At 69.9% G+C, this 54,064-nt stretch carries 54 protein-coding genes and 8 pseudogenes; 32 read left to right on the top strand and 30 right to left on the bottom strand.

Translation table 11 applies throughout. The features are described from left to right. Positions 1-91 precede the first annotated feature (91 nt). Positions 92-363 (bottom strand): annotated as a pseudogene (locus ACIBH3_RS31820) (transposase); the annotation flags it as partial. A gap of 139 nt (positions 364-502) precedes the next feature. After that, positions 503-871: a winged helix-turn-helix transcriptional regulator gene (locus ACIBH3_RS31815; protein WP_396315574.1), complete on the bottom strand. Its 369-nt coding sequence runs from the start codon at positions 869-871 to the stop codon at positions 503-505. Positions 872-965: 94 nt separating this feature from the next. Here ACIBH3_RS31815 and ACIBH3_RS31810 point away from each other — a divergent pair, with 94 nt between their 5' ends. Further along, complete coding sequence (locus ACIBH3_RS31810; RefSeq protein WP_396315570.1) at positions 966-1,805, top strand: SDR family oxidoreductase; 840 nt, start codon at positions 966-968, stop codon at positions 1,803-1,805. Positions 1,806-2,523: 718 nt separating this feature from the next. Here ACIBH3_RS31810 and ACIBH3_RS31805 read toward each other — a convergent pair. Further along, positions 2,524-3,243: a dienelactone hydrolase family protein gene (locus ACIBH3_RS31805; RefSeq protein ID WP_396315569.1), complete on the bottom strand. Its 720-nt coding sequence runs from the start codon at positions 3,241-3,243 to the stop codon at positions 2,524-2,526. A 215-nt stretch (positions 3,244-3,458) separates the two neighbouring features. Continuing rightward, the gene (locus ACIBH3_RS31800) at positions 3,459-3,917 is read right to left on the bottom strand and encodes a hypothetical protein (RefSeq protein ID WP_396315568.1); all 459 of its coding nucleotides are present in this window, start codon (positions 3,915-3,917) and stop codon (positions 3,459-3,461) included. Positions 3,918-4,236: 319 nt separating this feature from the next. Between ACIBH3_RS31800 and ACIBH3_RS31795 the strand changes: the two genes are divergently transcribed. The 3 genes and pseudogenes from ACIBH3_RS31795 (at position 4,237) to ACIBH3_RS31785 (ending at position 6,458) form a co-directional block, all read left to right on the top strand. Further along, the gene (locus tag ACIBH3_RS31795) at positions 4,237-4,800 is read left to right on the top strand and encodes a GNAT family N-acetyltransferase (RefSeq protein WP_396315567.1); all 564 of its coding nucleotides are present in this window, start codon (positions 4,237-4,239) and stop codon (positions 4,798-4,800) included. A 76-nt stretch (positions 4,801-4,876) separates the two neighbouring features. Beyond that, positions 4,877-5,855 (top strand): annotated as a pseudogene (locus ACIBH3_RS31790) (transposase family protein). 330 nt (positions 5,856-6,185) lie between these two features. Continuing rightward, positions 6,186-6,458, top strand: a complete 273-nt coding sequence (locus ACIBH3_RS31785; protein ID WP_396315566.1) for a hypothetical protein — start codon at positions 6,186-6,188, stop codon at positions 6,456-6,458. Here ACIBH3_RS31785 and ACIBH3_RS31780 read toward each other — a convergent pair. From ACIBH3_RS31780 to ACIBH3_RS31770, 3 genes are all read right to left on the bottom strand, one after another. Next, the gene (locus ACIBH3_RS31780; protein ID WP_396315565.1) at positions 6,452-6,892 is read right to left on the bottom strand and encodes a hypothetical protein; all 441 of its coding nucleotides are present in this window, start codon (positions 6,890-6,892) and stop codon (positions 6,452-6,454) included. The genes ACIBH3_RS31785 and ACIBH3_RS31780 overlap by 7 nt on opposite strands. Before the next feature lie 200 nt (positions 6,893-7,092). Beyond that, the gene (locus tag ACIBH3_RS31775; RefSeq protein ID WP_396315564.1) at positions 7,093-8,271 is read right to left on the bottom strand and encodes a GDSL-type esterase/lipase family protein; all 1,179 of its coding nucleotides are present in this window, start codon (positions 8,269-8,271) and stop codon (positions 7,093-7,095) included. A gap of 97 nt (positions 8,272-8,368) precedes the next feature. Beyond that, entirely contained in the window at positions 8,369-8,938 is a 570-nt protein-coding gene (locus tag ACIBH3_RS31770; RefSeq protein ID WP_396315563.1) for a TetR/AcrR family transcriptional regulator, read from the bottom strand. A 93-nt stretch (positions 8,939-9,031) separates the two neighbouring features. On the opposite strand from ACIBH3_RS31770, the gene ACIBH3_RS31765 reads away from it, so the two are divergent. The 8 genes and pseudogenes from ACIBH3_RS31765 to ACIBH3_RS31730 all read left to right on the top strand — a co-directional run. Beyond that, positions 9,032-9,310, top strand: a complete 279-nt coding sequence (locus ACIBH3_RS31765; RefSeq protein WP_396315562.1) for a hypothetical protein — start codon at positions 9,032-9,034, stop codon at positions 9,308-9,310. Positions 9,311-9,537: 227 nt separating this feature from the next. Beyond that, a pseudogene (locus ACIBH3_RS31760) lies at positions 9,538-10,257 on the top strand (transposase); the annotation flags it as partial. Beyond that, positions 10,176-10,781 (top strand): annotated as a pseudogene (locus tag ACIBH3_RS31755) (transposase); the annotation flags it as partial. The pseudogenes ACIBH3_RS31760 and ACIBH3_RS31755, both read left to right, overlap by 82 nt. A gap of 337 nt (positions 10,782-11,118) precedes the next feature. Continuing rightward, on the top strand, positions 11,119-11,613 hold the full coding sequence (locus tag ACIBH3_RS31750; RefSeq protein WP_396315576.1) for a hypothetical protein: 495 nt from the start codon (positions 11,119-11,121) through the stop codon (positions 11,611-11,613). 141 nt (positions 11,614-11,754) lie between these two features. Next, positions 11,755-11,964 (top strand): hypothetical protein, encoded by a 210-nt coding sequence (locus tag ACIBH3_RS31745; protein WP_396315561.1) that lies wholly within the window; start codon positions 11,755-11,757, stop codon positions 11,962-11,964. Between the two features lie 31 nt (positions 11,965-11,995). Continuing rightward, positions 11,996-12,148 (top strand): annotated as a pseudogene (locus tag ACIBH3_RS31740) (transposase); the annotation flags it as partial. A 354-nt stretch (positions 12,149-12,502) separates the two neighbouring features. After that, positions 12,503-13,270, top strand: a complete 768-nt coding sequence (locus ACIBH3_RS31735; protein ID WP_396315560.1) for a S1 family serine peptidase — start codon at positions 12,503-12,505, stop codon at positions 13,268-13,270. A 1,162-nt stretch (positions 13,271-14,432) separates the two neighbouring features. Further along, positions 14,433-14,642 (top strand): annotated as a pseudogene (locus ACIBH3_RS31730) (helix-turn-helix domain-containing protein); the annotation flags it as partial. A 206-nt stretch (positions 14,643-14,848) separates the two neighbouring features. On the opposite strand, the gene ACIBH3_RS31725 reads toward ACIBH3_RS31730, so the two are convergent. The 6 genes from ACIBH3_RS31725 to ACIBH3_RS31700 all read right to left on the bottom strand — a co-directional run bounded on the left by ACIBH3_RS31725 (position 14,849) and on the right by ACIBH3_RS31700 (position 19,468). Next, the gene (locus ACIBH3_RS31725) at positions 14,849-15,697 is read right to left on the bottom strand and encodes a PhzF family phenazine biosynthesis protein (RefSeq protein ID WP_396315559.1); all 849 of its coding nucleotides are present in this window, start codon (positions 15,695-15,697) and stop codon (positions 14,849-14,851) included. After that, positions 15,697-16,584: a carboxylating nicotinate-nucleotide diphosphorylase gene (nadC, locus tag ACIBH3_RS31720; protein WP_396315558.1), complete on the bottom strand. Its 888-nt coding sequence runs from the start codon at positions 16,582-16,584 to the stop codon at positions 15,697-15,699. The genes ACIBH3_RS31725 and nadC overlap by 1 nt, the downstream gene beginning before the upstream one ends. A gap of 291 nt (positions 16,585-16,875) precedes the next feature. Further along, positions 16,876-17,169 carry a DUF1330 domain-containing protein gene (locus ACIBH3_RS31715; protein WP_145797028.1) on the bottom strand — a complete coding sequence of 98 codons (294 nt, stop codon included), beginning with the start codon at positions 17,167-17,169 and terminating at the stop codon, positions 16,876-16,878. Between the two features lie 32 nt (positions 17,170-17,201). Beyond that, complete coding sequence (locus ACIBH3_RS31710) at positions 17,202-18,602, bottom strand: MFS transporter (protein WP_396315557.1); 1,401 nt, start codon at positions 18,600-18,602, stop codon at positions 17,202-17,204. A 26-nt stretch (positions 18,603-18,628) separates the two neighbouring features. Next, positions 18,629-19,087: a MarR family transcriptional regulator gene (locus ACIBH3_RS31705; protein WP_352345670.1), complete on the bottom strand. Its 459-nt coding sequence runs from the start codon at positions 19,085-19,087 to the stop codon at positions 18,629-18,631. A gap of 18 nt (positions 19,088-19,105) precedes the next feature. After that, positions 19,106-19,468: a transposase gene (locus ACIBH3_RS31700; RefSeq protein ID WP_396315556.1), complete on the bottom strand. Its 363-nt coding sequence runs from the start codon at positions 19,466-19,468 to the stop codon at positions 19,106-19,108. Between ACIBH3_RS31700 and ACIBH3_RS31695 the strand changes: the two genes are divergently transcribed. Then, on the top strand, positions 19,462-20,148 hold the full coding sequence (locus ACIBH3_RS31695) for a plasmid pRiA4b ORF-3 family protein (RefSeq protein ID WP_396315555.1): 687 nt from the start codon (positions 19,462-19,464) through the stop codon (positions 20,146-20,148). The genes ACIBH3_RS31700 and ACIBH3_RS31695 overlap by 7 nt on opposite strands. A gap of 81 nt (positions 20,149-20,229) precedes the next feature. Here ACIBH3_RS31695 and ACIBH3_RS31690 read toward each other — a convergent pair whose 3' ends face one another. Further along, entirely contained in the window at positions 20,230-20,724 is a 495-nt protein-coding gene (locus ACIBH3_RS31690) for a tyrosine-type recombinase/integrase (protein ID WP_396315554.1), read from the bottom strand. An 817-nt stretch (positions 20,725-21,541) separates the two neighbouring features. Between ACIBH3_RS31690 and ACIBH3_RS31685 the strand changes: the two genes are divergently transcribed. The 4 genes from ACIBH3_RS31685 to xerC all read left to right on the top strand — a co-directional run bounded on the left by ACIBH3_RS31685 (position 21,542) and on the right by xerC (position 26,087). Further along, positions 21,542-22,156 carry a DNA polymerase thumb domain-containing protein gene (locus ACIBH3_RS31685; RefSeq protein WP_396315553.1) on the top strand — a complete coding sequence of 205 codons (615 nt, stop codon included), beginning with the start codon at positions 21,542-21,544 and terminating at the stop codon, positions 22,154-22,156. 101 nt (positions 22,157-22,257) lie between these two features. Beyond that, positions 22,258-23,424, top strand: coding sequence for a tyrosine-type recombinase/integrase (locus ACIBH3_RS31680; protein WP_396315573.1), 1,167 nt, complete (start codon positions 22,258-22,260; stop codon positions 23,422-23,424). After that, entirely contained in the window at positions 23,421-23,756 is a 336-nt protein-coding gene (locus ACIBH3_RS31675) for a helix-turn-helix domain-containing protein (protein WP_396315552.1), read from the top strand. The genes ACIBH3_RS31680 and ACIBH3_RS31675 overlap by 4 nt, the downstream gene beginning before the upstream one ends. A 384-nt stretch (positions 23,757-24,140) precedes the next feature. Beyond that, positions 24,141-26,087: a tyrosine recombinase XerC gene (gene xerC, locus ACIBH3_RS31670; RefSeq protein ID WP_396315551.1), complete on the top strand. Its 1,947-nt coding sequence runs from the start codon at positions 24,141-24,143 to the stop codon at positions 26,085-26,087. 364 nt (positions 26,088-26,451) lie between these two features. Here xerC and ACIBH3_RS31665 read toward each other — a convergent pair whose 3' ends face one another. Then, positions 26,452-27,153: a TetR/AcrR family transcriptional regulator gene (locus ACIBH3_RS31665; RefSeq protein ID WP_396315572.1), complete on the bottom strand. Its 702-nt coding sequence runs from the start codon at positions 27,151-27,153 to the stop codon at positions 26,452-26,454. A gap of 190 nt (positions 27,154-27,343) precedes the next feature. On the opposite strand from ACIBH3_RS31665, the gene ACIBH3_RS31660 reads away from it, so the two are divergent. Continuing rightward, entirely contained in the window at positions 27,344-28,972 is a 1,629-nt protein-coding gene (locus tag ACIBH3_RS31660; protein WP_396315550.1) for a CocE/NonD family hydrolase, read from the top strand. Positions 28,973-29,045: 73 nt separating this feature from the next. Here ACIBH3_RS31660 and ACIBH3_RS31655 read toward each other — a convergent pair whose 3' ends face one another. Then, a complete protein-coding gene (locus tag ACIBH3_RS31655; RefSeq protein WP_396315549.1) occupies positions 29,046-29,375 on the bottom strand; it encodes a Tn3 family transposase in 330 nt (109 codons plus the stop codon). 181 nt (positions 29,376-29,556) lie between these two features. Here ACIBH3_RS31655 and ACIBH3_RS31650 point away from each other — a divergent pair, with 181 nt between their 5' ends. After that, positions 29,557-30,555: a hypothetical protein gene (locus ACIBH3_RS31650; protein WP_396315548.1), complete on the top strand. Its 999-nt coding sequence runs from the start codon at positions 29,557-29,559 to the stop codon at positions 30,553-30,555. 984 nt (positions 30,556-31,539) lie between these two features. Continuing rightward, positions 31,540-31,980, top strand: a complete 441-nt coding sequence (locus ACIBH3_RS31645) for a hypothetical protein (RefSeq protein ID WP_396315547.1) — start codon at positions 31,540-31,542, stop codon at positions 31,978-31,980. Between the two features lie 424 nt (positions 31,981-32,404). Here ACIBH3_RS31645 and ACIBH3_RS31640 read toward each other — a convergent pair whose 3' ends face one another. Then, positions 32,405-32,563 carry a hypothetical protein gene (locus ACIBH3_RS31640; protein ID WP_396315546.1) on the bottom strand — a complete coding sequence of 53 codons (159 nt, stop codon included), beginning with the start codon at positions 32,561-32,563 and terminating at the stop codon, positions 32,405-32,407. A 165-nt stretch (positions 32,564-32,728) separates the two neighbouring features. Here ACIBH3_RS31640 and ACIBH3_RS31635 point away from each other — a divergent pair, with 165 nt between their 5' ends. Together ACIBH3_RS31635 and ACIBH3_RS31630 are read left to right on the top strand one after the other, a co-directional pair. After that, entirely contained in the window at positions 32,729-34,399 is a 1,671-nt protein-coding gene (locus ACIBH3_RS31635) for a hypothetical protein (protein ID WP_396315545.1), read from the top strand. An 873-nt stretch (positions 34,400-35,272) separates the two neighbouring features. Continuing rightward, complete coding sequence (locus ACIBH3_RS31630; protein ID WP_396315544.1) at positions 35,273-35,659, top strand: hypothetical protein; 387 nt, start codon at positions 35,273-35,275, stop codon at positions 35,657-35,659. Here ACIBH3_RS31630 and ACIBH3_RS31625 read toward each other — a convergent pair. Beyond that, positions 35,561-36,094, bottom strand: coding sequence for a CGNR zinc finger domain-containing protein (locus tag ACIBH3_RS31625; RefSeq protein WP_396315543.1), 534 nt, complete (start codon positions 36,092-36,094; stop codon positions 35,561-35,563). The two genes, ACIBH3_RS31630 and ACIBH3_RS31625, sit on opposite strands and share 99 nt — an antisense overlap. A gap of 112 nt (positions 36,095-36,206) precedes the next feature. Between ACIBH3_RS31625 and ACIBH3_RS31620 the strand changes: the two genes are divergently transcribed. From ACIBH3_RS31620 to ACIBH3_RS31605, 4 genes are all read left to right on the top strand, one after another. Then, positions 36,207-36,668 carry a VOC family protein gene (locus ACIBH3_RS31620; protein WP_396315542.1) on the top strand — a complete coding sequence of 154 codons (462 nt, stop codon included), beginning with the start codon at positions 36,207-36,209 and terminating at the stop codon, positions 36,666-36,668. Positions 36,669-36,680: 12 nt separating this feature from the next. Next, complete coding sequence (locus ACIBH3_RS31615) at positions 36,681-37,553, top strand: pyridoxamine 5'-phosphate oxidase family protein (RefSeq protein WP_396315541.1); 873 nt, start codon at positions 36,681-36,683, stop codon at positions 37,551-37,553. A 132-nt stretch (positions 37,554-37,685) separates the two neighbouring features. Then, entirely contained in the window at positions 37,686-38,024 is a 339-nt protein-coding gene (locus tag ACIBH3_RS31610; RefSeq protein WP_396315540.1) for an RNA polymerase-binding protein RbpA, read from the top strand. A 43-nt stretch (positions 38,025-38,067) separates the two neighbouring features. After that, positions 38,068-38,289: a hypothetical protein gene (locus ACIBH3_RS31605; RefSeq protein WP_396315539.1), complete on the top strand. Its 222-nt coding sequence runs from the start codon at positions 38,068-38,070 to the stop codon at positions 38,287-38,289. 37 nt (positions 38,290-38,326) lie between these two features. On the opposite strand, the gene ACIBH3_RS31600 is transcribed toward ACIBH3_RS31605, so the two are convergent. The 4 genes from ACIBH3_RS31600 to ACIBH3_RS31585 form a co-directional block, all read right to left on the bottom strand. Beyond that, entirely contained in the window at positions 38,327-38,605 is a 279-nt protein-coding gene (locus ACIBH3_RS31600) for a hypothetical protein (protein WP_396315538.1), read from the bottom strand. 250 nt (positions 38,606-38,855) lie between these two features. Further along, positions 38,856-40,232 carry a PP2C family protein-serine/threonine phosphatase gene (locus ACIBH3_RS31595; protein WP_396315537.1) on the bottom strand — a complete coding sequence of 459 codons (1,377 nt, stop codon included), beginning with the start codon at positions 40,230-40,232 and terminating at the stop codon, positions 38,856-38,858. A 106-nt stretch (positions 40,233-40,338) separates the two neighbouring features. Continuing rightward, positions 40,339-40,548, bottom strand: a complete 210-nt coding sequence (locus tag ACIBH3_RS31590; protein WP_396315536.1) for a hypothetical protein — start codon at positions 40,546-40,548, stop codon at positions 40,339-40,341. Positions 40,549-41,081: 533 nt separating this feature from the next. After that, positions 41,082-41,591 carry a DUF1269 domain-containing protein gene (locus tag ACIBH3_RS31585; RefSeq protein WP_396315535.1) on the bottom strand — a complete coding sequence of 170 codons (510 nt, stop codon included), beginning with the start codon at positions 41,589-41,591 and terminating at the stop codon, positions 41,082-41,084. 466 nt (positions 41,592-42,057) lie between these two features. Here ACIBH3_RS31585 and ACIBH3_RS31580 point away from each other — a divergent pair. Beyond that, positions 42,058-42,387, top strand: a pseudogene (locus ACIBH3_RS31580) (hypothetical protein); the annotation flags it as partial. Between the two features lie 70 nt (positions 42,388-42,457). After that, on the top strand, positions 42,458-42,628 hold the full coding sequence (locus ACIBH3_RS31575; protein WP_396315575.1) for a hypothetical protein: 171 nt from the start codon (positions 42,458-42,460) through the stop codon (positions 42,626-42,628). A gap of 292 nt (positions 42,629-42,920) precedes the next feature. Here ACIBH3_RS31575 and ACIBH3_RS31570 read toward each other — a convergent pair whose 3' ends face one another. Together ACIBH3_RS31570 and ACIBH3_RS31565 are read right to left on the bottom strand one after the other, a co-directional pair. After that, the gene (locus tag ACIBH3_RS31570) at positions 42,921-43,199 is read right to left on the bottom strand and encodes a sulfatase-like hydrolase/transferase (RefSeq protein WP_396315534.1); all 279 of its coding nucleotides are present in this window, start codon (positions 43,197-43,199) and stop codon (positions 42,921-42,923) included. Between the two features lie 313 nt (positions 43,200-43,512). Next, positions 43,513-44,289, bottom strand: coding sequence for a hypothetical protein (locus ACIBH3_RS31565; RefSeq protein WP_396315533.1), 777 nt, complete (start codon positions 44,287-44,289; stop codon positions 43,513-43,515). A 40-nt stretch (positions 44,290-44,329) separates the two neighbouring features. On the opposite strand from ACIBH3_RS31565, the gene ACIBH3_RS31560 reads away from it, so the two are divergent. After that, entirely contained in the window at positions 44,330-44,884 is a 555-nt protein-coding gene (locus ACIBH3_RS31560; RefSeq protein WP_396315532.1) for a site-specific integrase, read from the top strand. A 481-nt stretch (positions 44,885-45,365) separates the two neighbouring features. Here ACIBH3_RS31560 and ACIBH3_RS31555 read toward each other — a convergent pair whose 3' ends face one another. Then, entirely contained in the window at positions 45,366-49,241 is a 3,876-nt protein-coding gene (locus ACIBH3_RS31555; RefSeq protein WP_396315531.1) for a helix-turn-helix domain-containing protein, read from the bottom strand. A gap of 365 nt (positions 49,242-49,606) precedes the next feature. Between ACIBH3_RS31555 and ACIBH3_RS31550 the strand changes: the two genes are divergently transcribed. Both ACIBH3_RS31550 and ACIBH3_RS31545 read left to right on the top strand, forming a co-directional pair. Continuing rightward, positions 49,607-50,047 carry a hypothetical protein gene (locus tag ACIBH3_RS31550; protein WP_396315530.1) on the top strand — a complete coding sequence of 147 codons (441 nt, stop codon included), beginning with the start codon at positions 49,607-49,609 and terminating at the stop codon, positions 50,045-50,047. 109 nt (positions 50,048-50,156) lie between these two features. Then, the gene (locus ACIBH3_RS31545; protein WP_396315529.1) at positions 50,157-50,573 is read left to right on the top strand and encodes a DUF2690 domain-containing protein; all 417 of its coding nucleotides are present in this window, start codon (positions 50,157-50,159) and stop codon (positions 50,571-50,573) included. Positions 50,574-50,637: 64 nt separating this feature from the next. Here ACIBH3_RS31545 and ACIBH3_RS31540 read toward each other — a convergent pair. Further along, a pseudogene (locus ACIBH3_RS31540) lies at positions 50,638-50,778 on the bottom strand (IS5/IS1182 family transposase); the annotation flags it as partial. Between the two features lie 74 nt (positions 50,779-50,852). Here ACIBH3_RS31540 and ACIBH3_RS31535 point away from each other — a divergent pair. Next, the gene (locus ACIBH3_RS31535) at positions 50,853-51,566 is read left to right on the top strand and encodes an IS6 family transposase (RefSeq protein WP_396315571.1); all 714 of its coding nucleotides are present in this window, start codon (positions 50,853-50,855) and stop codon (positions 51,564-51,566) included. A 365-nt stretch (positions 51,567-51,931) separates the two neighbouring features. Here ACIBH3_RS31535 and ACIBH3_RS31530 read toward each other — a convergent pair whose 3' ends face one another. From ACIBH3_RS31530 to ACIBH3_RS31515, 4 genes are all read right to left on the bottom strand, one after another. Beyond that, positions 51,932-52,990 (bottom strand): hypothetical protein, encoded by a 1,059-nt coding sequence (locus ACIBH3_RS31530; RefSeq protein ID WP_396315528.1) that lies wholly within the window; start codon positions 52,988-52,990, stop codon positions 51,932-51,934. Between the two features lie 99 nt (positions 52,991-53,089). Next, a complete protein-coding gene (locus tag ACIBH3_RS31525; RefSeq protein WP_396315527.1) occupies positions 53,090-53,233 on the bottom strand; it encodes a hypothetical protein in 144 nt (47 codons plus the stop codon). Between the two features lie 24 nt (positions 53,234-53,257). Next, positions 53,258-53,656, bottom strand: a complete 399-nt coding sequence (locus ACIBH3_RS31520; protein ID WP_396315526.1) for a hypothetical protein — start codon at positions 53,654-53,656, stop codon at positions 53,258-53,260. Beyond that, positions 53,653-54,064: transposase (locus ACIBH3_RS31515; protein ID WP_396315525.1), on the bottom strand; the 412-nt coding region annotated here is incomplete at its 5' end. The genes ACIBH3_RS31520 and ACIBH3_RS31515, both read right to left, overlap by 4 nt.

Genomic DNA, 54,064 nt, shown 5'->3' with positions numbered 1-54,064 from the left:
CCTCACGGAACTCCGCGTCGAACTTCCGCCTCTTGTCTGCCATGACTCCCAACTTCCCCTGCAGTCACGGTCTCTACGCTACGAGGGGAAGGTCAACGGCCTCCGGGGTGCGGATCTCGGTCGGGTCCAGCCCAGTGTCTGCTTGAAGAGTCGGAAGGTGTGTTCGGGGTCGAATCTGCGCAGGCAGGACCGCCACCAGCGGTCGACGCCATCGGCGGTGGCGCCGGCGGCCGAGGACCACAGCCACACTGAGGCGGGGTCACGGTCGCCAGGTAGGTGGTCGACCTCCAGGCGGATCAGCGTGCCTTCGAAAACGGGCAGCTCGGTGTCGCGGTCGAGCCAGCAGGTGCGATGGGTCAGCCGTCGGCGCGCAGCACCGGCCTCCTCGGCGCGAGCTGAGCGTGGCTCAAGCCCTCCTCCTGGCGGACCAGCCGGACCAGGTCATCGGGTCGTGGGTGCTCGGTCACGCTGGATGCGCCTTCGTGGTCGAGCCCTTACCACGCTATCCCGCGTTGCGCGGCGACAGCTGCCGGGTAATCCGGTCGAACAGCTCCGCCAGCGGCTCACCGACGTCCCGACCGAACTCGGTCAGCCCGTAGGTGACCTGGGGCGGCGTCGTCGGCTCGACCTCCCGCCAGAGCAGGCCGTCCTGGACCAGCGCGCGCAGGGTCTGGGCGAGCATCTTCTCGCTGATGCCCCGGATGCTCTCGCGCAGCTCGTAGAACCGGAGGTCGTTGCTCCGCAAGGAGATCAACACCCAGACGCCCCACCTGCTGGTCACGTGGTCGACCACATCGCGCGCGGGGCAGTCGGTGTGAAACACCTCATACCGCTCCCCCGCCTCGGCCTGTGTGTGCTGCGCCCTTCCCATCACGTGATGAGCTTACCTGTAGGTATGTCCTTACCAGGAGTTAGCCCGGCTCCTACCGTGAAGGCCACAGAAGACATCGGACAAGGAGCTGTACATGATCGTGGTGACCGGGGCTACCGGGAATGTGGGCCGGCCGTTGACGCGGGCGTTGGCCGAGGCGGGTCAGCAGGTGACGGCGGTGTCACGGCACGCGGCGGCAGTGCCGGACGGCGTCCGCCACGCGGCGGCCGACCTGGCCGAGCCGGCCGCCCTCATGCCTTCGCTGGCCGGAGCGAAAGCGCTGTTCCTGCTGCTGTCCGGAGACATGCACGCCGCCGGAGCCAGCCCGGCCGACATCATCGACGCAGCCGAGGCCAGCGGGGTCCGCCGGGTCGTTCTGCTCTCCACGCAGGGCGTGGCGACCAGGCCCTGCGGTGCAACGCGGATCGCGATGCGCGCGCTTGAGGACGTGCTGCGGGAATCCGGCCTGGAGTGGGCCATCCTGCGGCCGGGCGGCTTCGCCTCCAACGCCCTGTGGTGGGCCGAGTCCATCCGCGCGCGACGGGTCGTCGCCGCGCCCTTCGGCGATGTCGGGGTGCCGATCATCGACCCGGCGGACATCGCCGAGGTCGCGGCGGCCTGCCTGCTGGATGACCGGCACACCGGCCGCGTGTACGAGCTGACCGGCCCGGAGGTGATCACGCCGCGCCAGCAGGCGGAGGCCATCGCCGCCGCGCTGGGCTCGCCAGTACGGTTCCACGACCTCACCCGCGACGAAGCCAAGGCCGCCATGGCCCAGACCATGCCGGCGGAGCTCGCCGAGGACACCCTGACCATCCTCGGTTCCCCGAACCAGGCCGAACTGCGCGTCAGCCCGGACGTCCAGCGGATCCTCGGCCGCGCCCCGCGCCCGTTCGCCGACTGGGCCGCCCGCAATATCGCCGCGTTTCGCTGAATCAGGTCAGGGCCGCTGGAACTGCTCGGCTTGCTCGGCACTCCACTGCTGACAGCCGAGGAACCTGATCCGAAGCTGACGTTGGCGCAATGCCCGGGACTGACACTCCAGACAACTGACTTCGTCTTCAGAGGCTCCGCTCCGGCCCGAAGAAGTCTTCGACCTGCTCGTGCAGGAACTTGACCTGCTCGTTCAAGGTGACCAGCGTCGCGACGAGCGCGCGCACGGAGACTGGAGTAGGACGCTGTCACAGCGGTGGGCTGGCCCAGGTGCTTGGCGCGCAGTACGCCTTGGTTTGTGGGGTCTTATCGGGGTGCCGCGTCGGCGGGCGCGCTTGAGGGTCGCACCGATCTGTGTGGCCGTCAGTTTCGCCGCAGCCGCCGGATTAGGCGCTTTGGCCAGTAGGTCCAGGGTGTCGGGGGCGCCCAGGTCGTCGAACGCCTCCAGGGCGGCGGGGAAGTAGTGGAGCAGGGCGTGCCGCAGCCGCTGTTCGGCGGCTTTGTTCACGAGAACCGACAGCACTTGTACACGAGTTTGGGCAGCACTCGAAGCTGTGCCGAAAGGAGTCGAACAGTTCCTGACTTCGGGCAGCACGGGCCCCTGCCATGTTGGCAGGGGCCCGTGGTGTAGAGAGCTGGGGAGAGCCGGGACCTGTCCTCGACGAGCAGCATCCTGGCCGACACCGCTTACCGTCCGGAGGCGGCCTGACGGCTCGGCCTCACCTCAGGTGCCGGTCGTAGAACCGGCACCCGTCCTCCACCTCGAACCACGGGGTGCCGACGTGCCCGCCCAGATTGGCGTGCAGCGTCTTCTCCTTCGTGCCGAAGGCGTCGAACAGGTCCAGGGCCCGCTGTCGGGGGTTCCCTTCGTCGTCCCACTGCAGCAGGAACAGCAGCGGAATGGTGACCTGCCAGGCCTCCTCGCGCTGGGCGCGGGGCACGTAACCCCCGGCGAAGAATCCGGCGGCCGCGATGCGCGGCTCGACCACCGCCAGCCGAATGCCGACAGCGGTCCACCCTGAGTACCCGACCGGCCCGCCGATCTCGGGCAGCGAAAGGAGGGTGTCCAGGGTGGTCTGCCATTCCGGGACCGCCTTTTCGACCAGCGGGCCGATGAAGGACTCGAAGATCTCATCGACCGGCTCGCCTGCCTGCATCGCCCGGCGGAGGTCGGCACGGGCCTGCTCGTCGGCAGCGGAACGGGGCCGGTCACCGCACCCGGGGGCATCGATGGCAGCCACCGCGTAGCCGTACGCCGTGCAGTGCCGGGCCCGGGCCACCAGCCGGGATTCCCCCTTGGGCAGGCCGTTGTTGTGGGCCATCAGGATCAGCGGAGCCGGTGCGGATCCAGGCGTCCACAGGGTGCCGGGGATCTCGCCGAGGGTGAATTCGCGTTCGAGGACGCCGTCGTCGAGGCGCTGTTCGGAAGTGAATTGCATGGTCGTGCCTTTCGGGAGGGCTCTGGAACGGCGCTCCCGGACGACCTATCGCCCAACCGTGACCCCGGAGGGGAGCACCCATGTCGATACTGCGTTCACGGGTACCACCTCCTCGTTCTCTCGCACGGTCTCCGGAAACGTAGCAGTGGTCGCCGTGGCCCGCCAAACGGATTCTCGCGCAGGCTCCGTGGCTGGATGTCACGGAGGTCGGAACACTACGCGGAGCTACTTGGGGCCTCATCGCGGCTTCCCGAGGTGAGGCCCAGCGACGGCGGGGCGCGCTGGGGGCGCTGTCGCTTCTCATGAACATCGAACACGCCATGCCGCCGACGCCTGACGGCGGCCGTGGCAATGTCCAGGTGTGCGGCCAGTTGAGTCCCGGCTGATGGCCACGAGAAATCCAGGTGGATGGCCGTCGGGCCTGTGGTGTTCCTGATCGCTTCCGTTGACGGAGCGGCCAGGGCTTCTGCGGCCCCGGCGTCACACTGACTCTTCCAGGCCGAGATCAGCGAGGAGTACAGGCCCTCGCGGCGCAGCAGCGCGCCCTTGCCCTGCTTGTCCAGGGTGTCGTACTCGGCGAGGATCCTCTGCTTGTACGCCGCCGAGAACCGGCGATTCGTGGAGCGGGGCTCCACCTGCGGATCCGGGGTCCTGTGGTCGTTGGTGCTGGCCACCTGGGACTACTCCTTCTCCGCCCTCGACTCAATGAATCATCCAGTATGCCTGACTTGTCTCACTTTGCCAGAGAGGGCTTCGACGCGACCGCCTTCATCGCGGCCCACTCGGTGTCGTAGTCCGGACGGACCTCAGCGACCATGCGCACCGCGCGACGCCGCAGCTCAGCGGGGTAAGGGGAGGGACGTGCCATGACTCAATCTCAGAGAATCGAGTCTCCATTCGAACCGGTGCGGTTCAAGCTAACGAGTAGCCGCACGATAGTGACGCGATCTTGATCGTGTGGGAGCCCCGCGACTTGCGCGCTGGCATGTGGCGATGCTGGCCTGGAAGGATCGGCTCGTGATGAAAACCTCGGTGACTATGCGCGAGCTTGTTGTCGGTGACTGCCAGGCTGTACATGCCTTCGTCAGCCTGCCGGAGGCTTGCCGCTACCAGGCGTGGGGGCCGAACACCGAGGAACAGACGCGGGACTTCGTCCAAAGCGCGGTGGATGCCCAGTTGCAGTCCTCGCGGGCGAGATTCGTGTATGCGGCCTGCCTCGACGGTGAACTCGTCGGTATCGGCGAGTTGAAGGTTCGTAGCCTGGCCCACCGTCAGGGCGAGATCTCCTATCTCGTCCATCCTCGGGTGTGGGGTCGAGGCGTGGGCTCAGCCATCGGCGGGGAACTTCTCGGCAGAGGGTTCGGGCTGATAGGACTGCACCGGATCTATGCGACCTGCGATCCTCGTAACGTCGCATCGGCCCGGGTGCTGGGCAAGCTCGGCATGACCCACGAGGGCCGGCACCGGCACACCACGCGGATCCGGGATGGCTGGCGTGACTCCGACGTCTTCAGCATCCTCGACCAGGAATGGGCGCACCGGCCCGGGCCTGAATGATCGGGGTATCGGTGGTCAGGCTCCGGCAGCGGCCCTGGTGCCGGAGGGCGAAGAGCCGCGCGGGATCATCTGGAGTGTGAAGTCAAGTTGGGCCCGCGCGGCCTGTTCTGATTCTGCCCTGTGCGGGATCTCGAAGGAACACCTGGGTGCGTTGATCACCGAGTTGGCCGGGCCGTGGACCGCCGCCCGAGACTCTGACCTTGCCAAACGGCGTGGCCATGGTCGACTGCGGGCGGCCGGGGCTGGGCCGGATCACCACTTGGTTTTCGTGGACCGGGTGCTGGTGACCTTGGTGGTGCTGCGCTGGGCGCTGTCGCACAGGGTGCTCGCGGCGCTGTTCGGAGTCTCGCCCTCCACCATCGACCGGGCGGTCGGAGAGGTGCGCCCGCTGCTGGCCGGTCGCGGCTTCGCGGTGCCGGATCGGCCCGGGATCAGGCTCAGGACCCTCGCGGACGTGTTCGCTTATGCCCAGGCCGAGGGGATCACGCTGCGGATCGACGGTACCGAGAAGCAGGTACGCCGCCCGACGGCGGGGCGGCCGGGCCGTAGGGCGTTCGTGTCGGGCAAGAAGAGGCAGAACACCGAGAAGGCCACGATGATCAGCGACGAGCAGGGGCGGGAGCTGTGGCTCGGGGCGATCCGCCCGGGCCGGATGCACGATGCCACCGCAGTACGCACCGAGGGCATCGAGGAGCAGCTGCGGTTGCACCCGAAGGTGAAGGGCCGAAGTCGGTTCCGGCTATGCCGGTCTGGCCCGCGACTTCCCCGGCCAGGTCAGCGCCCCGCCGAAGAAACCAGCGGCGGACGCCGGGCCGTCCGAGCGCAGCTTCTACGACCACGCGCGCCGCCGCCAATCCCAACGGCGGATCATGGTCGAGCACGCCAACGCAGAGATCAAGCAGTGGCGGTCGCTGCAACGCTGGACCGGCGAGCGCGACGACCTGCCTGAGGTCATCGCCGCAATCGGCGCCCTGGTCTCCGACCGCAGCGCCAAGCGCCCGACCCGCAGCAGGCCGAGCACGGAACTCGACCTCGCCCCTGCGACGGCCTGCTGATCCACCCCGAGCCGAACCGCCAGGCCAGCACGTCCCAAGCCCTATCGTGCGGCTACTCGTAAGACCGCGCGCCCCGCCCGTATGCGGTCAAATAGGAATCCTGGCTATCAGTTGGCAGGAACATGCTGCGCTCTCACCACCCGGTGTACACACTTCTGCCTGGGGCCTCCGGCGGTCGGAGGTCGGGAGGGAATCAGCATGAGCATCGGAAGGCGACTTGCAACCGGCGCGGCAACGCTCGGCCTCGCTGGCGCTGGCCTTGTGGCAGGGGCTGGGTCGGCGAGCGCGGGCTCAACCTGCAGCTCGTACGGGACGAACTACGGCGCGACCGTGACCATGTGCCTGTACTCCTACTCCGACCGGTCCGGCGGCTACATGCACTGGTCGGTCGACCGCTCCGGCGCGCGCACGGACGAGCGGATGTACTTCACGCTCCAAGGCGGCGGCGGGGCCTGTTCCGCCAGTGGCAACTGGAACGACTACCAGTCGACCGAGGGCTACATATACACGTACTGCGGCACGCCTCTGCGTGGCATCTCGTACTCCACGGAGAGCGGGAAGAACAGCAGCAACGGCACCCACACCACGGCCTGGCTCTACTGATGGCGCGATGTCAGTAGGCCGTCCGTGCGGCGGGGCCTGCTGGCCCCCGCCGGCGGGCCGCCCGAGGCGTGACTGCGCCCCGGCCGGAATCCGGCGCGTCCGCTCAGCACGGCGTCGGGGGGCCAGGGGTGCAGCGCAGCGTCGCCCGGGTGGGCGTCTTCGGTGCGGGCTCCGGGCGCGCCGGGGTAGAGGCTGACGCCCGGGTTGGCGCCGGGCGGGTCGCTCCACCGGCGGCCGTGCCTGTCGACGAGGTGGACGAAGTTGCCGGTGGTCACGCTCGTGGCGATGGCCTCGGCCGTGACCGCGGCGCCGGCGCCCGGCACCGGGGCGCCGAGCGCCGGGTTCTGTCTCAGCACGGCGGCGGCCGCCACGGCGAACGCGAACGCGAACGCGAACGGGCCGACGGTCAGCCCGTGTTCGTCGTGGAAGCTCACCTCCCCCGCCGGCATGGCGAGTTCGCCCGCCGCGAGGGAGAGCGCGACGGGTGGCGGCGTGAGGAGGGGGCCGCGGAGGAGGATCGTGGCCGGGACGGGGCGCAGCGACTGGTCGGCCGGCCGGCCCGGGAATCTGCTTATCGGGCGAGAGCTGGTGTTGCCAACGGGTACGCTCTCCTCGCCGGTCGGGGGTGTCCGGGTCAGCCGGTCGTGGTGGTGAAGGGGCCGTTGTTCGCGAACACGAGCTTGGCGAAGTTCTCGCCGATGCGCTGGTGCCCTTCGGGGGCGGGGTGGATCGCGTCCGGAAGCGGGAACTCCTCGTGGTCGCTCTCGCCGTACAAGTCGCGTCCGTCGAGGTAGTGGAGGTTGGGGTCCTCGGCGGATCGCTGCTTGACGATGTCGGCCAGGACGTCACGGACGATCGTGAGCGTCAGCCGTCCGGCGGCGGTCTCGGCCGGGTCGCCGGTGGCCTTGAACTTGAGGGTTCCGCTTGAGAGGTCCGGCATGAGGGGGCCGGGGGTGTTCTCGTGGGTCGGGCACAGGACGGGGGAGACGAGGAGTAGGGGGGTTGTGGGGTGGCCCTCGCGGATGGTGTCGAGAAAGCCGTGGATGGCGGGGGCGAAGGCGCGCAAACGCATGGTGTCACTGTTGACGACGTTGATGCCGAGCTTGACGCTGATCAGGTCGGCGGGGGTGTCACGCATAGCACGTGCGGTGAACGGGTCCACCAGTGCGCTGCCGCCGAATCCGAGGTTGATCAGTTCCACACCGCCTGCGGACGCGGCCAGGGCGGGCCAGATCGTGCTGGGGAGGACGGCGTTCGAGCCGTGGCTGATGGAACTGCCGTGGTGCAGCCATACTCTGCGCCCGTTGTCCGGCGCCGGCTCGACGGGGGCGTTGGTGTGCAGGGCGATGACCTCGGTGATCTCCGTGTGCGGGAGCCAGATCTCGATGTTCTTCTCGCCTGCCGGGAGGTTGGTGAAGTGGGCGGTGCCCGCCGGTCCCGCGGTGAACTCCGCGGTCTGGGTCTGCATGTCCGTGATCGTGCGGACGTTCCCGCCTTCCACGGTGGACTGGGCGGTGAGCCGGCCGTCGACCAGCAGGTCGTACACGCCGTCCGGTGGGGGCGGGAAGCCCAGGTAGACGCGCTTGGTGGGCAGGGCGTCCAAGTCGATGGTGGTGGCGCTGGTACGGAAGACCAGCCGGACCCCGGAGGGCTGGGCCTCGGCCACGGCCAGCCGGTCGTCCGGGATCTGGCGGCGCGCCCAGGCCGGCAGCCGGTGCGGCAGCAGACCGTGCGCGGTCTCCTCCACGTCGAGGTGCCCTCGTAGAAAGCCGGCGGTGATGGGGGTGGTGATCAGGTTCTGTTCGGTGCTCATGGCCTCGAGCCCTTTGGTCCTTTCTGGGTGAGGGTGGGGAGGGGCGTAGGAAATCGGGGTCGGTGTGGGGAACGCTGGCCGGGTGACACATGGCCGGTCAGGGGGCGGACCGGCTCCGCAGTGCGGTGTCGAGGGAGTCCAGGGTCCAGGCCCAGGACTGCTGTGCGGCGATGTCCGTGTGGTCGAAGGCGCCGGCTGCCTCCAGGGCGGCATAGCCGTGGAAGACGCTGCCCAGCATGCGGACCGCGTGCGTCTGGTCCGGCTCCGCCAGGTCGTAGCCGCGCAGGATCGCCCGTGTCATCTGCGCGTGCCGGACGCCGGCGCTGGCCGCGGCGGTCTGCGGGTCGAGCCGGTATCGGGCCGCTTCGTACCGGCCGGGGTGCGCGCGGGCGTAGTCCCGGTAGGCGTTCGCGAAGGCTGTCAGGGCGTCCTTGCCCGCGCGTCCGGCCACGGCGTCGGCGACCCGGTCGGCGAGTTCCTCCAGCGCAAACAGCGCGATCCGGGTCTTGAGCTCGTGGGAGTTCTTCAGGTGCGAGTACAGGCTCGCGGGCTTCACATCGAAACGCCGGGCGAGCGCCGACAGGGTCACCTGGTCGAAACCGGCTTCATCGGCGAGTTCCACACCGGCGAGCGTCAGCCGCTCCGGGCTCAGTCCTGCCCGAACCACAACCATCACCTACTCTCAAATTTGCTACGTTGAATATGCATTAACCTACAAGATATAGGCAAATCGGCGTACTCCCCAGCGAGGGTCGTGGCGATGCGCCGAGGCGCTCACCGGCCCCACCACCCCGGGCCGTCGCCCCAGATCACCGCCTCCCTTGACGACCCCGGGCAGGTGGTGATCGACCTGCCGTTCCGCTCCCGGGGTGCGAGCGTCGTCGCCGTGCTCCGCGCGGTCGTCGGCGGCCACCGGCTGCTGCTTGGCAATCCCAACCTGTCCCCGGAGTTCACCGGCATGCTGGACTGCCTGCGGCAGGCTGGATGGCGGGCCTACCTCGGGGAGGACACCCTCGCCGTCGAGCCGCCGGCCCTCTGACGCGACGGCCCTGACCTGGCCGGTGCCGGGCGACAAGATCGAGGCCGGGACGCTGGCCTGCGCGATCGCGGCGACCGGCGGCAGCGGCCGGATCGAAGGCGTACGCGGCCAGGACACCGTCCCCGTCACGCAGGCCCTGAACTGGCTGGGCATCCCCGCCCTGGCCGAGCCCGACGCCCTGGTCCTGCCCGGCGGCGGCACCCCGATCCTCTCCAGCGTCCGCGTGGCCGGCCGCGGTCACCGCCGCCCAGCTGCGCGAAGTCATCGGGCGCCTGATCGAGGCCGGGCACTGGACCCGCGGCGATCCGGACATCCTGCTCGTCATGGACGCCGGCTACGACGTCACCCGCCTGGCCCACCTCCTGTCCGACCTGCCCGTCGAGCTCATCGGCCGACTGCGCTCGGACCGGGCCATGCTCCGCGACGCCGGCGAACCCCGCTCCACTCCCAAGGGCGGGCGCCCCCGCAAACACGGCACCGCGTTCACCTTCACCAAGCCCGAATCCTGGCACGAGCCCGACACCACCACCCACACCCAGACCACCCGCTACGGCAACGCCGAGGCCAGAGCCTGGGACCGGATGCACCAACGCCTGCAAAAGCGCGGACCCTGGCTCGACCACCAAGGCGAAATCCCCATCACCCACGGCACGCTGGTGCGACTCCAGGTCGACCGCCTGCCCGGCGAGCGCGAGGCGAAGCCGCTGTGGCTGTGGTCCTCGGCCACCGGCATCGACACCGTCCACCTGGACCAGATCTGGCGCACCTTCCTGCGCAGATTCGACCTGGAGCACACCTTCCGCCCACTCAAAGGCACCCTCGGCTGGACCGCCCCGCACTTCCGGGCACCGGACAGCGCCGACCTGTGGACCTGGCTGATCATCGTCGCCCACACCCAGCTCCGCCTGGCCCGCCCCCTTGCTGCCGACCTGCGCCGCCCCCGGTAACGCCTCCTGCCCGCAACGAAGTTGACCCCGGCACGAGTCCGCCGAGGATTCCGCAACATCCGTGCGAAGATCCTGAGGCTGTCGCACAACTGCCGGACTCCAGCTGTCAAGGGCGAGTTGCTGTTCGAGTTTTCCGACGCGTGCGTGTGCGAAGGCATTCTGGGGTGGGGTTCAACTTCATCCCGTGCCATCGTGATCGGGCCTTGGCGGTCTCCCCGAACGTCCGGGATTGGCTTCCGCCCGATCATCTGTGCTGGAAGGTCGTGGAGTTCGTGGGGAGGCTGGACCTGTTGGGATTCGTAGCCGGCTACCGGCACGACGGGCAGGGGCGGGCGGCCTATCCGCCGACGGTGCTGCTGGCACTGTTGCTCTACTGCTACAGCAAGGGGATCCGCGCCACGCGTCAAATCGAGCAGGCGTGCCTCGACGATGTGGGCTGCCGAGTGATCACCGCGAACCGGAGGATCGACCACTCCACGATCGCACGCTTCATCCGCCGCCACCGCCAGCCCTTGGGATCGATGTTCGTCCAGGTCCTCGCCCTATGCGACCAGCACGGCCTCGTGGACCTGGCCGCCGTTGCGGTCGACGGCTCACCGATGGACGCCAATGCGGGCCGCTCGTCGAACCGATCCCTTGAACGGCTGGAGATGATCATTGCCCAATGCGAGGCTGAGATCGCCGAGATGACGTGCGCGGCGGCCGCCTACGCGCAGGCGGCCGAGGCAGGTGACCTGCCCACCGCGGGCGAGCCACTCGATCCCGACCGGTCGACGGCACGTCTGTCGCGGTTGTCCGACCAGCTCTTGCGAGCGCGCTCAGCGAGGGACAAGCTCCTCGCGCGCTCTCTGCCCTCCGCTGGTGAGATGCAAGATCAAGGTGGAGGGCATCGAACGCGTAGTCGCCCGCGCGAAGAAGCGCCTGGCAGCCGAGACCACCGCCCACCAGGCGAAGCTGGACCACTATGCCGCGCGGACCAAAGACCACCAGGCGGCAGGACGACGTGCCGCGAACGGTCGGCCGCCCGTCCCGCTGGAGGCGAAGACGGTCATCGTGCGACAGCGCGCGCGACTGGCCCGAGCACTCGAACGACTGGAGGAGGCGCGCAACCCCAGGCCGGCCCCGACAGCGACCGCCCGGGCTTCACTCAGCGACCCCGACTCCCGACTCATGCTGAGCAAGCGCGGCGGCTTCCTTCAGGGCTACAACCTGCAGATCGTCTGCGCACGGAGCCAGCTTCTCCTAGCGGTCGAGTTGCAGGATAACCCCGCGGATATGACGGCCCTGGTCCCGATGGTGAGGACCACCCAGCACAACTGCCAGGCCGCGGGGATCACCGAAGAAGTCCGCGCATAGCTCGCCGACAACGGATACGCCTCGACGGCCAGCTTCGAGGCCCTGGCCGAGCTTCCCCTCCTGGTCGCAGTGGCCGGTGACTCATACCCCGACGGCACAGAACCGCCGACTGCCGAAGACCTTCCCACAGGCCATCGCGAGATGGCCGCCCGACTTGCCACCCCTGCCGGCCGCAGCCTCTACAAACGGCGCAGTGCTCTGGTCGAGCCCGGCTTCGCCCAGCTATTCCAACGGTTCGGGCGTGAGCTCCACCTCCGAGGACACGACGCAGTGGACACCGAGATCAAGCTTCTCGGCACCGTGCACTACATGAACAAGATCTTCCGCCTGAAGACCAAGGACCGCCCTTGACAGCTGGAGTCCGGCAGTTGTGCGACAACCTCTCCCGACCCCGGCCCGTGTGCCGAAACCCTCCCGACCCGGCCCCGGACGACCCCCCGGTTCGAAGAACCGCAAGCCGGCACCCCGCCACGACGTCGGCAAGACCGTCAAACGCGAACCCACACTCGAAGCCCACCTCGCCGCGCGAGGTTAAAGATCAAGCTAAGCCAAGCGCTCACCTGGACCCGCCCGGGTCGCCGAGCGGTCCGGAACTACCCGGTCACCGGTCCGTTCCGGTCGGCCGCCCCCACGTCGTGCGCGGGCTCGTGCCAGGTCGTCCGGACGACCAGGCCGCCCGGGGACAGGTGCTCGACGGCCCGGCACGTCGCCGCCCAGGACCCGGCCGCCCGCCACCGAGGCTGGCGGTGCGTCACCGCTCTGCGCGACGAAGCGTCAGCTAGCCTGTCGTGTCACATGCCACAAGTGGCGTGGCCACCGGCGCGCCACCTTCCCAAGGGGTTCTGTGTTGCTGCGTAGACTCATCGTCTCAGCGGGGGCAGTGCTCGCCTTGGCGTTCGCGAGCACGCCACCGGCCGCCGCGATCGTCGGCGGGAGCGACGCCGCCCCCGGCTCCGCGCCCTACCAGGTCAGCATCGTGGCGCAAGGCTTGTTCGGCTGGAGTCACGTCTGCGGCGGCTTCCTGCGCGACGCGAACACGGTGGTCACCGCCGCCCACTGCGTCAACGGCAAGGATGCCAGCTCGCTGCAGGTCAAGTACGACGGCGTGGACCGCACACGTCTGGCCCAGACAAGTAGTGTCCGCAGCGTCCTCGGGCACCCGGACTTCAACGCGCTGACGATGGCCAACGACGTCGCGCTCCTGAAGCTCGCCACCGCGGCCACGGAGAACGGCAGCACGGTCGCGTTCGCCCCGCTCACCGCCACCGCGCCGACGGCGGGCGACGTGGCCACGGTCACCGGCTGGGGCCGCACCCAGCAGGACGACACCACCCTTCCCACCGGCCTTCGCACCATCCAGGTACCGGTGACCACCACCGCCGACTGCGAGGCCGCCTACTCCGGGCTGAACCTCAACCTCGGCGGAGACGAGGGCGGCCTCCTGGACGGCCTCGACCCAGTACTCGACACCACGAGCATGTTCTGCGCCGGCCCCGCCGACGGCAGCCAGGGCTTCTGCACCGGCGACAGCGGCGGCCCCGCCGTGGTCAACGGCGTCGCGGTCGGCATCGTCTCCTGGTCACGAGGCTGCGCCTCGGCCGGCTCGCCCGGCGTCTACAGCAGCGTCGCCTACTTCCACGACTGGCTCTCCCAGTAGCCCCTCTGCATCACCCCGGCTTGCGCGGGCCCCGACTGGATCCCAGCCGGGGCCCGCCAGCTCAGAGCCTGACCCGTGGCCATGCCCGGCGGCCGGCCGCGCCGGGCCGCCGAGCGGTCCGGAACGACCCGGCAGGCGGGCAAGCTCACCAGGGTGCAGTTCGTTTCGAGGGACGACGCCGATCAGGCTCGGGAGCCGGCGAGGTCGGGGCGGGGCGTGCGGGCGACGGGGTGGGCGGCGGGCGCCGGCGCGACCGGGGTCGAGGTGTGGGCGACCCGCAACGCGTCCAGCGCCTGGCTCCAGTCGCGGTGCGTGCGGGGCCGGCTGAGGTTCCCCGGGGATCGGGAGGGCCCGGGCGCCGAGCAGGCATACCGCGATCCACCGGCCCAGGCCCCACGGCCCGGCCGGCAGCAGCACCGCCGAGCCAACCCGCACGCCGCGGTGGTGGAGCTGGTGAACGTCAGCGGTCTCCGCCGACGTCCAGGACGACGTCGTCCGGCCGGAGCCGAACGTGACGGCCAGGCTCTCGGAGCGCTCCGGGTTGCCGAAGCGCAGCACCGGATCGGCGGTCGCGTGCAGCAGCGCGTCCGGTTCCGGCGCCCGCTCTGCGGCGCCGCCGTCCGTGTGCGCGGTGCCGGTGCGGGCGGGGCCGGCGCCGGGCGTTCGCCGGCGGGCGCGGGTTCGTTGCCGTGACGGAATCCGGGTCCGTCGGGGCTTCGTTCGGGCGGGCGGAGTTTCGTTCCACCACGAAAGGCGTCGTCCCGGGGCACGGGGAGGACTGGTTGCCCCGTCGGCGGGAGGGGTCGTTGCACCGGCCGCCGATCCCGCCTCGATCGCGGCGCGGTCGGTCAGCTCCGCTGCGGCGGCGAGCAGCAGCCGCAGCGCGTCCGCCGTCCGGTCCGCATCGTCGCCCTGGTCGAGGGCGTCAGCGAGCGCGAGGGTGGGCGGCGGTGACCGTCATGAAGATCGGGAGGCACTCTGACGGAGAGTCGCCATTGCGCGAGGAGCCGTGCCGGTCGACCCCGTAGGACCACCAGTTGTCGGCGTACGAGTCAACATGCACCACCTCGTACGAGTGACTGTGCGCCAAAGTTGATGCGGTGAATGGCTGCTTTTGGCGAGCCTGCTGTCGTCGGTTCAGACGGCAGAGGGGCGGTTGACGGTGGTCTTGGACCCGCATCGCTGGCTGGAGTTGAGGCGGTTTCGCGCGCTGCACGACTCCGGCGCAATGAGCCAGCGGCAGATTGCGAAGGAGACCGGGCTGAACCGCCGCACGGTCGCGAAGTACCTGTCGGGCCAGCTCCCGGCCGCGCCTCCGCAGCGGGCGTCCGCCGCTTTGCCCCGGCGGCGGGCGGTGCTGGCGGCGACTCCTCGGCAACGGTCGAGCGGATCCTGGGGCGGAAAGCGGGCCGGGTGGCGACGGAGCGCGCCCGCGGGCTGGACATGCGCCGGGTGGTGCCGACGGACCTTCCGGCGAGCGCGTCGGTGCGCCACCGCTTCGACCGGGACGAGCTCGACGGCCCGGTGGTGCGGGCCGCCCTGCTCCAGTTGGCGGTCGAACTAGGTGGACGTCAAACGTCAAGCTTGACGCACGATTGTTCGTGCGAGAGTTGCTTGGCCCCCAACTCGGACTGGGTGTTCCAGGTGGGTGTTGTCGATTGTTGCCGTGATGGTGGATGGGTTGCCGAGGAGATCGCCCATGTCGACGGTGAGGCGGTCCGTGCCGAATCGGGCCATGTGCGCGGCCAGGCAGGCTGTGCTGTTGGCGTTGGCGATGTCCTCGGGGACGCCGATCGACGGGGCGAACATCCGAGCGGCTGCCCGGCCGTGCCGGTCCGGGATCGAGTAGGCGTAGCAGCCCAACAGGCCGTAGCGGTCGCAGGCGGCACGTAGCAGGGCGAAGTCTGGGGAGAGGGCGGCCAACGCGGCGCGCGATCGGACTGGCAGGAGAAGCCTCGGCCGCCCGTTCGAGGCCACGCAGGCGTTGCCGACGACGGCTTCGTCAGCCAGGCCGAGGCCGGCTGTGACCGCCCTTAGCTCGGGTGCCTGGGCGACGCGCAGGTTCACCGGGCCCGGGTCGAACGACGCTGTCAAGCTGTCGCGGTTTCGGATGGCCCGGCCTTCGAAGCTGCGGCTCGTCGTACACAGCACGGCGTGGTGGTCGCTGCCGCCTTCGCGTATGGCGAGCAGCGCCAGGGCCGCGACGGTGCCGTGGCCGCAGGCAGGCAGTTCGCCTTCGGCGGTGAAGAACCGGAGCGAGTACGAGGGACGGCCGCGCTCAACTCCGGTGGCACGGATGAAGACGGCGTGCGAAGTGCCCAGTTCCCCGGGAATGCGGCATCGCTCCTCGTCGGTGAACGACGCTTCGTCGAGAACAGCGGTCGGGCTGCCGCCCCGGCCCTGCCGCTGACACGCGTCGATGACCACTACCTCGGGCATGGCACCGGGTCGGTCGTCAGCAGCATCGTCAGGTCCAGCGCGGGCGCGCTGTGCGTCAACGCGCCGACCGAGATGAGGTCGACTCCCGTCTCGGCGATGGCGCGGACGCTGTCCAGACGGACGGTGCCCGAGGCCTCCAGCAGGATCCGGGAGGCCTCGGCACGCTCGGCCCGGAATTTCACGACCATTTCGATGTCGGCCACCGGCATGTTGTCGAGCATGATCCAGCGGGCCCCGGCATCGAGGGCCTCAACGGCCTGCGCCACGGTCTGCACCTCGACATCGGTCTCCACCTTCTGCCCGGTGCGCGCCATCCCGCGCCGGACCGCGTCGATCGCGGTGGTCACGCCGCCTGCAGCGGCGATGTGGTTCTCCTTGAGCAGCACCATCGCCGCGAGGTTGAGCCGGTGGTTGCGGCCGCCGCCGACGGTCACCGCGTACTTGTCCAGGGCGCGCAGGCCCGGCGCCGTCTTGCGGGTGTCCAGGATGCGCGCCTCGGTCCCGGCCACGGCCTGGACGTAGCGGTCGGTGAGCGTCGCGATGCCGCACATGCGCTGCAGGAAGTTCAGCGCCGTACGCTCCCCGGTGATCAGGCTGCGCGCCGAGCCGGACAGGCGCACCAGGACATCGTCGCCGGTCAGCCGGGCGCCGTCGGGGACGAGCGCTTCCACTGTGACCTCGGGGTCGACCTGGGCGAAGACCTCGGCGACCACGGGGAGACCGCCGGCGATGCCGCATTGCCGGGCGCGGATCTCGGCCACGGCCGCCAGGCCTTCGGGAACGCTCCACGCGGTGGTGATGTCCTGGCCCGACTCGTCCTCGGCCAGGGAAGCGGCGACGGCGGTTCGCGCCGCCTGTGAGGGGAACTCTGTCATGGTCCGTGGTCTCCAGTCCTGTGGTTACGGGCCGAAAATCTGAGGTGTCCCGCGCGCGGACCGCTGTCAGAACCGGTTGCGCCGGCCGTAGCCGGCACCCTCGGCGGCAGTGGGCGGGGCGTCGGCAAGCTCGGCAGCCCACCGCTGCGACCACTCGGTGACCCGAACGCAGGGCCTCGCGGGTGTCGTGGCCGAGCGGGGTGAGGGTGTAGCTGCCGTTGCACAGCACCTCGGCGAGTCGAGCCTCTTGGAGCTCTGTGAGCCTTCAGTGAGGATCCGACTGGACCTCGGTCAGTCGATGCCTTCGACGATGCGGAAGTCGCGCTCGACGCCGTCGGAGAGGGCGACCAGCGCCTCTTGGTAGGCCGCGCTCTCGCGCGCCGCGACGGCCTGCTCGAAGCTGTCGAACTCGATCAGGACAGTGCGCTCGGCAAGTCCGGCGTCATGCGCCACGACCCGACCGCCACGGGCGAAGGTCCGACCGCCCCCGGCCTTGACGGCCGGACCGGCCAGCTTGTTGTAAGCAGCCAGCTTCTCAGGGTCTGAAATGGTGCGGTAGACGCTGACCCAGTAGCCCTTGGGCATGGAACCTCCAGTGTTGGATGAGTGCATCTGACTTACGGGTTGGTCTCGGACGAGCGTCGGCGGGCGAGAGCGAGGCTTGTCAGCGTCGTGATCGCCATGGCGCCGATGCCGACCAGCGCCGCGGTGGTGTAGGCGCTGTCGTCGGGGAAGAGGTGGCCGGGGCCGGTGCCCTCGGCGAGGATCAGGCCGCCGATGGCGCTGCCCAGGGAGTACCCGACGCTGCGGACGACGTAGTTGAAGCTCATGGCGCTCGATGTCTCGCTCTTGGGGGTGACGGCCAGGATGACGCCGGGCATGGCGGCCGAGAAGCTGCCGACGCCGAAGCCCAGCACGCCCATGGCCGCGAGCAGTTCGGCCAGGTTGGACCGGGCGGTGGCGAACAGGACGAACCCGCCGCCGACGATGGCGGCGCTGCCGGCCAGGAGCAGGGGGCCGTCGATCCGCGTCCGGACCCGCGGCGTGAGCTTGCCGGCGACGAACCCCAGCACGGAGAACGGGATGAGGACCAGCCCCGCCACGAAGGTGGTCAGTCCGAAGCCGTAGCCGGCGCTGTGCGGCGTCTGCGCGTAGCGGGTGATGAGCGTGAGCAGGAGGTACATGCCGCTCCCGCCGACGAACATGGCGATGTTCGCCCCGGCGACCGCCGGGTGCCGTACCGCCCGGACGTCGACCAGGGGCGTCTTGGTTCGCAGTTCGGAGACGGTCCAGACGCAGAGCAGGAGTACGGCGGCGACGGCAAGGGTCACCGCCACGGCGAGGTGTCGGCTCCACAGGCTCCTCTCGCCGGCCAGGGGCAGGACGAGGAGCAGTCCACCCGCCAGGACGAGCGCACCGGCCACGTTCACGTGAGCGGAGCGGCCTTCGGGAGCTGCGGGCATGGAGCGCCACGCGGTCACGAAGGCGATGGCGGTGACGAGCAGGCCGAGGCCGTAGGCGGCCCGCAGTCCGCCGAACTCGGCGACCAGCGCGGCCAGCGGGTAGCCGACGCCGGCTCCGATGATGGAGACCACTGAGATCAGGGCGATCGTGGCCGCGCTGCGCTCCTCGGGAAGATGGTCGCGGGCCACGCCCATCATCAGCGCCGTGAGACCGAGTCCGACGCCTTGGGCCGCTCTGCCCACGAGCAGCCAGGCGAACGGCAGCGGCAGCACGGTGAGCGCGCTGCCGACGACGACGATCGCCAGCGTGGCGAGAATCGTGGCCCGCCGGTGCGGACCGGCTCCGAGCCGGCCGAGGACGGGTGTGGCGACGGCGCCGCTGACCAGGGCGATGGTCAGCGTCCACTGCGCGCTGTCGAGGGAGACGTGGAACGTGGTCGCCACGCTGGTGATGAGCGGCGTCCCGAGGCTGGCGACCGCCGCCACGACCAGGGCGATGAACATCAGGGCGGGGACCAGCAGACGTGCCTCGGAACGTATCAGGGCAGTGCTCATGGGCTGGTCATGAGCCTGGGCCGCGGTCACCGGTCCGACTCCTCTCGGGCGTGGCTTTCGAGCTCCGCCAGATGCAGCAGCGCCGGAAGGGCTGCTGCCAAGGCCTCGACCTCGTCACCGGTGAGTTCGTCGATCAACCGCGCGTACGCGTCGACGCCCGCCCGGCGTCGCGTCCGGACGTACGACGCGCCGGCCTCGGTCAGGCACACCAGCGTGACCCGCTTGTCGGACGGATCGCCCTTCCGCTCGACCAGCCCGGATTCCTCCATCACCCGGACGAGGACGGTCATCGCGGGCTGGGTGACGCCCTCGGCCACCGCCAGATCGGTGATCCGTCGCGGGCCGGTCTTGTCCAGGGTGGCCAAGGTGGCGGCGGACGTCAGGCTCATGTCGCGGGGAAGGCGTCTCACGGCCCTGGTGGCCAGACCGTAGAGGGCTGACCCGATGGCATCGGAAGCGCCGTGCGCGGCGTCTCGGCGACTCATGCCTGAAGCATAGCAGCTTTATATGAATCCTTTATGCATCTCCCGGTCAAGGTTCGGCGATACTCGACTGACAACGCGTTCGCGTAAAGATGAACGGCGTCGGTTTTTGATCGCCCTGTTGATCCCTTCGGAGGCGGCGTTGGTGACGCCGGTCGTGATCGCGGCGAGGATCTGCGGCCACCACGTGCTGACGTGCGGCAGCGAGTCGCGCACCGGGGCTTTGAACACGGTGCACATGTCGATCGCGACCACCTGGACCCCGGCCCGCCACTGGCGAGTCTGGGCGCCGATCCACGCCGACACACTCGCCGCGGTGCGGCCCTCGACCTGCCCCAGCAGCCCGGCACCGCCGACCAGGTCAACCAGCCCGACATGTGCCACTGGTCGGCGACGACTTCCCAGATCTCACCGCCGTCGGGCGCCTCGACCAGGCGAAGCTTCGCCTTCCCGCGTCGGGTCTCGTCGATCCCCAGGTGCGTCACCGGCGGCGTGTCCTTCGGCAGCGCAGCCTCGGCCGCGGCCGTGAACGCGGTGTTCGCCACCGGCCACGACACCTCGAAGTCGCGCGCGGCCTGCACCACCGCCCGTCCGCGGTCGGCGACCGCTTCCCCGACCGAGGTACGCAGCCGCGACGTCAACCGCGACCGCGGTGGGATCGACGGCAGCGCCTCGCCGATCGGGAGCTGGGGATCCGCAGCGCGGCGGCCAGGCGGCTTGACCAGGTCGCCCCGAGCGTCGGCGACCGGTTCGGCTACACCTACGATTTTGGCGACGACTGGGAGCACGACATCCTCGTCGAGGCCGTCACCGGCGCCGAACCGGGTATCGCCTACCCTCGCTGCCTCACCGGCCGCCGTGCCTGCCCGCCCGAGGACTGCGGCGGGATGTGGGGATACGAGTACCTCATCGAGATCCTCGCCGATCCCGCCCACGAAGAACACGACGAACGCCTCGAATGGCTCGGCCTCGACACCGCCGACCAGTTCGATCCCGCTGCCTTCGACCTGGCAGAGATCAACAGCACACTGTCCGGCTTCGCGGCCATCCTGACCGAGAACTGACGCTCCACCGTGTGGCATCGATCGCCCCGGCCACCACGGTCGGGGCGATCCTGACCCTCGCAGGATCAGTGCGGCGCCGCACTAGATCTCCTCACTCAGCCGGCGCACCGCGCGCCGGGACGACTCCAGCCCGCGCAGCTCCGGGTTGCCGCGGGCGGTGGCCAGGTAGCCGACCGTGGTTGTCGGCCACCGGTGACCCGGCAAGACCTGGATATCCCAAAGAGGTATCCCTGCTTCGTAGTTGTGTGTCGCGCAGGCGTGCCGCAGCAGGTGCGGGAACAACTCGGTGACCGACCCGCGCAGGTGGAGCTTCGACGCCTTCTTCAGCGCACGGCGGAAGGCGTCCTCGCCCAGTGCGGGTGCGGTCAGGGTGTCCAACGAGACGAGCCCGCCGGGGAGCCGCTCGGAGGGGAACAACGGCGCGAGCGGATCGGACGGATCGTCGCGGAAGCACCCGCGCATGTCCTCCATGTACCACCACAGCAGTTCGCGGCCCTCGGCGAACATGAACGCCTCGCGCTCGCGCGGCGCCCCGACCCGCGCGCGCCCTTGCCTCGCACCAGGAAGCGCCCCCACTGGCCGTTCTCCCAGCGCAGGTCCCCGATCCGTACCCGGCACAGCTCCGCTGCCCGCACCCCGGAGATGTAGGCGGTCTTGGCCATCACGTAGTCCCGCACCGCCAGCGGGTACTTCCGAGCCGCCGGAAGCGCCTGCCGCCAGTCGGCGAAGAACTCCTTCATCGCCCGCGCCGACGGCGGCACCCGCAGCCCGAAGTCCCCCCGGTGCCGCGGACGGTTGAACGGGTCGACCGGGGACTCCACCCCGACCCCGAACCGCTGCGCGATCTCCCCGGCGTACCGCTGCTCCAGGAATGCGAAGAAGCGGTCGATCTTGGTGATCTTCCCACGCACGGTGGAGTGGGCCGCGCTTGCCGGCCCCAGCGAAGTACTGGTCGAGCTGCCGCGGGGACAGCTCCCACGGCACGGTGTCGTAGAAGCGGCAGACCTCGATCACCGGGCTGACCAGGGTCTGCAAGGTGGTGGGTGCCAGGCCGGCGACGTCGCGGGCCCAGCAGTACTCGGCCAGGGTGTCCTGGAACAGGGCCCGGGCGTCCTCCGACGACGACCCGGCGGCCGCGCGCCGCTGCAAGGTGACCACGTCGGCCAAGCCTGACTCGGTCAAGCCCGGGCCGACCTGACCCGACGGCGGGGGCGGCGGCAGGAGAGTTAGGCCACGGGATCCGGAATCCTCCACGAACCGGCAAATTACGCTCGATTCTCCAGGAATCCAGGAGTTACAGGCGAAATCCCACACGAACGAGTGGGCGCCGCCAGCACGCCCTTGACCAGCCGGAACAGCCCAAACGCCCCCCAGCGGGCCCCCACGAACCCACGTGAACTCCAGCTGTCTGCACGCGGCCCTGGCCTGCGACACCTGCCATGTGGGCCAGACCCGCATCCTCACCGCCGGCTCACCGGACACCGAACGGTTCCTGCGCTCCCGTCCCGTCGAAGCCCTGCCCGGCATCGGCCCGAAGCTCGGCCGCACCCTGACCCGCTACGTCGTCACCACCATCGGCGACCTCGCCGACCTGCCCCTGCCCACTATCCAGCGCATCACCGGCGCCGCGGCCGGCCGCCTCCTGCACGACCGCGCCCACGGCATCGACCCACGCACCGTTGCCCCCAACGGCCCACCCGCCAGCCTCACCGTCAGCCGCCGCTTCGACGCCGACGTTCTCGACCCCGGTGTCCAGCGCCAGGCGCTGCTCGACCTCGGCACCGACCTCGGCGCCCGCCTGCGCACCTCCCGGCAGACCACCCGCGCTCTGGAGCTGACGGTCACCTACGCCGACCGCTCCACCACCACCCGCTCCCGCACCCTGCGCGAACCCACCGCCCACACCCCGGCCCTGCGCGACGCCCTGTACGCAGGTGGAGGCCGCACGGGTTCCCGGCACGGTGCTCGAAGGCGCGAAGCTGCGTTTCAGCTGGTCGGACGGGTGTGATGGGGGCGTTGTGAGCCCTCCATGATTCTGCCGATATTCCTGCGAATCTGCGAGTAGCTCCAGTAATCTGCGTTGCTGTGGCAGATTCTGGAAGTCGCGTGCTGACGCTCCTCCGCCCTGCTTCCCCGCGGTCGGATGACGAGGTGGACGGGGTCGGGCTGGTCGAGAGTGGCCTGGCAGACGTGGTCACGCTGCAGCGGCGGCGGGAAGCCCGGCTGTCCGCCGAGGACGAGGAGGGGTTCTTCGTCGATGTGCTCTCGGAGTACCAGTGGGCTCGGGATGCGGCCGGGCTTGCGCCTTCCACGATCGACAAGCTGGTCAAGCCGGTGATCGAGGTCTGTTCCTTCTACGGGACGGTGCCTTGGCGGCTCACGTCGCGTGAGGTGGACCGGTACTTCGCAGGCCAGGGGAAGCGTGCCCGGTCGACTGTCCGTCAGAAGATGAACCAGATCGACGGGTTCTACGCGTTCCTGGAACAGCGCTATGCCGGGGAGATCGCGCGCAGGTTCGGGGCCGGGGTCGAGTCGCCGATTGATCCGTTCAACCGGCCCCAACACCGTGGGGACTTCGGTCTGCGAGTGCCGCCGTCGCAGGCGGCACTGAAGGACTTCTTCGGCCGGTGGCGGGAGGACCTGCCCAACGCCCGTAAGGAGAGGGTCGCCTGCCGCGACTACGTCATGACGAAGATCGCCTACCTCTCCGGGGTACGGGCCGCAGAGTTGTGCGGGGTTCGGATCGGCGACGTCCACTGGGAGTTGGGGCAGTGGGGCCGGTTCGTCGTGGAGGGCAAGGGGGCCAATGGCTCCGGCCCCCGCCCGAGGGAGGCGTACTTGTTCCGCGAGGGACGGGAGTTGCTGTGGTGGTACATGGAGGAGGTCCGCGGCCGATTCGGTGATGACACGGACCACCCGAGCGCGCCGTTGTGGCCCTCGGAACGCCTGCCGCGCAAGGTGGCGGACCTGAACCTGCCCATCGCTCCTGCCATCGTCCCGGCGACGTTCCGGCGGCTGTTGAAGAGCGCGTCAGCGCAGTATCTGACCGGTCCGGTCCGTGATCTCCACCCGCATCTGCTGCGGCACGCGTGCGCCACGCACAACTACGAGCGCGGCATGTCGCTGTGGGAGGTCCAGAAGGTCCTGGGCCATCAATGGGCGACCACGACGGTCCGGTACATGGCGACCGCGCACGCGGACCCCGAGCATGCCAATCTTGCCGCGAGCTCACGGGCCGCCCAGCGGCTCGTCATGGACAAGGGGAATCTGCGGTGAAGTGGAACCTGCGCATGGTTGCTGCCCACAGGGACATCTGGCGGCCCACCGACCTGTTGGCCGCCTTCAAGGACGTGGGCTTCAACCCGTCGTTGAGCAAGGTCGCGGCGCTGTGGGGAAGCACGCCGGTGACGATCCGGCTCGATGACCTGGACAAGATCTGTACGGCTCTGAACTGCACGGTCGCAGACCTGCTCGAAGCCGAGGCGGTTGCCGCGGTGCCGGTCGCCGACCAGATGCCGCAGGCCGTCGGCGACCGGGAGAACCGCTCCGGCCCGACTCGGCCGACGCCCCGACGCGACGGACCGCGCCGACTGCTGCCCCCGAACTGAGACATGACCGGCAACCGGAACGGCCGACAGTGTGACGAGTGCCTGAACTGGGGTTCCTTCTCCGGCAGCACCTGTAGCGCCTGCCGAGGGTGGCGCCGCAAGTATCCGGACCGAGAGCGGTGTCGGCGCTGCCGGCACCACCTGCACCTCAACGCCGACAACTGCTGTCGGCACTGTCTGATCGCGCTGCGGGCCGACGGCTTTGCCCCGGCCCCGGGCGACCCCGTGGCACCGGGGTCCACGCAGCTCCTGCTCCTGCTGCCCGGCATCCGCGGTTCCGTCGCCATGCCCCTGCCCCGGCTCGTCCTTCCCAACGGGAGGTACGCCGACGGGACGTTGAGGTATCCGGCAGCGGCGAAGGTGCGCCGGGACGACCCCCGGGTCATGCCACCTGTCCTGCGCGGACAACTGCCCCTGTTCGACCTGCCTCGCCAGATCACTGCCGAGCACCTGAACCGCATCGCGGATCGGACCTGGCCGGAGTGGGACCTGCTGGTGGACCTCGTCGTTAGGTTGGCCGGAGAACGAGGAGTCAGCGACACCTGGGATCGTGGCGTCCGGCGCCGGCTGCGCTTTCTGTTGTCCCTGCGCGATGCGGAGGGCGAGGACCTGGTGGCCGAGGAGTTCTTCGACCAGGTGCCCGGCTACATGGTCGAAGGAGCGGCAGAGGTCCTGCGGCGGGCTGGTCTACTGCGCCTGCGGGCCAAGCCGCGGATCTCGCGGTGGCCGACCGGCAGTTGCGGGCACTGCGGCTGCTGGGGTGTCACCAGAGGGTTGTGCCGTGGTTGCGAGACCTGGAAGAGTCTCGTCGGCCGCTACCCCGTGGGACCGTGCACCCGATGCGGACGCTCGGCGCTGCCGCTCTCGGCCAAGGACCGGCGCTGCCGGGGCTGTTCGATCCATGTCCGCGAACATGGCTCCCACGACGACCCCGCGTGGACGCAGCTGCAGATCGCCATCAACGGGCGAACAGCGGTCCAACTGAAGAACGAGCAGGGGTCGTTCGGCTACGACCCCGACGAGCGGCCCCGGCGGGCGCGCGAGCGAGAGCGTGACCGTCGGCGCAAGCCCGAGCGGCCGCTGTCCGCGCACCTGGTCGACCCGGACCAGGGCACGCTGTTCGCGCTGGACAGGGACTGGGCGCGGGTTGGACTGCTCTCCGCCGACCAGCTTCCCGTACTGACCGGGCAGGCCGAACGGCTTCTGGCCGACTTCACCCGCGCCTCACGTGGTCAAAGCCGCCTGGTCGACCCGAACCCCCACGGTCACACGGCCATGCTGCGGGCTCTGCGAATCGTGGTGGCCTGGCTCGGGGTGGCGGCCCCCATCCGGGAGCGCGACCTGCGCACCCTGGCCGCGTTGGACAACAACATCAGCGGACAACGGGTCATCTGGTTCCTAGCCGAGCAGGGCCTACTCGAACCGGACCCCAGCCGACACGCTGACATCCATATGCCGGCCATCGAGGCGAAGCTGCGGCAACTGCCTGCTCCTATGGCCGAGGAACTGCGTTGCTGGGTGAAGGTCCTTAAGGGCCAAGGCCGGCTGCAGCATCCGACGCAGAACTCGCAGCGGATCCGCACCGACCTGGGACGGGCCCTTCCGGTCCTGCAGGAGTGGGCAGGCCGGGTCGAGAGTCTGCGGGAGATCACCCCGGAGGACTTCACCGCCGCACTGAAGGCCCGGCAGGGGTCTCAGGCCCGGAGTGTCCACTACGTCTTCCGCAGCATCTTCCGTGCGCTCAGACAGGAACGGCTGATCTTCCGTGATCCCACCCGGGGCATCTCCCTGCCCGCCGTTGTCACGCTGCCCAACCCCCTGCCCAGCGATCAACTGGCCGGTCTGCTGGAGCGGGCCCGGGGTCCGCTGGCCCAGCTCCTGGTCGCGCTGGTCGCCGTCCACGCGGTCCCGCCCTCCGAGGCCGCGCAGATCCGGCTGGGCGACGTCGACCTGGCCCGGGGCCGCCTTGTGCTGCGGCGTGGCTATCGACGGCACACCGTCTACCTCGACGCCCTGACGGTGGAACTGATCGGCGCCTGGCTTCGCGAACGCCGACAGGCCTGGCCGACCTCATCCAACCCCTATCTGCTGGTCAGCAGCCAGACGGCCCTGGACATCGCGGGTCCGCCCATCAGCGGGTTCCTGCAGTCGTACGCGTTCAAGCAGGTGGGTACGACTGCACGGGCCCTGTGGCAGGACCGGCTGCTCTTCGAAGCCCAGCAGACCGCCGACCCACTGCATCTCATGCGCCTGTTCGGAGTCTCCGACTCCACCGCGATGAAGTACGTCCACGCCGCCCACCCCCACAAGGCAGTCCGCCCCCTTCGCTGAATCGGCCGAGCAAGCAAGACTATCCGTCGGGCGCCTCGCTGTTGTTCAGCTCGGGTCGGTGGTTCCGGTGATCACGTCGACGGCGTGGCGGCGGTGGGCGGCGCCCCCAGGTTCTGACACGGCCGCCTGTTCGATCGCCCCCCTCGCCCGCCCCTCCATCACTGTCGCGGCAAATGCGTACACCTCACCCCCGACGGTGGTGATCATGCTCGATCGAACATGCGAGACCATCGCGGGGGTCCGATTCGGGGCCGGAAGGCTCCGTCGCGGTAAATCCGCAATTTACCGCGGCAGAACATGGCCCGGTTGCCCTGACGATCGCGCAGCAAACTGCTGGCGGCGAGTAGCCGACCTTCGTCGAAGGTCACGTTCCTGCCGTGAGCCCGTTGATCATGCGGTCGAGGAGCCGGTCGAAGACTGCTCGGGAGGTGGGGTCCTTGCTTGTCGGCGTCAGGGTTTGAGCGAGTTTGGGGTATCTGCCGCTAGCGGTGACGGCCTGGAGGTAGCGGGCCTCTGCGTTGAGGAGCTCGCCGGAGGTGTGGCCGGCGGCCTCGGTTGCCTGTTCCTGGGCGAGTTCGTATGAGACGTGGCTGGCCACGAAGCCGGTGAGCAGGCTGAAGGTCTCCAGCCTTGCCTGGGCATCCAGGCCGGCGGATTCGAGTACGGCGAGTGCGTACTCCAGGACGGCGAGTGTGTTGGGGCCGAGTGTCTGCCGTGCGGGCAATGCCGCAGGCAGCCATGGGTGGCGCCGCATGATCGCGCGTTGCTCGTGGGCGAGTTGCCGTAGGTCGGCGCGCCAGTCACTGGAGGGTTCGGGCGGGAGCCGGTGGTCGCCGCTGACCCGGTCGATCATGAGCTCCAGCAGCGTCTCCTTGTTGGGGACGTAGCTGTAGAGGGACATCGTTCCGGCTCCGATCCGGGACGCGATGGCGCGCATCGTGACGGCGGTGAGCCCTTCGGCGTCGGCGATGGCGACTGCCTCGGCGGTGATCGCGGCGCGACTGTGCGCCGGGGGCCGCCCCAGCCGCGGGCGTTCGGCCTGTGACCAGAGCAGCTCCGGATCCACACCGGCCTTGCGGCCGGATGGGCCTGTAGGGGCCACGGTGACCCTCCCCTCTCCTGTCGTCTATCCAACCATCCGCTATTCTCGTACAACGTACGAGAAATATGACGGATCCCGCTCCAGGAATCGAGGCACCGTGACGACGGCGACGCCCCACTCGTCCGTGAAGAAGCCGCCCCTGTCCGCCCGGGTCATGAGGCGCTCCCTGCGAGGCACGCCTCCGAAGCGCCACGACATCGCCTACGAACCCGGCCTCGTGGTGCCCGCCGCCGACGGCAGCGCACTGCTGACCGACCACTACTTCCCTCTGGCCGACGGAGACTTCCCCACGCTCCTGGTCCGCTCGCCGTACGGCCGGGGCTTTCCCTGGGCACCCATGTACGGCGTACTCCTGGCGGAGCAGGGCTTCCACGTCGTCCTGCAGAGCTGCCGCGGCACCGGCGGATCCGGCGGCGAGTTCCACCTGTGGCACAACGAGGCCGCTGACGGCCAGGCCACCGTCGCCTGGCTGCGCGAGCAGCCCTGGTTCTCCGGCACGCTGGGGACGATCGGCGCCAGCTACCTTGGATACGTCCAGTGGGCACTGGCCTTGGACCCACCGCCGGAGCTGCGCGCGATGGTGGTCCAGGTCGGCCTGCACGACCCGCACGCCTTCTTCTACCACCAAGGCGCGTTCAACCTTGAGAATGCCCTCGTGGTCGCCCTGGGCCTGACGTACCAGCACCTGGGCGTCGGCCGCTTCCTGCGGGCCGCCCTCCGGCTGCAACGCCACCTCGGGAAGATCACCCGGACCCTCCCCCTCGGCGAGGCGTATGTCCCCGGACTGGGCAGACGGGTGCCGTTCCTGGAGGAGGCGATGGCCCGTCCCGACCCGGACGACGCGCACTGGCAAGGGTCCGACGCGGGCATTTCGGCGGAATGCCTCGCGGTGCCGACCTGCCTGATCACCGGCTGGAACGACGTGAACCTCGACCAAACGTTGCGACAGTACGACAGACTGCGACGCGCCGACTGCGACAGCACTCTGCTCGTCGGCCCTTGGTCGCACAACTCCGCACTGCAGCAAGGCTGGCCCGAAGTCTTCGCCGAGAGCCTGGCCTGGCTGCGGGCCCACCTGTGCGACGACCCCTCGGGGTTGCGGAAGACACCGGTGCGGGCCCACCTGGGCGGCAGCGGGCAGACCTGGCACGACCTCCCCGACTGGCCACCGGCCACGACGGACCACCACTGGTACCTCGGCAGTGACGGCACCCTCGGCACCCGGGCCCCCGAAGACACCGCACCGCTGCTGTCCTTCCGCTACGACCCGGCCGATCCGACCCCCTCGACAGGTGGCCCCTTGCTGTCCAACAAGGCCGGGGCCCGGGACAACACCTCCCTGGAGACCAGGGAGGACGTGCTGACCTTCACCACGGCCCCGCTCACCGAACCGATCCGCGTCCTCGGACCGGTCGGCGTCGAACTACTGATCGGCACGGGCACCGGCCACGCCGACGTCTTCGCCCGACTCTGCGACATCGACGTCCGGGGCCGCTCGACCAACGTTTGCGACGGCCTGCGACGGCTGGAACCCACCGGAGCCACCCCAGCCGCCATCACGGTGGCGATGAGTTCCACCGCCTACCAGTTCCCCGCCGGACACCGGATCCGTCTACAGGTCAGCGGCGGCGCCCACCCACGCTTCGCCCGCAATACCGGCACCGGCGAGCCCCTGGCGACAACCGCCCGACTCATGCCGGCCGAAGTCTCGCTCCACCACCCGTCCGCGCTCATTCTCACCACCGCCGGCAAGGCGCCCGCAAACCCGGACGCCGCCCACTGACGGCGCCACGGGCGGTAACAGCGATCACCTCTGTCATCTGGCGGCAGCTATACGTGAACAGTCGGCTTGATAGTCACGCGGCCACCACCTCTTCCTCGCCGAGCACGCTGAAGTCCACGTCCAGGCGGCTGTCGTAGTTCTCGGGCGCGACGGCGAGCTCGTGGGTCGAGTACTCGCCGAAGCGTTTGATGTGCTCGGTCAGGTACGGGGAGATCTGCGCGAGGTCCTGGGGCTCGACGCTCCACCCTTCGCTCTGGAGCTGGCAGACGGCTTCCGCAATGTCCAGGGTGTTGTGGAAGATCACCAGGTTGGTCAGCAGGGAGGTGAACGCCTGACCGTCCCCACCCTCCACGAACTCGCAGCCCGGCTCCGCTCCGCAGCCACGAAGTTCGTCATCGAGCACCGGGGAGACGCCACGCGGCCCTCCGCGCTCCGCGTGAGCAATCGCTGAGCTCATCGTGCTGGCGTGTCAGTCGCCGCAGATCGGAGCGGGCTTAAGTCGCATCGGAGCCCAGCGTGAGTCCATACTCTCCACCTGCCATGTTCGATTAATGTTCGATATCTTGGAGATGGAGGGAGGCCCGATGAGCGAGCGACGACCAGAACAGCGGATCCTGCATGTACGCACCTGCGCTCCGCTGTCCGCTGACGCCTTCCAGGGCCTGCTGACGGTGCTGCGGGGCATCTCCCCGGTCGTCCAGGCGATGCCACCTGGAGCGGCGCTGATCGATGTTTGCGGGGCTGAGGCCTACTTCGGCTCGACGGCGGAGCGGCTCGCCGATCTCGTCCGACTGCGGTCCGTGGCTCTCCTGGGCGTGGACGTCCAGATCGGCGTTGCGACCACCCGGGCCATGGCGGCAACAGCCTGCGGCCAGGTGCGCTGGCCGGGCGGGGTCCTGGCAGTGACCGAAGGCGAGCAAGAGCGCTTCCTGGCACCGCTGCCTGTGGCGGCCCTGGACGGCATCGGGCCCAAGCGCGGCGCGAAGCTGGCGCGCTACGGGCTCACCACGATCGGGCAGCTGGCCGCCGCCCGCCCGGCCACCGTCCAGCGGATCCTGGGCGGCCGCGCTGGACGGCTGGCCACCGACCGGGCCCGGGGTATCGACCCGCGCCGGGTGGTGGCCAAGGAACTGCCGGCCAGCGCCCGGGTGCAGCACCGCTTCGAGCGGGACGTCCTGGAAGGCTCGGAGGCCCGCGGCGTGCTACTGGACCTGGCGGTCCGCCTCGGCCGGGACCTGCGCGGTCGCCGGCAGGCCGCCGGGGCTCTCACCATTCAGGTCCGCCTCGCCGACGGCGCGATATGGGAGCGCACCGGGCAGCTGAAGGAACCCTCCGCCTACACCCAGGACCTCCGCGCGGCGGCCTACCGGCTCATGGACGCCGCCGGCCTGCAACGCGCCCGCATTACCAGGCTGAGCCTGTTCGGCGAGGACCTCCGGGATGCCGACACTCTCGCCTCACAGATCTCCTTCGACCACCAGCGCGAGAAGGGCCTTGTCGCGGAGAAGACACTGGACCGGATCAACTCGCGCTTCGGCGACGGGACCGTCCAGCCTGCCGCGACACTCCGCCCCGCCGGCTAGCGCCTGAGCTTAAGCAGCCGAACCGGATCGCCGACAGCTGGATTAACTTGCAACACGCGCACGGGTTCGGGCTCCACCCCGTCCAGGAATCGAGGAACCCGCGCGCTTTGATCCACGCCGGCCTCGGTCTCCAACGCGCCCGGGTGCGCGCCATCACCGTCCGCGCCGGCCAGCTCGCGCCGGCCTGCGATGGCTACGTCCAGCTCACCTTCGACCGCACCACCCAGGACCAGCGACGCCTGGAACCCGTCGTCGACAAGGCGAACGGCCGCTACGGCACCCAGGCAGTTGGCCCGGCCTCACTCCTGCCGGCAACCGGGGCACCTACTGCGGCCCGAGCCGCTGCTGCCAGACGGCCGCGGCTTGAGCGCCAGGCCGGTGACTTGGCTCTTCGCCTCCCGGCCGATGGCAGCGCCGTACGCGGCGAACAGCGGTCCAGCGGATAGCCTCGTGCCATTGCGAGACGCACATCCCGGCCATCCCCGACGGGCACCATCGCCCTGCCAATCAGGCTGAAGAGCCCGGTCGTGCAAAGGCGAGCGCCGTTGCGCGGCGTTGACATGGGCCGGGAACCCACGAGGTACGACGAGCTCCTGGACCGCGCTGGGGGCCAGCACGGGAGCGTCGGATCGTCTCAAGTCCACGGGGCGCAACGGGCTGTGCACCGGGGCAGTGGCCCCGTACTGCGTCTTGTGCCTGCCCCGGTACCGCCCGCGGCGGGCCGGGCCGACGGCCACGGCGCCCGTCCCTGGAAAGGGCCGAATCATCAGCGTTGCGCGGAGTGGGCCGAGTTCGGCGCCCGGCCGCGTGTGCGGGTTCTCCCGGCAGAGGGCTCCCGTGAGTCTCCGGGCACGACCGCGTTCGGGCCACCCAAAGGTAAAAGGTGTGCAAAGTGGCGCGATGGCTCGCCGAAATGCCCCTCTTCCCTATGAACGCGAGGCCGCACCGGTCGTCCGTCGTCCGCACCGAACCCAGGATGGTCCCGTGAACGATCTGCCCATATCGCCCCTCCGTGCTCTGCCGGACGGGAACGCCGAACTCCGCGTCGTCCTCACGCTCAGCTGGAACGACGTCGCCTCCCTCGGGCGGGAGGCCGGCAGGTTGGCCACCCACCTGCAGCGCACGGTCAGCCTCGACGAGGCCGCCAGCTACGTACTGGGTGCCCGGCCGGAATCCGCCGCGCCCGCACGGGCCCGGGGCAACCCGGCCCTGGAGCAGCCCGCTGCGGCGGCCGTCACCCCACAGATGGAACAGGCGCGGCAGAGCGCCGAGTTGATGATGCGGCCGGCCGCCTCCTCGACCCCGGCGAACGCGGCGGCACCCGCAGCGAACGCGGCGGCACCCGCGGCGACCGCCCGGCCCGACGCGGCTCCCGCCCCGAGCCGGCCGACCTCGGCGGCACCCGCCCCGGCACCGGCCGCCTGACCGCTCCCGTGCGGCGGCCCGGCGCCTGCCTCGGCCTCGGGGCCGCCGCATGCCTGATGCAGATCACCAGCGGTGGTGGACCTGCGGACGGATCAGTTCGTCGTAGATTTCCTGCACGGCCCTGCGTGTGTCCTCGTCCCGCAGGATCTCGACCAGGCCGGGATTGCGCACCGCTGCGGCGGGCTTGGAAACCCGTGAGGCGGCGCCGGCCGGGCCGGGAGAGCGGGCCGGCGGATCGTGTCGTGACCAGGACCCGCCAGCCGAAGTTTGGCGCACGCCGACACCGCGCCCCGATCGCCGCCGCGACGGCCAGGCGGTGCCGCACCCCGCGGCCTCGGCCCGCCTCACAGTCGTGCCCCGCGTCGAAGTGCGGGCTGTGGCTGTTCGGGTGGGCCCGCCCGGGCTGGGCGGGCCCACCCCGTCTCTACCAGGGGATGTGAGCGAGGGCCCAGGCCACGATCGCGGCGGTGGCGGCGGGGACGGCGGCGTTGACGACCGCCAGGACGAGCTGGTTGCGCCGGCGACCCGTCCGGGGCTTCACCGAGGGCCGGTGCTTCGTGTTGCGGTTCGGACGGTTCTTCATTGCGGTTCTCCCCTGTGATCGGTCCTTCGGCTGCACTCCGGATGAGGCGGCTGGTATGACGGTGGATCAGCACGACCACAGGGCGAAGCGGCAACGGGTTACCGGCACGACAACCCCGCCACCAAGCCCGACAACCACAGGATTTAGGGCCAGGGGAAGGGTGGAATGGGAGAGATCGAAAGAGGCGCCGGGGGACGCCCCGGCGCACCGTGGGGGGAGCTGAAGGGGCCGACGAGCGCGGTCAACGACCTCGCGAAGACGCTGCGGGAGTGGCTCGACGCCTCGGGGCTGAGGGTGAAGGACTTCCACGCGAAGCTCCAGCCGATCGACTTCGGCGAGGGCAGGGTCCCCTCGCTCGACACCGTCTACAACCGCTTCGCCGGCGGCAACCTCGACTGGTACTTCGTCAGCGCGGTCGTCCAGATCTGCTCCGCGGACGCGGTCACGGTGAACAAGCGGCTCAAGGAAGCTCAAGGGCTGTGGAGCAAGGTCGCGGCCGCCGAACGCGCCCGCCGGGAAACCCGGCGCGCCGCACGGCGCGCCAACCCTCCTGTCGTCGAGGTGCCCGCCGCCCTGACCGCCGCCGACAACCTCTCCGCCGACCAGCGCCTGATCGCCACGTACGACAAGATCGGCCAGATGTACGAGGCACAGGCGGCCCTCAAGGAGACCAACCACCGCCTCGAACTGCTCGTGGTCCTCGCGCTCGGCAAAGAGAAGGACTACGTCCACCAGATCGCGGACCTGGAACGGCAGCTGGAGGCGGCCCTGGCCAACCAGGCGCCCGACCCCGCCCGGATCGCCGCCTACGAGGTGATGATCGAGGACGTCCGGGCCCGGGAAGCGGAGATGGCCCTCGCCCGCTACGAGGCCGAGGACGACCGCGACGTCGCACAGCAGATGCTCGGCCACGCCAACCAGGAGATCGCTGGCCTCAAGACCGAGATCGACAGGCTCAAGTCCGTCTTCGGACTCTCCGCGCAGAGAACCGTCGAACGGGTCGGCGACATCCTGGGCGACGGCCTCCAAGGCGTCGACGGCGCCATCGGCGCGATCCAGCAAATCCTCGACGAGGAACATGACCAGCTGCGTCGGCTGCGCGAGTCGCTCGGCTGGCGCCTGGTGGGAGACGAGGAGCCCGCCCGGCCAGGTGGGCGCACGATCGTCGGTGAAGTCGTCCACCCCGTGGACGACACAGCCCCGACAACCCCCGATAACCCGCCCACCAGCCAAAACGCGCTGTTGGAGCGGCCAGTAGACCCGACAATGCGGCCCGACGACCCGGTCGCCGGCCGGACCGGCGTGTACCAAGGGCCCGACAACCCGACTACCGGCCAGGTCGCGGTTCCGGAACGGCCCGACAACCCGACAACCCGGCCCGACAACCCGACCGTCCCCTTCGCACAGCGGGTCCGGGAGACCGCAGCCACCGGCAACGAGTACGCCCAGGCGGCCCTCAGACGCCTACCAAGACTCCTCGGCATCGCGATCACCATCTCCTGGGCGATCATCGTCGGCAGCGCCTTCACCGAGATCCGCCGCGGCCCCGCCTCTCTGCTGGGCATGGTCTTCAGCGCGCTGGCCGGCCTCACCCTGCTCGGCTGCTTCCAGCTATGGGTCCGCAAGGTCGTCAGCCGGGGGATGACCCGGGAATCCGACTTCATGTTCGACTCCCTCTTCATCGGCACCACCACCCGCAGGGTCACCCACTACCACGTGCGCACGCCCACGTTCTTCCAGACGGTCGGGCTCCTGCCCGCACTCATCGCACCCGACTACCTCGGCCCGCTCAACACCCTCGGACAGGGAATCGCACACCTGGTCGGCATGGCCTAGAAGCCGGCCCAACCAGCTCCCGCCGCCCGACGCACCAACCCGGGCGTCTCCACCACCGCCTCCGACGGCGCCGCGGTGCTGCCGAGCTGTTCGCCGTTCCGGCTGCCAGGCGCCAGCGCGCCTGGCGGGTGGTGGGCGCCCCACTGAGCCTTCGCCAACTTCGAACGTGCTGGTCGGAGGGGCTGGTGTGGCGCTCGGTCGGGGTGCCCGTGCTGGTTGCGGGCGGGAGTCTGCGGTCTTGATCGTTTGACGGGGCGGGTCGGGGCGGTTTCGTCGGTTCCTCCGCGTCGTCGGCTCTGTGCCGCCTACCATCCGGTTCATGGTGGAGTCCGAGATCGCGGCACGGATCGCGGCGCGACGCGTGGAGCTGGGCGAACTGGAAGAGCAGCTGGTCAAGCAGTTGGCGGAGCTGCGGGCCGAGCGCGACGAACTCGCGGTCGCCGAACGGGTCTGGCAGCGGATGGCCGCGGAGACGGCGGCGGCCGCACCGGTGGAGGTGGCGGGCCGCGCCACGACGGCCACCATCAACGGCAGGACCGTCACGACTTTCCTCGGCATCGCGTCGACGCTGCGGATCGGGGAGATCGAGCTGCACAACGTGCCGGTCAGCTGGATGGACGGGGCGATCCTGGCCTTTCCCAACGGCGTGGTGCCGAGCGGCACCATCGGAACCGCGCTCCTCTACCACTTCCTGACCACGATCGACTACCGGGGGCGGTCACTCGTCCTGCGGCGGAGGACAACCGCACAGCAACGGGCGTTCCGCGCCGGGCCCGCCCGCGCCGCCTGCGTCCGCAGCCGTTGTGGCTGGCCGGCGACCACCTCCCCTGCACGCTGGGGAAGCTCAACGACTACGGCCCCTGGGTGGCCGTCATGGACACCGGCGCCATCGCGATCGGCCTCAACACGAGCGCGGCCAACGCCGAGCGGGCCGGCATCACCATCGACTGGTCCGATCCGACCCCGGTCAACGGCGGTACGGCCACGGTCTATCCGATCACCCCGGACCGGATCAGCATCGGGGACGCGGTCGGCCAGCACCTTCCCGGCTCCGTCGGGCCGACGCCGTGGGAGGCCATGACCGGGTTCGACGGCATCGGCAATTTCACTCATGAGTTCTTCAAGCCGTTCGCCGTCACCTTCGACTTCGTCGGCATGCACCTACCTCGGCTGATGGTTCTGCTGTGCGTAGTGGCGGGCCGCCTTGGCGCGGTTGCCGCAGCCGGACATGTCGCACCAGCGGCGGCGGCCGTTCTGTGAGGTGTCGAAGAAGGTGAGGATGCAGCGCTCGTGCGCGCATTCGCGGATCCGCTGCGGCCCGCGCGCGAGCAGGTGCAGGTAGTCGTCGGCGGCCAGCCAGGCCGGGAGCCAGGAGGGGTCGGCGACCTCGGGTTCATGGTGCGGCAGGCCGTCGGCGCCCAGGGTTCGCCGGATCCTGCCGTGGGCCAGGACGGCGTTCAGCGCGGCGGTGTCGTGGGGATCCGCGCGGAGCGCGAGCAGGGCGTCGCGGGTCTCCAGCAGCGCGGTCAGCGTCGCCTGGTCGTCGGGAGCACGACCGGTCAGGCCGTTGGACGAGAGCCAGACGGCGAGGCCGTCGGGCCGATGGAAGAGCTGACCGTCGTGCCAACGGGTGTTCAGCAGGTCCAGTGACAGCGGTTCGCCGCGCAGCGGTCGGGGATCGGCGAGGGCGTCCATGCGACGAGTCTAACTGTTCAGCGTCCTTCGAACGGTTGCATGCCTTCGCGTCTAACCGTTAGCATCAAAGTGAACGGTTAGAACGCACTGCTTTCCGAACAGGAGTCCCGTCATGCCCGCTTCCCTCCGCACCGGACACGTCGGTATCAACGTCACCGACCTGGATCGTTCGGTCGCGTTCTATCGCGACGTCCTCGGCCTGCAGGTGCTCGGCGGCTCTGCCCCGGGCACCGCGCCCGAGCGCCGCGTCGCCCGCCTCGGCAAGGACGGGGCACTGGTACTCACCATCTGGCAGCAGGCCGCCGGAGCGCACGAGCGCGACCGGGCCGGGCTGCACCACCTCGCCTTCGAGGTCGACACCGTGGCAGAGGTGCGCGAGGCGGAGTGGGCGCTGAAGGAGCGCGGTGCGACCTTCCAGTACGACGGCGTGGTCCCACACGGGGAGGGCCGCGACTCCGGTGGCGTCTTCTTCAGCGACCCGGACGGGACGCGTCTGGAGGTCTTCACCAGCAGTGGTGTCGCCGACGAGGGCAAGGCCCCGTTCACCGATGCCCCCACCTGCGGCTTCTTCTAGCCGGTGGCCGCCGTGGGCTACCACCCTGGCGAGCGCGCCGCCCAGGCGCTCGCCGGCGAGACCGAACGGGCCGATCATCTCGGGCGCAGCATTCGCGACACGGTTCCGGCGGTCGCCGCAGCCTTTCTGGCGCAGCGTCAGCTGCTGGTCGTCGGCGCGGCTGACGGAGCCGGACGGATGTGGACGACGGTTCTCGCCGGTGAGCCGGGATTCATATCCGTCCCCGACGAGCGGACAATGAGCGTCGCCGCAGTGCCGCACCCGGACGATCCGCTGCATGACGCTCTGGGCAGGCCGACCATACAGGTGGGCACGCTCGCACTCGAACCGGCCACGCGGCGGCGGATGCGCGTCAACGGCACCGCACACGCACGTGACCTGGGATTTGTCCTGCATGCCGAGCAGGTCTTCTCCAACTGCCCCAAGTACATCCAGAAGCGGGACCCGGTTCGGGACACCCCGGCTCCCCTGCCCGGACCTGGGCGCTGGGGGGACGAGTTGACGACGGTTCAGCGGCTCGTGGTCGGCACGGCGGACACCTTCTTCCTCGCCACCGCGGACCGCGAGGGGCGGGCCGACGCCTCGCACCGGGGCGGCAACCCGGGCTTCGTAGAGACACTCTCCCCGACGTCGCTGCGCTGGCGCGAATTCCCGGGCAACGGTGCCTACATGACACTGGGCAACCTGGAACTGAACCCTCCTGCCGGACTCGTCTTCCCCGACTGGGAAACCGGGGACCTCCTGCTGCTCACCGGTGAGGCCCGGACCGACTGGCAGCAGCGGTCGGTCACCTTCGACCTGACGGCGGTGGTCGAACTGCCCGGTGCCCTGCCCCTGCGCTGGAGCGAGCCGCAGTACTCGCCCGCCAACCCGCCGCTGCGGTGACCGCGTCGGCGGGAGATCGGCGACGGCCCAGCGCCTGCGCGGGGGGCTGTGGGCCGGGTTTGCCGGGGGTGGCCGTACGCTGGGCGTCCCATGCACACCGAGGCGTGGACATCATGGCCGAGGAGAGCGATCGTGGCACAGGGACGTGGCGGCATCAGGGGTGCGCGGATCGGTTCGGGGCCGATGGGGGAGTCCGAGCGCGGCGATCTCGCCCCTCGTACAGCGGTGTCGTTCTGGTGCGGCAACGGCCACCGGACCCAGATCAGCTTCGCGATCGAGGCGGTGGTCCCGCAGGCGTGGGACTGTCGCAGCTGTGGTTTGCCCGCAGGCCCCGACCGCGACAACGTGCCTGTCGCCCAGGGCAGCGCCCCCTACAGGACGCACCTGGGTTACGTCCGGCAACGCCGCAGCCAGGAAGACGGCGAGATCCTGCTCAACGAGGCACTGGCCAAACTGCGCGGGACCATCTGAGCTCCTGAAACGGCGCCGCGACCGCTACGGCGTGGTGCTCCCAATGTCTGCTGACCGGCGCCCGTTATGGCGGCCCTTCTCCGATTCCCTGTTCGATGTGCCGGTCAAGGAGGAGGGGCACCGGCTGCTGCCGGCGGAGCGTGCCCCGTTCCAGGAACCGTCGGCCCTCGCCGAGGCGGAGCGGCAGCGCTCCGCCACGGGTTCGGGGCGTCGCCGGCTGAGCCCCGGGGGTGCGACCTTCTCGGGCTCCGACAGCCAACTCTGATCGACCCGCGCCCCCGACACCCCGGGGTGCTGGCTGGCTACGCCCCGGCGAGGGTGAGGGCGTTGTCGATGGCGTCGCACAGCGCGGGCAGGTCGGCGGCGATGTCGTTGAGGACGGTGCTGGGCGCGGTGGTGGTGATGGCGCCGACGGCGACCAGGGCGAGCTGCTCGATGCTGGTCAGCTCCGGCCGGTCCTGGGCGAGGATGACGCAGGCGTCCAGGCGGTAGCGGATCTCCTCGCCGATCTCGCCGGCGCCGCCGGGGATGATCTCCCGGCCGAGGACCTGCTGGATGGTGTCGGCGAACGTCTTCAGCACCCGCCGGTTCGCGTCCTCGCCCTGGCGTGTGGCGAGGGCGCGAATTCTCTGGGGCTGATGACGCGTGGCGGGTAGAGCAGTGCAGGTCAGCAGCGGCGAAGGTGAGCCTAGCGAATGCAACAGCTGTGGTGCCATCGCCCGGAAGGGTGAGCGTTGGCCGTCTTGCCCACGAGTCGTCCCGGGCTGATCCCCCGCCAGGTGGTGTCTGTGGCCCGCGCTACCATGCGGCGATTTGGAGGCCTCATGAGTTTCACCGTTCCGCCGCCGCCCCTCGATATTGCGGACCACTTCCCGGACCTGGTGCCGCATGCTCGATCCACCACTCTGCTGTACCCGCGTGCAGGTGCCCCCGGCCGGTGGGAGAGCTCCCTTGGTGGACCGCTGACTGTGGCCGGCTGACGAGCGGTGGCCGACATGCGCCGCGCCGGACCACTACAACCCTGCACGCGGACGCGCGGTGGTCGGGCCGGACCCCGTGGCCATGGTGCCTGTGGTTCAACTCTTCGCCAAGGATGTTCCAGCCCTGGTGTTCCCGGCCGGCACCGATGTGCTCCAGGTGCTCTGGTGCCCGCTGATCCACTCCGAGCACGACCAGTGGTCGCCTGTGCCTGCCTTGCGTTGGCGATCCGCTGCGGGAGCCGTGTCCGGGCAGCTGCGGGGGGAAGCGCCGAAGCCGTACGAGTTCGACGACGAGTACGTGCCTCGGCCCGGTGATCGCGTTCAGGGTTCGGTCGAGCTGTGTCAGGATCGCGCTGGGCGGGGTGCGGCGGTCGTAGAGCAGGGCGCGCAGCATGTTGCGGGTCTGGGCCATGGTGGCGGCGGCCTTGAGGTCGTGGCCGACGACGTCGCCGATGACCAGGGCGCAGGCGCCGTCGGGGAGCATCAGGGCGTCGTACCAGTCGCCGCCGACGTGGTCCGGGGCGGCGCTGGGCCGGTACACGGCGGCGGTCTCGAACGGGTCGAGGGCCGGCAGTTGCGGGAGCAGGAGGCGTTGGAAGTATTCGGCGTTGGCGCGGACCTGTCGGTAGAGGCGGGCGTTCTCGATCGCGAGGCCGGCCGCTCCGGCGAGCGCTACGACGATGTCCTGGTCGTGGCGGTCGAAGGGCCGGCCGTCGCGCCGTTCGGTGAGGTAGAGGTTGCCGTAGACGCGTCCGCGGGAGGTGATCGCCACTCCGAGCAGCGTCTGCATCGGCGGGTGGCCGGGCGGGAAGCCCACCGACTGTGGGTGGGCGCCGATGTCCGCGACGCGCAGCGGTTCGGGATGGTCGATGAGGTGCCCCAGGAGTCCGCGGCCGTGGGGAAGCGCGACCCCTGCGAGGTCCGATGTCTCCCGGTCGCTCAGCCCGACGGGGATGAAGTCCTCCAGGTGTTCGCCGTCCTCGCTGAGCACGCCGAGCGCGCCGTAGCGGGCGTCGACCAGGCCCATCGCCGTGGTGATCAGGCGTCGGAGCACGACCGGGAGGTCCAGCTCCCGGCCGGCCGCCATCACGGCGTCCAGCAGGTCCTGGAAACGGCGCTGGGCATGGGCCAGGTCCCGCAGGCGCCCGACGATCCGGTCCATCTCGTCCTCGACGCGATGGCCGGGGTCGGGAACATCCGGCCGCGCAGACCGATCCTTCGGATCCATCAAGCTCGCCCTCGGATGGCGTGTTGGACGACTACCACCCCATGCGACGCGTCGCCGTGAACATGCCGCAAACTGCCCGCATACCTGCTCCGGTTGGCGGTGGTGGTCACGCGTCGGTCCAGCCCGGGGTAGGGCCCCTGCCGTCGGTGCCGAACGGAGGGAAGGCCTCGGCGAGGATCGCCGCGAGGTGGCGCTCCTCGACCTCCGCCTCCCGGGCCGCACGAATCCGCGCGGCAATATCGCCGGGCAGACGGCCCGCCGGTGCCGTCACCCAGCCGCCCGCGTCGTCGGGCCCCACGGAAACACTGCCGGTCATGGGCGCGCCCCCGCGGCCGGGCATGCCGGCTCGTGCCACGTGGTGGCCACCACCGCCCCGTCCGGCAGCAGGTGCTCACTGCTCCAGGTCCGGCAGCAGAACACAGCCGGACACGGGTCGGACCGTGCCGCCGGAGCGGTTGAAGGAGCTGAAGTAACAGACGCGGCGGCATGCGTGGGCGGCCGGCGGCGCCGCCGGCCCGCAGTGGATCTCGTCATTACCGGCCTGTCCCACCCCCCGTGCCCGCCCAACCCCGAACCACCCGAACGGGGGCAGACAGGGCGGATACAGCGCCGCCCGGCCGCTGCCCGGAAGCAGCCGGCAGCGAACCGGGGCGACCCGCAGAGCAGGTGCGCAGCACACCGCGATGCCATCGGCCACCTCTGCCTTTCCGGCTCCAACAGCTCAATCACAGCCGGGAGCAGGCCGCCGAAGCGGCCCGAAGCCGGTGCCAGGACGTCCACGGAAACCCTCGAGCCCAGCACCGGGCTATTCGCGGGTCTGCGCGTTCCTGGTAATCGGGAACCGGCAGATCAGCCGACTTCGGTCGCGGCTTCCCGGACCGCCTTGTCGATGTCCTTCGAGCTGACGTCGAGTTCCTTGGCGACCTGCTTCTCGGCCTTCAGCTCGGCCTTTTCCACGGCCTGCGCGAGTGTGCTCTCGCCGACGATGACCAGAGCGGCCTGGCCGGCGTCGATGAGTTCCCCGAACTCCTTGACGTCCGCACGTGACATGCCGCGCCAAAGGTGACCGCTCACCCCGCCCACGGCCGCGCCGACGACGGCGGTGCCGATGATCGCCGGCGGGAACAGCAGGCCGACGAGAGCGCCGGCGGCTGCGCCGCCCCACGCCCCGTGCCGAGTGGCCGTCTCGTCCTTGTTGACGTGCACCTTGCCGTTGTCGTCCTTGGTGACCACGGAGGCGTCGTAGGTGCCGACGGCACCGACCGCGTGGAGGTCCTTGACGATGTCGTAGTCGGCTCGCGCCACAGCCTCGCTGGGGTAGGTGCCGATGTAGATGAACACTGCGTCGGGCTTCGCCACTTTGTCCGTCCTGTCTGTCTTCACCGCATCCGGAGAATCGCGGTGATGGGGTCCGAAGCCGCATCACGAAGCCCGTGGGCAGCAGGTACCTGCTGCGGTCGGGGGCGTGCGGTCTTCGCCAGCAGTGCCAGGATGCGTGCCACCGGCCGATCGGGCACCTGGAGACCGGGGGAGCGGCATTCCGTCGCCTTGCCGAGCGTGCGGCGATCGCCTGAGAAGTTCGGGGAGCGAAGCCGCATTCCTCGCGCCAGCAGCTCACCAGCCGTTACGGACGGGGATTCCGGTCGGCAGGGCTGGATGGGGCGGACCGGGGGATCCGTACCCCGCAAGGAGGTCTCGGGGCGCCGAATCTGCGCGCATCCTGCATCGTGACCTGTATGGCGAGTCACCGGTTGTCGTTTCGGTCCTGAGTTGATGGGCAGCGGATGGTGCGGCTGGAATTCGAGGACCTTCCCCGGCGGAAGCGGTGCAGACTCCTGGTGCGCGCACTACTGCGACCGCTGCTGACGGCCACAGGTCTGGTGACGGCTTACTACCTGATCCCGGTGGACAAGCCCTACAGCGCCACCACTGTGGTCGCACTCGTCCTCGGCCTGCTCGCGGTGTCCGCCCTCCTCGTCTGGCAGACGCGGTCGGTCAGCCGTTCCCCCTATCCGAGGCTGCGGGCCGTCGCGGCACTCGCGACCGTCCTCCTCTGCTCCTCCTGCTCTTCGCGACGAGCTACTTTCTCCTGGAGAGGAGCCGACCGGGATCCTTCACCGAGCCCCTGTCCCGCTCGGATGCCGTGTACTTCACGGTCACGGTCTTCTCCACCGTGGGCTTCGGTGACATCGCCCCCAAGACGGGAGCGGCCAGGAGCCACGGCGGTGCTGCAGATGCTCGCGGACGTGTTCTTGGTCGGCGTCATCGCACACGTCATGTTGGAGGCCGTGCGCAGGGGCCTCGACCGGCGTGTGAAGTCCGGGGGGCAGCAGCAGAACGCCGGCCCGGACCGACCGGACGGCCCGGCGGGCGATGACCTCGGACCCGTTGGATGACCGTCGTGTCACCACCGCGCCGTCGCAGTGAGTCCGCCCCGAGGCAGCTGCGCCATGTGACAGCACGTCAGGAGGAAACCAGGAGCCGTGGCATTCACGACGGATGCCTGTGGCAACGGCTCGAGTCGCGGTACCGCTCCAGCCCTGGGGGCTGGTGACCGCCGCTGCGGCCGCGGTGGCCCAGGCGAATCTCTCCGACGCCGCCACCTGGTTCGTCCTGTTCGCCTTCTGTCCTCGCGCCGAACGCCGCCACAGTGAGACTGGAGCTGCTGCGTCGGTGGATCGTCGACCATCAGGAGCAAGTGATCGTCGTGCTCTCACTCCTCATCGGGCTGCGGGTGGAGATCCCGCGGAAGCCGGCGCTGAACTCGGCGATCGTGGCTATGCCGTTGGACGTCGCGTTGCGGCCGGTCAGCAGCGAGGCCCTGGTCGGGGAGCACAACGCAGTGGTGTGGAATTTCGAGTAGCGCACGCCCATGTCCGCGATCCGCGACATTGTCGGCGTTCTCACCGGCCCGCCGAAGCACTCCATCGTCCCGTAACCCACGTCGTCCCAGGCGATCACCAGCACGTTCGGCGCCCCCTCGGGTGCCTACGACGCGAAGAAGGGCGTCCAGTCCGGCTCCGAGTCGTGGATGTCGAGGGCGACCTCCCCCCTGAAGTCCTTCGCCATGGCCTTCTCCTCTGCCGATCGGCCCCGACCGGACCGAGGCTGTACAGGTGCGCCCGACGTCACGCATCGAAGACCCGCGCCGTCAGGCGCCCGGAATCTCGGCTCGGTCGAGAGATCCCCCTTCCCCCCGACGGGCCGGGCCTCTTGACCGAGGCGATCTCTCGGTCAACGCAGCGCCGCCGGTCCCGCACAGCGGGCCGGCGGCAGCGAATCAATCCCGCCACGATGTTCTGGTCGTTCCGGCACAGAGGGCCCAGATGACGAAGATGTCGATGGCGATCAGCACGATGGCGCTCACCTGGGGCAGCTCGGCAGAGGATCCGGGCCGAAAGGCCCGGGTGAGGCTGGGGTGGTCGGGATCGGCGACGCCGGCCAGGAAGTCGCTGGCCGCCCGGCCGCGCAGGAGCAGCAGCGAAAGCGGGTCGGTGTCCAGGAGACGGGCGGTCTGGAAGAGCGCGGTGGCCGCGTGCTTGCACAACCCGCTGCGGCCTGTGCAGCTGCACCCCGTGCGCAGGTCTTGCGGGGCGGGCAGGAGAGCGACGGCATGCCGCTCGGCCTCCGCGAGCAGCCGCTCGGTGATCTTGGCGCCGGTCAGCTGCGCCCACCGCAGCGGCAGTGCCCGGGCGATGTGGGTCAGTTCCTGCCACTGCGACAGCCGCAGGCACGGGATGCTCACCGTGACGTGGGTCTCGCCCCACCGGTGTCGGTCCCACGGTGGTGCTTCGTCGTCGTCGGCCAGGACGCAGCGGATGGTGGCGCTCCGGGCTGCGTGGTGGGGGTCGTGCATCGCGAGGCTGAGGGACAGCTCGGTGATCCGTGCGGCCCGGGGGTAGGAACGGGCGCGGGCGAGCCGGGTGCGGGTGGCCGGGGTCGCGGTCAGCGCGCCGAGCCATGCCTGGCCGACGACGGTGGCGGCGTCCGTCTTGCCGTCGAGCGCGGGGACCGGGGTGAACGCCCGGTTGTAGGCGGCGGAGGGGCTGAGGCTCACGTGTACCTGCGCAGGGTCATCAGTTCCCTATTGAATGTGCGTGTTGAACACGCTTCGGAGGGACAGATCCGTGACGACATGGCGGGTCCTCTGGGTCCAGGAGGACTGGTCGCCCGGCAAGATGAGCAGCAGTCTCCGACCGTGGGTTGAACACCTGGCGGACCAGGAACTGGCGTCCGGCACGATGGTCGGCGACGCTGTTCTTCTGTCGCCAGACTACCGAGTCGACCCCGGCCTGAGCCGGTATTCGAGCTCACTCGCGTTCCGCTCACACCCGGTCGAGACGCGCCGCAACTACGCCACGGACCTGAGGCTGTGGCTGGAGTTTCTGTGGGGTCGGGGCGAGGGCTGGCAGCAGGCCGCCGCCGCCGATCTGGACGACTTCGAGTACTGGCGCCGCTGGGCACCGCAGAACCCGATACAGGTAGGCGGCTCGAAGTGGAACCGGGAGTCGGCGGCCATCACCGGCCTGTACCGGTGGGCCAAGCGCGAGGGCCTCGTTGCGGTGTCGCCGACGGAGGGGCGTCGACCGTCAGGCGGGGCTCGGGACGCCGCATCCTCGACGGCGCGCCCCTGCGCACCAACGGCGCCCTGACCGTCGTGGCCCTGGCCGCCGAGGCCCAGGTACCCCGCAACGCGCTCACCCAGCGCCACCCGACCTGCGCAACGAGTTCTACTCCCGCGTTCGCGACCGCGGAGCCACCCCCGACACCGAACTGCGCCTGCGCGCCCAGATCACGCAGCTCAAGCAGACCCTGGCCAACCGGAACCGCGAGATCGCCCAGCTCCGCACCGACACCACCGGCCTCATCCGAGGCCTCAACCAGCTCACCCTGGAGAACGAACTCCTCCGGCGCAGCCTTCACCTCCCTGACGCCGATGTCGTCCCCCTGCGCCCGCGAACCGCGAACCCCAACGGTGCAGACACGCGGATGTAGGGAGGCCATCCAAACGGAAACCGTATCCGCAGGGCTGGCCATCCCGACCACCGCTGATGCGAACCAGGCCGACGCGACGCCTCCCGGCCTGGTCATGCGGTGTCCGTCCATCGCTCGTCGACGGTGAAGCCGTCGGGGTCAGCAGACCTTCCGGTAGGGCACCTCGGGAAGGTACGTGTCCCAGTCGGCTTGCGGCAGTCCGCCTCCGGCTCGTTCGCAGATGTCGGCGGCTCCCTGGTCCGGGGCGACCGTGATCTCGTGCGCCGGTACGTGCTCGGTCGCCATGCGCAGAGTGCGGTCGTGGGGGCCGAACGCCAAGGAGAGGGTGGCACCTCCCGGCGTGGGGAGGGCGGGGCCGAGTGGCTGGTGGGATGCGAGGTCCCACATCCGCAGCGTGCCGTCGGTGCCCGCAGCGGCCAGGGTGCGGCCGTCGTGGGAGAAGGCCAGTGCGGAGATGGGGTCGAACGCCCCCGTGACGTTGGGTCTGAAGGTGCCGGGCAGTACACCCAGGTTTCTCTCGGCATTGCCGTCCCAGAGGGTGACGCGGCCGGCTTCATCGCCGGTGGCCAGGTACTTGCCGTCCGGGCTGAACGCCACGGTGTGGGTCGTGTTCTGGGTGAGCGTACGGGGGTTCACTCGGCCGGATGGCAGGTCGGCGAGTTGGTTGTGTGAGGTGACGATGAGCTGTCCGTCCGGCCGGACGGCGAGTTGTTCCCCGCCGGCGCCGGAGATCACCCGCGTCCTGGCGCGCTGGGACAGATCCCAGACCTCAACTGCCTCCTGCTGCGGCATCCGTGAGACCAGGAGCGATCTTCCGTCCGGTGTGAAGGCGATCGCGTTGACGTCGGCCGCAAGGTACCCTTCGGGAGCCACGAGGTGCAGGGTTGCGGTCGTGCGACCGGTGGAGATGTCCCAGATGGACACGCTGGGTGGTGTATTCGGCTGCATGGGGTTGACGATGCCGTAGGCGAAGGCTCTCCCGTCGGGACGGAACGTCATGAGGACGGTGCAGGAGAGGGTGACCCCCTGGTCGTCGGGGCGCGGCGGGCACGACATGCCGGGCAGGTCGATGACGTGTCCACCTTCGCGGAGATCCCGCAGCTGGATGCGGTGCGTGTGGTCAGCTGCGGACGAAAGCAGGGTGGCGAGCGTGCTGCCGTCCGGGCTGAATCTGGCGGCTGCGATCGGTCGGCTCGTCCAGGCCGGGGCGAGGGCGTTCGTGAGGTCGATGGTGCGGACCACTGCTCCGGTCAAGCCCTCCAGGTAGCGGATCCGGTGTGCGTCCGGATCCAGCTTGAACTGGCTGGCGTCGGTGTTGGCGAGTGGATACCGCAGGAGCGGGACCGATGGTGTGTCAAGGCGCCACAGCAGCACCTCCTTGCCGTCCGAGGTCACCATGAGCGTTCCGTCCGTGCTGAACGCCGTCTCCCTGATGTCGGCGTGTTCGATCCGTGGGAGTTCCGTTCCTGAGGCGATGTCCCAGAGCCGGACTCCCCCGCTGTCGACGACTGCCAGCCGGCGGCTGTCCGGTGAGAACCCGACGGCCTGGTTGAGGCACTGCTGCGCAGTGACGTCGGGAGCCCCGGAGAGCGGGACTTCGCGCTGTTCGGGCACGTTCCACACCTGGACCGGCCCGCCCGGAACGCACAGCGCCATCAGGCGGTCGTCCGGGCTGACCGACGCTTCGGGATACGGGAAGCTCTCCAGGCGCCACTCTCCCCACAGCCGCCGCTGCCTGACTTCCGGTACACGGCGCATCTCGTCGCGGCTGACCGGCCTGCGCGCGCCAGCCCTGGCACGCCATTCGAACAGCAGCTGGCCGCTGCGGCTCTCCCGGACCTGGATCACGTCGTCCGTGCCCGCGGTGGCGAAGAGGAGCAGCGTCCGCCCACTCGGACCGAGCCGGGCTGCGGTTCCAGTCAGACCGGGGTCGAACGGGTGGCGTGTCACCGGGGACCCGCCCGTACTCTCTGCGGTCAGGTCCCACACGTTCACGTGATCGTGCTTGAACACGGCGAGTGTCCGGGCGTCGGCACTCATGTCCTCCGCCTCCCCGGCCTCGGCCCCCAGGCCGGGGAGTGTTGCCACTCGCCGGTGCGTGTCGACGTCCCACTTCACCACCTCGTCCCGGCCTACGCCGACCAAGGTGCGGCCGTCGCCGCTGAGGAAGTGCGTCTCCGGGACGGCCTTGTCGGACGGCGGGTCGGTGAAGACGTCCTGGTCCGGCTGAACGGCGGCACCGAGCAGTGCGGACCGTGACTCGGGTAGATCGGCGGTCTTCCATGAGGCGAGACTCAGCCGCATTGCCGTGACCGGGTCGGAGGAGCGCATGCCGTCCGCCACCGCGGCGGCCCGGCGGGCGGCGGCCTCCGTACGGCCGCGTTCGCCGGTCAGGTTCTGCTGCCACGCGATCTCCCCGGCCAGCAGTACCAGCACGACCAGGGCGGTCAGCGTGGTCACCAGGGTCCGCAGCCGCCGGGCGGAACGCTCCGCGCTTCGGTGCTCCTGGTCGCGGGCGGCGAGACCGACGGTGAGGAAGGCCAGTTCCAGCGGGGTGAGGTCATCGCGGTGCCCGGCGGTCGCGAAGGCCGCTTCGGCGGCTGCCAGACGAGTGCCCCGGTAGAGCGCTCCGGGGTCATGGCCCAATTCCTCCCACACCTTGGCCGCTTCGGTGAGGCGCCGGTGCTGGCGCAGCCTGTCGCGGGCGTCTTCGACCCACGCATTCAGCCGCGGCCAGCAACTGATCAGTGCCTCGTGGGCCAGGTGGACGGTGTCGCCGTCCAGGGTGATCAGCCGGGCCCGGGCCAGGCCTTCCAGCACCGCCGCGGTATCGGTGTCGGCGTCACCGGTGCCCAGGGACTCCAGCTCGGTGCGGTCGGCGGGACGGCCCGTGTCCTGCACGCCCTTGCCCGGGGTGACCAGCCGCAGCAGGATGCGCCGGGCAACGGCGGCCTGCTCCGGTGTCAGGCGGCCGTAGGCCCGCTCCGCGGTGCGGGCGATGGCGCCGTGCACACCGCCGGCGGCCTCGTAGGCGGCCTCTGTCAGTGCCCTGCCCTTGCGGCGGCGCCAGGTCTCCAGCAGGGCGTGCGACAGCAGCGGGAGCCCGCCCGGCTCGCCGTCGACCTCCTCGATGATCCTTGAGGTGAGGGCACGCTCGACGATCAGGCCCGCACCGGCGGCAGGCTTGACGATGGCCTCCCGCAGCTCGGCCGGGCCCATCGGCCCGACCAGCAGCGTGGCCTTTCGCAGGGCAACGGCCAGGCGGTGGTGCTCCGCGCAGCGGCCGAAGAAGTCCGCCCGTACCGCCAGGACTACCCGTAATCGGCTGCCCGGCTCGCACGCCGCTACCAGCAGGCGGATGAAGGCGGCCCGTTCCGCCGGCTCGGTGCACAGCGTGAACGCCTCCTCGAACTGGTCCACCACCAGCACCGTGTCGCCCGTGCCGTTCCCGGGCGCCATCAGCGCGGCGTGGTCGGAGGCGGGCCGCGGGCCCGGAGTGAAGATCCGGATGGCGGCCGGGCCCGGGCCCGCCGTGCCCCGGTCCCGGAGCGCCGGAATCAGTCCGGCGCGGAGCAAGGAGGACTTGCCGCTGCCCGAGGCGCCCACGACAGTGACCAGACGACGGGAGTCCACCAGGGCCAGCAGGTCGGCGACGAGCCGGTCCCTGCCGAAGAACCGCTCCCGGTCACCGGGTTCGAAGCGGGCCAGGCCCCGGTACGGCGCACCGGCATCATCACCGTCCCCGGCGGCTGCCTCCCGCACTGCGGCGTGCCAACGCCGCTCCCACTCCTCGGCGTCCCCGCCACAGGCCTCCACGTAGGCCAACGCCACCGGCAACGACGGGAGCTGCTGCCCCCCGGCCGCCCGCGACAACGTCGCGACCGAATACCGGGTACGGCCGGCCATGACCCGGTAGGTGACGTCCCCCGCATCCCGGCGCAGCTTGCGCAGCTCCAACGCGAAGCGCTGGACCGGCCCGGCGGCCGGATCCAGCGGGCCCTCTTGGCGGCCCATCCCGTGTCCTCCCCCACTCGGCGACACCACCTGACCGCGTCAACCTACGGGCCGGGGAAAGCCGCTGCAACGGCTTCTCACCAGCCTGTCTCGTTCCAGCGGTCCTTCCGGCCTGCGGAGCGGCATTTTGTTTCGAGCGGCGGGGAGGGCTGCGCAACAACCGGTCGGCTGTGAAGACTCGAACCGTGCCGGGGCCAAAGCACAGCAACGGCCGACCCTGGCGCCGGCACGACCACGCCCCGGGGACACCACCGCCTGTACGGGCCGCGTTCGCCGCACCCGTGAAGCGCAACCGCATCCAGGACCCCACGGCTCTCGGACCGCCGCGCAGTCCCCTCCGTTCTCCACACCGACAGGAGACAGCAATGGCACTCGTCAGGATCCGTACCGCGCTGGCCGCGCTCGCGTCGAGCACGGCGCTCATCGGCGCCACCGTCGTCTTCGCCGCGCCGGCCTCCGCCGCGCCGCAGCAGCTCAACTCCCCGGTCGACTGCGCGACCGCCAACTACCACTGGTGCGACGCCGTCGGCGCCACCGGGGTGTACGCGCAGATGAACGTGTACTGGGGAAGCGACGGGCACGAGTACGTCGACGCGTTCCTCAACACCACCCACCAGGGCCAGAACCTGTGGACCCTGACGTGGAACGGCAGCGGGTGGGACTGGTCCGGCACGCCCGCCACGATCAACGAGGGCAACGGCTGGTGGGGAGCCACCGACTACGGGCGCTCGGACGCGGGCAAGACCATCAAACTCGCCGTCTACAACTGGGACACCGGCCGCTACCTCTACACCAACGCGCACTGAGGTTCCGCTTGCGGCCGGCAGCGTCGTCAAGTCCGGTGCGCATGCGGCGGGCAGTGCCGAGCCTGCCGGGCAACGTCAATCACCTCTCTCTTCAGGGAAGGAAATTCGAATGAAGCGTACGAATCGCACAGCCAAGGTCCTGGTCGGTCTCGCGGCGGCCGCGACGGCGCTGGCCGGGCTCGCCGCTCCGACCGCATCCGCCGCCACGCCCCGGGTCACGGCCGGCTGCTACGGGTCCTCCTGCACCGATAAGGACCCGATGGACATGGGCTGCAACACGGACGCCTACACGGTGGAATCGGGGCGTTCGGCGAAGGGCACGATCGAACTTCGCTACAGCCCTTCGTGCAAGGCGAACTGGGCCCGGATCTACGACGCCTCGGGCGGGCAGGCGTTCTGGGTGGAGAACGCAAGCGCTGTCGCGTTGTGGCACGCGAGGGGCGCCACCGGTTACAGCGACATGGTCGATGGCTCGGGCGTGGCGCGTGCCTGCATCTTTGGCGGCCCCTGCACCGCCTGGCACTGAGGTTCCTGCGCCCGTTCGGAGATTCTCAGAGGGCATTTGATGAGAGTAGTTTGCCCTTTATCTCCTAGTAGGTGCCTCGCCAGGTTGGTGTGCTCTCGTCCGTTATGCGCTTGGCGAGGTTGTCGATCGAGGCGATGTGGATCGTGGCCTCGGAGCTGGCCGGGAGGGTCTCGTAGTCGCGGGTGAGGCGCCTTCTCAGCATGAGGCGTTGTCAGGTTGAGTGGGTCTCCTTCGATGGCATGATCATCTGACGTGATCGGATCGCCGGAGGGGCTGCTCGTGGACACGCCGTCGTACCGGGGTTTCCGCTTCCCGCCGGAGATCATCAGCCATTGTGTGTGGCTGTACCACCGGTTCAGCCTGAGCCTGCGCGATGTCGAGGAGCTGATGCTCCAGCGGGGCGTCGAGGACAGCCACGAGACGGTGCACCAGTGGACGCGCCGGTTCGGTCCCGCCTATGCCGCGGCGTTGCGCCGGCGCCGCCCGAAGCCGGGTGACAAGTGGCACCTCGACGAGGTCTTCGTCAAGATCAACGGCAAGCGGAAGTACCTGTGGCGGGCCGTCGACCAGAACGGAAACGTGCTCGACATCCTGCTGCAGAACCGGCGCGACGAACCCGCGGCCAGGCGTTTCCTCCGCAAGCTGATGAAGAAGGAGTGCCGGGTCCCGAGGGTGATCGTCACCGACAAGCTCCGTTCCTATGGGGCCGCCCGCCGCACGGTGATGCCCTCGGTGGAGCACCGCTCGCACAAAGGTCTGAACAACCGGGCCGAGAACTCCCACCAGCCGACCCGACAGCGCGAACGCGCCATGAAGGGCTTCCGCTCCATGGGCGCCGCCCAACGCTTCTTGTCCGCGTTCAGCGGCATCTCGCCCCACTTCCGACCCCGACGCCATCTGATGACAGCACCCCAGTACCGCCTCGAGATGACCGTCCGCTTCGTGGTCTGGGACCAGATCACCGGGGCCGCCGGCCTACCCACAGCGACCTGAGTGACCGTCACCACCACAACCGAACAGGTCCCGAACCAAACCAACCACCCGAAGACTCACTCAACCTGACAACAGCCTCGGAGCAGCTGCTGTCGCCCTGTATCCCTGTGCTGGAAGATCAGTTCGAGGGATAGAGCCCGAGCCGCTCAGACCCGCCGCAGGGGGACGACGTCGGTGCTCGGCTGGCGGGATGGTCGGGCTGGCGGCTTCGGGGGTGGCCAGCGGACGACGATCGTGGTCGGCTGGTCGCAGTGGGGCAGCTGCGGACCACAGTGGGCGCGAGCGATGCCTGTCCTGCGGCTGTCCCCGCATCTCGGCCGGATCAGGATCCAGCGAAGTCGCCGAAGCTCCAGAGTGACCGCACCTTACCGGCGGTTCTTCCGTGCTGCTTTGTCGGCGCGAGCACGACGGATCGCCGCCTCGAGGGACGGGTGGTCCCCTTCCTCCCGATGCTCCAGGACGGGGCTGTCAGTGCCGTCGGGTTCGCGGGGAGGCCACACGCCGGGCGGCTCGCGCAGTGTGAACGGGGCTGGGGTGTAGGGCTCGAACTCTCGTTTGCGAGGTACGTGCCGTCCGCGTTGTGAGCGGGGGACGCCGTAGCGCCAGCGCAGTTCGTGCCGGATGTCGGCGGCAATCGCCGCCGCGCGTTCGGGATCGCTGGTGTTGGCGGGCTGCCAGTCGATGGTGACCGGGTTCATCGACGAGTTGGGCTGCTTACATTCCGGGCAGGGGCCGGAGTCGTTCGAGAGCCAGCCGTCCTCGCAGTCGCGGTTGGCGCACTGTGGGGGAGCGATCAGCCAGTAGGCGACGTCGTCAGGCCCGTATCCCTGGAGGTCGTCGGTGTCCTCGCGGGAGAGTCGGCGGTTTGACCACGTGGTCCACCAGCGTCGTTCGATGCGCGCGATGAGCTCGTCGGGACTGTGGTAGTCGAGTTCCGCTCGGATGGTCTCCGCGACCAGGGCGGGCGTCGTGTCTCCGCATTCGCGGATCAACGCGAGGGGCAGTGCTGAGGCGACCTTCACGTACGGGTTGAGGTTCAGGTAGGCAGTGGTGCAACCCTTGCAGCGCTTCTGGGCGGCGCTGCGGACCTGTCGGCCGGCCTCGGGCCAGGCAGGGTCGATCAGGGGCATGGCCTCAAGATCGGTTCCGCATGTGTCGCACAGGCCGCGGCACGCGCGACACATGCCGTCCTTCGGTACGACGTCGGTGAACATCGGAGCCTTGCAGTGCACGCATTCACTGCGACAAACCGCGCAGAGGTGATCCGATGGATGGGGCGGGAAGAGGATGCGCTGCTGGCAGCGTCGGCACTTGCCGGTGTCGATAGCGCACGGCACCGGGAGGACGGGGTGGCTGGGACACTCGCGGCACCGGAAGATCTCCGGCTCCGCATGCCGCTGAGCAATGATCCGTGCAATGTCCATGCCCACCCCTTGCCTGTGCGCCCCGGTGGTGTTCCCGGCGCCCCCTGTTTGATTGTGCCAGGGCACAACGGGAAGCTCCCGGATGTCGGGCACACCGTGTCAGAGCGCCCCGGTGACGATCCCTCTGCTGAGCCGGACCTGCGAGTCCAGCGGCCGCCAGGCAGTCCGAATCGAGGAGTGCTCGTTCAGGACGACGGCGTCGGATCCGATCTCCAGCGCGATGCCACCACTCGCGGCGACCATGTTCAGCGCGGCTCTGAGTGGACGTTAAGTCCGTTTCTGGTAGCGGCCTCGTCCGGGTTGGGTGAGGAAGCCTTGGCGAGTGAGGTGTCCGAGGCGGCTGCGGGTGATGTTGGCGGACGCCTCGTCGGTGGGCATGCCGAGGAGTTCGTGCAGCTCGCGTGCCCGGAATGCCTGGTCGGGGTGCTGGTTGAAGGCGTTCACGATGGCCTGGTAGGTGGTGTTCGTCTCGGGTGGTTCGGATTCGGTTCCTGCCGACGTGACCTCCGCGGTGATCTTTCGGGTGGTGGCCAGGTCCGTGGGCCGCGCTTCGGTCTCGGTCAGGTCGGCGGCGAGCTCTTCGATCCGGGCGCGTAGTTCTGCGGCCCGGGCGGCGGCCTCGTCCTGCCGGCTCTGGAGGTCTGCCAGGAGTTCGGCGACGTTCACGCGGCCAGTTCGAGGGTGTCGCGCCAGGTCGGCGCTGGTGTGGTGAGGCGGTGGGTCATGTTCGCGGTGGAGGCCCAGTAGACGCGTGAGGCGGAGTTGTCGGGCCGGTGGTCGTACTCGCGAGCCAGGCGCCGATGCAGCATCAAGGTGCCGTTCGTCTGCTCCACCACCCACCGTTTCGGCTGCGGGACGAAGCCCTTGCCCTTGTCGGCCGGGTTGCGGCGGACGACCTCGACGTCGATGTCCAGCAAGGCGCCGTGGATGACGACCTCGTCCTTGAAGCCCTGGTCCACCAGGGCCTTCTCCAGACGCGTCCCGCACCGCTCGGCGACCTGGTCGAGCAGGGCGGTGCCGGCGGCGTTGTCGTGGGCGGAGGCGGCCAGGACGACGACGCCGATGATCAGCCCC

It is taken from the genome of Kitasatospora sp. NPDC050543, from assembly GCF_044457565.1.
GTDB lineage: Bacteria > Actinomycetota > Actinomycetes > Streptomycetales > Streptomycetaceae > Kitasatospora.
This window is presented reverse-complemented; position numbering and strand designations above follow the sequence as displayed.

Coding starts and splice junctions, on each gene's coding strand:
- ACIBH3_RS31815 (WP_396315574.1), bottom strand. CDS start 871: ATGGGAAGGGCGCAGCACACACAGGCCGAGGCGGGGGAGCGGTATGAG.
- ACIBH3_RS31810 (WP_396315570.1), top strand. CDS start 966: ATGATCGTGGTGACCGGGGCTACCGGGAATGTGGGCCGGCCGTTGACG.
- ACIBH3_RS31805 (WP_396315569.1), bottom strand. CDS start 3,243: ATGCAATTCACTTCCGAACAGCGCCTCGACGACGGCGTCCTCGAACGC.
- ACIBH3_RS31795 (WP_396315567.1), top strand. CDS start 4,237: ATGCTGGCCTGGAAGGATCGGCTCGTGATGAAAACCTCGGTGACTATG.
- ACIBH3_RS31775 (WP_396315564.1), bottom strand. CDS start 8,271: ATGAGCACCGAACAGAACCTGATCACCACCCCCATCACCGCCGGCTTT.
- ACIBH3_RS31765 (WP_396315562.1), top strand. CDS start 9,032: ATGCGCCGAGGCGCTCACCGGCCCCACCACCCCGGGCCGTCGCCCCAG.
- ACIBH3_RS31745 (WP_396315561.1), top strand. CDS start 11,755: ATGGCCGCCCGACTTGCCACCCCTGCCGGCCGCAGCCTCTACAAACGG.
- nadC (WP_396315558.1), bottom strand. CDS start 16,584: ATGACAGAGTTCCCCTCACAGGCGGCGCGAACCGCCGTCGCCGCTTCC.
- ACIBH3_RS31715 (WP_145797028.1), bottom strand. CDS start 17,169: ATGCCCAAGGGCTACTGGGTCAGCGTCTACCGCACCATTTCAGACCCT.
- ACIBH3_RS31710 (WP_396315557.1), bottom strand. CDS start 18,602: ATGAGCACTGCCCTGATACGTTCCGAGGCACGTCTGCTGGTCCCCGCC.
- ACIBH3_RS31705 (WP_352345670.1), bottom strand. CDS start 19,087: ATGAGTCGCCGAGACGCCGCGCACGGCGCTTCCGATGCCATCGGGTCA.
- xerC (WP_396315551.1), top strand. CDS start 24,141: ATGCCACCTGTCCTGCGCGGACAACTGCCCCTGTTCGACCTGCCTCGC.
- ACIBH3_RS31660 (WP_396315550.1), top strand. CDS start 27,344: ATGAGGCGCTCCCTGCGAGGCACGCCTCCGAAGCGCCACGACATCGCC.
- ACIBH3_RS31650 (WP_396315548.1), top strand. CDS start 29,557: ATGAGCGAGCGACGACCAGAACAGCGGATCCTGCATGTACGCACCTGC.
- ACIBH3_RS31640 (WP_396315546.1), bottom strand. CDS start 32,563: ATGAAGAACCGTCCGAACCGCAACACGAAGCACCGGCCCTCGGTGAAG.
- ACIBH3_RS31635 (WP_396315545.1), top strand. CDS start 32,729: ATGGGAGAGATCGAAAGAGGCGCCGGGGGACGCCCCGGCGCACCGTGG.
- ACIBH3_RS31630 (WP_396315544.1), top strand. CDS start 35,273: ATGGACACCGGCGCCATCGCGATCGGCCTCAACACGAGCGCGGCCAAC.
- ACIBH3_RS31625 (WP_396315543.1), bottom strand. CDS start 36,094: ATGGACGCCCTCGCCGATCCCCGACCGCTGCGCGGCGAACCGCTGTCA.
- ACIBH3_RS31620 (WP_396315542.1), top strand. CDS start 36,207: ATGCCCGCTTCCCTCCGCACCGGACACGTCGGTATCAACGTCACCGAC.
- ACIBH3_RS31605 (WP_396315539.1), top strand. CDS start 38,068: ATGTCTGCTGACCGGCGCCCGTTATGGCGGCCCTTCTCCGATTCCCTG.
- ACIBH3_RS31595 (WP_396315537.1), bottom strand. CDS start 40,232: ATGGATCCGAAGGATCGGTCTGCGCGGCCGGATGTTCCCGACCCCGGC.
- ACIBH3_RS31590 (WP_396315536.1), bottom strand. CDS start 40,548: ATGACCGGCAGTGTTTCCGTGGGGCCCGACGACGCGGGCGGCTGGGTG.
- ACIBH3_RS31555 (WP_396315531.1), bottom strand. CDS start 49,241: ATGGGCCGCCAAGAGGGCCCGCTGGATCCGGCCGCCGGGCCGGTCCAG.
- ACIBH3_RS31550 (WP_396315530.1), top strand. CDS start 49,607: ATGGCACTCGTCAGGATCCGTACCGCGCTGGCCGCGCTCGCGTCGAGC.
- ACIBH3_RS31545 (WP_396315529.1), top strand. CDS start 50,157: ATGAAGCGTACGAATCGCACAGCCAAGGTCCTGGTCGGTCTCGCGGCG.
- ACIBH3_RS31530 (WP_396315528.1), bottom strand. CDS start 52,990: ATGGACATTGCACGGATCATTGCTCAGCGGCATGCGGAGCCGGAGATC.
- ACIBH3_RS31525 (WP_396315527.1), bottom strand. CDS start 53,233: ATGGTCGCCGCGAGTGGTGGCATCGCGCTGGAGATCGGATCCGACGCC.